Source organism: Methylobacter sp. Wu1 (assembly GCF_036553575.1).
Taxonomy (GTDB): domain Bacteria; phylum Pseudomonadota; class Gammaproteobacteria; order Methylococcales; family Methylomonadaceae; genus Methylobacter.
The window spans coordinates 1-57,671 of sequence record NZ_JAZHOC010000075.1 but is presented as its reverse complement, the minus strand read 5'-3'; the positions used below and the strand labels follow the sequence as shown (position 1 = coordinate 57,671).

General features: G+C 53.5%; 44 protein-coding genes, 1 pseudogene and 1 riboswitch (1 of these 46 running past the window's edge). Of the genes and pseudogenes, 20 read left to right on the top strand and 25 right to left on the bottom strand.

The features are described from left to right. The 4 genes from V2P20_RS17490 to V2P20_RS17475 form a co-directional block, all read right to left on the bottom strand. Positions 1–732: the 5' portion of an energy transducer TonB gene (locus tag V2P20_RS17490; RefSeq protein ID WP_331820564.1), read on the bottom strand. The gene continues 87 nt to the left of window position 1, outside the view; the window shows 732 of its 819 coding nt (coding positions 1–732); the start codon lies at positions 730–732; its stop codon lies off the left edge, out of view. 238 nt (positions 733–970) lie between these two features. Further along, positions 971–1,243 carry a hypothetical protein gene (locus tag V2P20_RS17485; RefSeq protein ID WP_331820562.1) on the bottom strand — a complete coding sequence of 91 codons (273 nt, stop codon included), beginning with the start codon at positions 1,241–1,243 and terminating at the stop codon, positions 971–973. A 416-nt stretch (positions 1,244–1,659) separates the two neighbouring features. Beyond that, a complete protein-coding gene (locus tag V2P20_RS17480) occupies positions 1,660–2,637 on the bottom strand; it encodes a FecR family protein (protein WP_331820560.1) in 978 nt (325 codons plus the stop codon). Positions 2,638–2,857: 220 nt separating this feature from the next. Beyond that, positions 2,858–5,251 (bottom strand): penicillin acylase family protein, encoded by a 2,394-nt coding sequence (locus V2P20_RS17475; RefSeq protein WP_331820558.1) that lies wholly within the window; start codon positions 5,249–5,251, stop codon positions 2,858–2,860. Between the two features lie 552 nt (positions 5,252–5,803). On the opposite strand from V2P20_RS17475, the gene V2P20_RS17470 reads away from it, so the two are divergent. Beyond that, positions 5,804–6,304: an RNA polymerase sigma factor gene (locus V2P20_RS17470; RefSeq protein WP_331820556.1), complete on the top strand. Its 501-nt coding sequence runs from the start codon at positions 5,804–5,806 to the stop codon at positions 6,302–6,304. Between the two features lie 153 nt (positions 6,305–6,457). Here V2P20_RS17470 and V2P20_RS17465 read toward each other — a convergent pair whose 3' ends face one another. The 4 genes from V2P20_RS17465 to V2P20_RS17450 all read right to left on the bottom strand — a co-directional run bounded on the left by V2P20_RS17465 (position 6,458) and on the right by V2P20_RS17450 (position 11,542). After that, positions 6,458–7,291, bottom strand: coding sequence for a DJ-1/PfpI family protein (locus V2P20_RS17465; protein WP_331820554.1), 834 nt, complete (start codon positions 7,289–7,291; stop codon positions 6,458–6,460). A gap of 76 nt (positions 7,292–7,367) precedes the next feature. Then, on the bottom strand, positions 7,368–9,785 hold the full coding sequence (locus V2P20_RS17460; RefSeq protein WP_331820552.1) for a TonB-dependent receptor: 2,418 nt from the start codon (positions 9,783–9,785) through the stop codon (positions 7,368–7,370). Between the two features lie 168 nt (positions 9,786–9,953). Beyond that, the gene (locus tag V2P20_RS17455; RefSeq protein ID WP_331820550.1) at positions 9,954–10,988 is read right to left on the bottom strand and encodes a FecR family protein; all 1,035 of its coding nucleotides are present in this window, start codon (positions 10,986–10,988) and stop codon (positions 9,954–9,956) included. A gap of 53 nt (positions 10,989–11,041) precedes the next feature. Then, positions 11,042–11,542 carry an RNA polymerase sigma factor gene (locus tag V2P20_RS17450; protein WP_194970987.1) on the bottom strand — a complete coding sequence of 167 codons (501 nt, stop codon included), beginning with the start codon at positions 11,540–11,542 and terminating at the stop codon, positions 11,042–11,044. A gap of 565 nt (positions 11,543–12,107) precedes the next feature. Here V2P20_RS17450 and V2P20_RS17445 point away from each other — a divergent pair. Further along, the gene (locus tag V2P20_RS17445) at positions 12,108–12,332 is read left to right on the top strand and encodes an MbtH family protein (protein WP_331820548.1); all 225 of its coding nucleotides are present in this window, start codon (positions 12,108–12,110) and stop codon (positions 12,330–12,332) included. Between the two features lie 290 nt (positions 12,333–12,622). Here the strand turns inward: V2P20_RS17445 and V2P20_RS17440 are convergent. Further along, positions 12,623–12,892: pseudogene (locus tag V2P20_RS17440) on the bottom strand (transposase); the annotation flags it as partial. Between the two features lie 165 nt (positions 12,893–13,057). Continuing rightward, positions 13,058–13,134: riboswitch (cyclic di-GMP riboswitch) on the top strand. A gap of 285 nt (positions 13,135–13,419) precedes the next feature. On the opposite strand from V2P20_RS17440, the gene V2P20_RS17435 reads away from it, so the two are divergent. Both V2P20_RS17435 and V2P20_RS17430 read left to right on the top strand, forming a co-directional pair. After that, positions 13,420–14,685 (top strand): hypothetical protein, encoded by a 1,266-nt coding sequence (locus V2P20_RS17435; protein WP_331820546.1) that lies wholly within the window; start codon positions 13,420–13,422, stop codon positions 14,683–14,685. A gap of 236 nt (positions 14,686–14,921) precedes the next feature. Further along, a complete protein-coding gene (locus V2P20_RS17430) occupies positions 14,922–16,232 on the top strand; it encodes a hypothetical protein (RefSeq protein ID WP_331820544.1) in 1,311 nt (436 codons plus the stop codon). Positions 16,233–16,623: 391 nt separating this feature from the next. Here V2P20_RS17430 and V2P20_RS17425 read toward each other — a convergent pair whose 3' ends face one another. From V2P20_RS17425 to V2P20_RS17415, 3 genes are all read right to left on the bottom strand, one after another. Continuing rightward, positions 16,624–17,346, bottom strand: coding sequence for a 4'-phosphopantetheinyl transferase superfamily protein (locus tag V2P20_RS17425; RefSeq protein ID WP_331820542.1), 723 nt, complete (start codon positions 17,344–17,346; stop codon positions 16,624–16,626). A gap of 263 nt (positions 17,347–17,609) precedes the next feature. Further along, entirely contained in the window at positions 17,610–18,809 is a 1,200-nt protein-coding gene (locus V2P20_RS17420) for a PepSY-associated TM helix domain-containing protein (protein WP_331820540.1), read from the bottom strand. Positions 18,810–18,958: 149 nt separating this feature from the next. Further along, complete coding sequence (locus V2P20_RS17415) at positions 18,959–21,469, bottom strand: TonB-dependent receptor (protein ID WP_331820538.1); 2,511 nt, start codon at positions 21,467–21,469, stop codon at positions 18,959–18,961. A 10-nt stretch (positions 21,470–21,479) separates the two neighbouring features. On the opposite strand from V2P20_RS17415, the gene V2P20_RS17410 reads away from it, so the two are divergent. Further along, entirely contained in the window at positions 21,480–21,761 is a 282-nt protein-coding gene (locus tag V2P20_RS17410; RefSeq protein ID WP_331820536.1) for a hypothetical protein, read from the top strand. A 337-nt stretch (positions 21,762–22,098) separates the two neighbouring features. Here V2P20_RS17410 and V2P20_RS17405 read toward each other — a convergent pair whose 3' ends face one another. Continuing rightward, complete coding sequence (locus V2P20_RS17405; RefSeq protein ID WP_331820535.1) at positions 22,099–22,632, bottom strand: hypothetical protein; 534 nt, start codon at positions 22,630–22,632, stop codon at positions 22,099–22,101. Between the two features lie 348 nt (positions 22,633–22,980). Next, positions 22,981–26,580 carry an amino acid adenylation domain-containing protein gene (locus tag V2P20_RS17400; RefSeq protein ID WP_331820533.1) on the bottom strand — a complete coding sequence of 1,200 codons (3,600 nt, stop codon included), beginning with the start codon at positions 26,578–26,580 and terminating at the stop codon, positions 22,981–22,983. Positions 26,581–27,167: 587 nt separating this feature from the next. Here V2P20_RS17400 and V2P20_RS17395 point away from each other — a divergent pair. Together V2P20_RS17395 and fucP are read left to right on the top strand one after the other, a co-directional pair. Beyond that, on the top strand, positions 27,168–29,357 hold the full coding sequence (locus V2P20_RS17395) for a glycoside hydrolase family 3 N-terminal domain-containing protein (RefSeq protein ID WP_331820531.1): 2,190 nt from the start codon (positions 27,168–27,170) through the stop codon (positions 29,355–29,357). A 299-nt stretch (positions 29,358–29,656) separates the two neighbouring features. After that, positions 29,657–30,958, top strand: a complete 1,302-nt coding sequence (fucP, locus tag V2P20_RS17390; protein ID WP_331820529.1) for an L-fucose:H+ symporter permease — start codon at positions 29,657–29,659, stop codon at positions 30,956–30,958. Positions 30,959–31,068: 110 nt separating this feature from the next. Here fucP and V2P20_RS17385 read toward each other — a convergent pair whose 3' ends face one another. Next, a complete protein-coding gene (locus tag V2P20_RS17385; protein ID WP_331820527.1) occupies positions 31,069–31,986 on the bottom strand; it encodes a hypothetical protein in 918 nt (305 codons plus the stop codon). A gap of 449 nt (positions 31,987–32,435) precedes the next feature. Then, a complete protein-coding gene (locus V2P20_RS17380) occupies positions 32,436–33,647 on the bottom strand; it encodes a S8 family serine peptidase (protein WP_331820525.1) in 1,212 nt (403 codons plus the stop codon). Between the two features lie 544 nt (positions 33,648–34,191). On the opposite strand from V2P20_RS17380, the gene V2P20_RS17375 reads away from it, so the two are divergent. The 3 genes from V2P20_RS17375 to V2P20_RS17365 all read left to right on the top strand — a co-directional run bounded on the left by V2P20_RS17375 (position 34,192) and on the right by V2P20_RS17365 (position 36,477). Then, on the top strand, positions 34,192–34,695 hold the full coding sequence (locus tag V2P20_RS17375; protein WP_331820524.1) for a hypothetical protein: 504 nt from the start codon (positions 34,192–34,194) through the stop codon (positions 34,693–34,695). 372 nt (positions 34,696–35,067) lie between these two features. Continuing rightward, positions 35,068–35,751, top strand: coding sequence for a class I SAM-dependent methyltransferase (locus V2P20_RS17370; protein WP_331820522.1), 684 nt, complete (start codon positions 35,068–35,070; stop codon positions 35,749–35,751). Positions 35,752–35,793: 42 nt separating this feature from the next. Next, positions 35,794–36,477, top strand: coding sequence for a type 1 glutamine amidotransferase domain-containing protein (locus tag V2P20_RS17365; RefSeq protein ID WP_331820520.1), 684 nt, complete (start codon positions 35,794–35,796; stop codon positions 36,475–36,477). 7 nt (positions 36,478–36,484) lie between these two features. Here V2P20_RS17365 and V2P20_RS17360 read toward each other — a convergent pair whose 3' ends face one another. The 3 genes from V2P20_RS17360 to V2P20_RS17350 form a co-directional block, all read right to left on the bottom strand. After that, a complete protein-coding gene (locus V2P20_RS17360) occupies positions 36,485–38,218 on the bottom strand; it encodes a hypothetical protein (RefSeq protein ID WP_331820518.1) in 1,734 nt (577 codons plus the stop codon). 27 nt (positions 38,219–38,245) lie between these two features. Beyond that, positions 38,246–39,820 (bottom strand): alkaline phosphatase, encoded by a 1,575-nt coding sequence (locus V2P20_RS17355; protein ID WP_331820516.1) that lies wholly within the window; start codon positions 39,818–39,820, stop codon positions 38,246–38,248. Positions 39,821–40,028: 208 nt separating this feature from the next. Beyond that, entirely contained in the window at positions 40,029–40,151 is a 123-nt protein-coding gene (locus tag V2P20_RS17350; protein ID WP_331820515.1) for a hypothetical protein, read from the bottom strand. Positions 40,152–40,551: 400 nt separating this feature from the next. Between V2P20_RS17350 and V2P20_RS17345 the strand changes: the two genes are divergently transcribed. Together V2P20_RS17345 and V2P20_RS17340 are read left to right on the top strand one after the other, a co-directional pair. Then, positions 40,552–41,184, top strand: coding sequence for a VPLPA-CTERM sorting domain-containing protein (locus tag V2P20_RS17345; RefSeq protein ID WP_331820513.1), 633 nt, complete (start codon positions 40,552–40,554; stop codon positions 41,182–41,184). A 399-nt stretch (positions 41,185–41,583) separates the two neighbouring features. Then, positions 41,584–42,165, top strand: a complete 582-nt coding sequence (locus tag V2P20_RS17340; protein ID WP_331820512.1) for a DUF3365 domain-containing protein — start codon at positions 41,584–41,586, stop codon at positions 42,163–42,165. Positions 42,166–42,321: 156 nt separating this feature from the next. On the opposite strand, the gene V2P20_RS17335 is transcribed toward V2P20_RS17340, so the two are convergent. After that, the gene (locus tag V2P20_RS17335; RefSeq protein WP_331820510.1) at positions 42,322–43,356 is read right to left on the bottom strand and encodes a cytochrome-c peroxidase; all 1,035 of its coding nucleotides are present in this window, start codon (positions 43,354–43,356) and stop codon (positions 42,322–42,324) included. 111 nt (positions 43,357–43,467) lie between these two features. Beyond that, positions 43,468–44,109: a hypothetical protein gene (locus V2P20_RS17330; protein WP_331820508.1), complete on the bottom strand. Its 642-nt coding sequence runs from the start codon at positions 44,107–44,109 to the stop codon at positions 43,468–43,470. Positions 44,110–44,462: 353 nt separating this feature from the next. On the opposite strand from V2P20_RS17330, the gene V2P20_RS17325 reads away from it, so the two are divergent. Next, on the top strand, positions 44,463–44,690 hold the full coding sequence (locus V2P20_RS17325) for a (2Fe-2S)-binding protein (RefSeq protein WP_331820506.1): 228 nt from the start codon (positions 44,463–44,465) through the stop codon (positions 44,688–44,690). 290 nt (positions 44,691–44,980) lie between these two features. Here V2P20_RS17325 and V2P20_RS17320 read toward each other — a convergent pair whose 3' ends face one another. Both V2P20_RS17320 and V2P20_RS17315 read right to left on the bottom strand, forming a co-directional pair. Beyond that, positions 44,981–45,271: a hypothetical protein gene (locus V2P20_RS17320; RefSeq protein ID WP_331820505.1), complete on the bottom strand. Its 291-nt coding sequence runs from the start codon at positions 45,269–45,271 to the stop codon at positions 44,981–44,983. A 1-nt stretch (position 45,272) separates the two neighbouring features. Next, positions 45,273–46,868 carry a DUF6861 domain-containing protein gene (locus V2P20_RS17315; RefSeq protein WP_331820504.1) on the bottom strand — a complete coding sequence of 532 codons (1,596 nt, stop codon included), beginning with the start codon at positions 46,866–46,868 and terminating at the stop codon, positions 45,273–45,275. A gap of 301 nt (positions 46,869–47,169) precedes the next feature. Here V2P20_RS17315 and V2P20_RS17310 point away from each other — a divergent pair, with 301 nt between their 5' ends. The 6 genes from V2P20_RS17310 to V2P20_RS17285 all read left to right on the top strand — a co-directional run bounded on the left by V2P20_RS17310 (position 47,170) and on the right by V2P20_RS17285 (position 52,004). Further along, a complete protein-coding gene (locus V2P20_RS17310; protein ID WP_331820503.1) occupies positions 47,170–47,967 on the top strand; it encodes a UDP-2,3-diacylglucosamine diphosphatase in 798 nt (265 codons plus the stop codon). Between the two features lie 3 nt (positions 47,968–47,970). Further along, positions 47,971–48,225, top strand: coding sequence for a hypothetical protein (locus V2P20_RS17305; protein ID WP_331820502.1), 255 nt, complete (start codon positions 47,971–47,973; stop codon positions 48,223–48,225). Positions 48,226–48,667: 442 nt separating this feature from the next. After that, a complete protein-coding gene (locus tag V2P20_RS17300; RefSeq protein ID WP_331820500.1) occupies positions 48,668–49,459 on the top strand; it encodes a GNAT family N-acetyltransferase in 792 nt (263 codons plus the stop codon). Beyond that, the gene (locus tag V2P20_RS17295; protein ID WP_331820499.1) at positions 49,431–50,231 is read left to right on the top strand and encodes a lysophospholipid acyltransferase family protein; all 801 of its coding nucleotides are present in this window, start codon (positions 49,431–49,433) and stop codon (positions 50,229–50,231) included. Before V2P20_RS17300 ends, V2P20_RS17295 begins: the two co-directional genes overlap by 29 nt. Continuing rightward, positions 50,231–51,247, top strand: coding sequence for a M14 family zinc carboxypeptidase (locus V2P20_RS17290; protein WP_331820497.1), 1,017 nt, complete (start codon positions 50,231–50,233; stop codon positions 51,245–51,247). The genes V2P20_RS17295 and V2P20_RS17290 overlap by 1 nt, the downstream gene beginning before the upstream one ends. Further along, complete coding sequence (locus V2P20_RS17285) at positions 51,240–52,004, top strand: alpha/beta hydrolase (RefSeq protein WP_331820495.1); 765 nt, start codon at positions 51,240–51,242, stop codon at positions 52,002–52,004. The genes V2P20_RS17290 and V2P20_RS17285 overlap by 8 nt, the downstream gene beginning before the upstream one ends. Before the next feature lie 98 nt (positions 52,005–52,102). On the opposite strand, the gene V2P20_RS17280 is transcribed toward V2P20_RS17285, so the two are convergent. Both V2P20_RS17280 and V2P20_RS17275 read right to left on the bottom strand, forming a co-directional pair. Further along, positions 52,103–52,657 carry a hypothetical protein gene (locus V2P20_RS17280; protein WP_331820493.1) on the bottom strand — a complete coding sequence of 185 codons (555 nt, stop codon included), beginning with the start codon at positions 52,655–52,657 and terminating at the stop codon, positions 52,103–52,105. A gap of 290 nt (positions 52,658–52,947) precedes the next feature. Further along, positions 52,948–55,182, bottom strand: coding sequence for a hypothetical protein (locus V2P20_RS17275; RefSeq protein ID WP_331820491.1), 2,235 nt, complete (start codon positions 55,180–55,182; stop codon positions 52,948–52,950). Positions 55,183–56,533: 1,351 nt separating this feature from the next. Here V2P20_RS17275 and V2P20_RS17270 point away from each other — a divergent pair. After that, a complete protein-coding gene (locus tag V2P20_RS17270; protein WP_331820489.1) occupies positions 56,534–57,010 on the top strand; it encodes a hypothetical protein in 477 nt (158 codons plus the stop codon). Positions 57,011–57,671 lie beyond the last annotated feature (661 nt).

The window sequence follows — 57,671 nt, the reverse complement described above, 5'->3', positions numbered from 1 at the left end:
CCTGACCGCCTCGACAGCCGATTCATCCAGCGCCTCGAAACCGCTGCTGCTGTGTATGGCGACGGCCTCGCTATAACCTTCGGCAGACACGCTTACCCGTAGCCGTACCGTACCCTGCCAGCCGCGCCTTTTGGCAATGGCCGGATATTTCGGGGGAGGATTGAAGCCGTAGTTGGCGTTGACGCTGGCTTCGGTATAAGGCGCTGCATTACTCGGTGCCTTGCTTGCTGACGCTGTAGCCTTGGAGGCTGCGCTTGAGTTTTGCGAATTCGACGGCTGCGCTGTCGATTCCACAAGTGAAGGCGCAGGCAGCTTCTCTTCGGCGATCGCCTCTGTTTTTGGCGGTTTCGCTTGTTTGGGCTTTTCCGGCGCTTTTTTCTTCAAGGTTTTTTTGACCGGCGTTTTTTTCGGTTTGGGCGGTTCAACCGGCTTGGGCGGTGCCGGCGGAGCGGTTACGGCTTTTGGGCCCGGCGCTGAAACCAATGACACTTCCATCATCAATGGCTGCGCCATCGTGACCGGCTCCTTCGGCTGCAACAACCATTGGGCGGCCCAGATATGCAGCAGCATCACCAGAACAAGCAGCAAACTCCCGATCGAGCGAGGCTTTTCTTCTCCGGTTAAAGCTTCAAACAAGGTTCGCTTTTTGCGCACGACCGATGGCGCCGCACCGCCCAGAAGCGGTAAATTCTGCCCGATCAAGCCCTGTTCGTGGTTGTTGAATAAATACATGGGAAATATGCCTTCCTTAATTTGCACCAATGCCAGGTGTTGTTCACCACTATGCCGGATAACGGCGGCCCAGCCTGCTGGCGCTTTATTATTATTTGGTTAGTCAAGGTAACGCAGGTGCGAACGGCATCGTTAAAAATTGTCGAAGCCTGCTCCACCAAAGCATGTCATGAATTTTTATAACCTCATGGTATTGGTACAAATCGCCGCTGCAGCCTGCTGAAGCTGAGCGGCTTTCTCACTCGTCCTGCCGCTTGCAGGAAAGCGTGTTTAAAAGCGCCGTGAGCCGCTCCAGCTTCACATCCACTTGCGTTACATATTCCCTGAGCTGAATCATTTGCGCCTGAATATCCTTGGCATTCTCATGGACATGCTGGAAATGAACCTGAAAATACCGAGGCAACGGAAACAGGTCCAGCAAGTCATCACCCTCGTGAACCCGGCGCTCCTCGGACATCTTTGGGGGCTTGGAGCTTCTCTTGCGTTCTTGCGCCAGCTTTGATGTTGTCATGCGTCCTTCCTCGCTTCGGTAGTTATCGGTCTTATCGTTTTTTTATTAAGACAGAGCAATCCTCTAAATGCCTATCAGCAATAACATTAAGTCGCCCCATAAGTCACGGACAGCCAATGCTTGTGATTCAGTTAATCCATCCCTGGATTCTGGACGTCATCCTGACGTTTTTTCTTGGGGTGCTAGAAGCTCCGAACAGCCGCATTTTGGGAGGGAATAACAGCTATTTCAGAACTTCATCTTTTAAGACGTTTCAGATACAAAAATCCCTCACCTTAAAAATAAAAAATTATTTTTTAAGCGGATTGTAAAGGGTTGTAGGGTACGCATCGCGTACCTTCTCAAGGTCTAAATCAAGCCTCAAAAAGGTACGCAATGCGTACCCTACGGGGGGTGGCGGTCTGATGCTTTTGGCGTTAACCGATGATGACGAGCCAGTCGCTCAGGTGTGTAATCCTGACTGACAGGCTCTTTTCCAGCGTTTCGAGGATGTGCGCCGGATCGCGCAGATTGATGCGGCCGTTGATTTTCAATTGGCGCAGGCTGTTGTCCTTGAAAATAACCACGCCGTTTCTGTAGCGCTGCACTTGTTCAATGACATCGCCCAGGGCAATGTCTTCGAAGACCAGATAGCCGTTCAGCCAGGATGTCGTCAGTTTCGTATCGAGCCTGCCGGTTGCGCTGTGTCCGTCCCGGTCAACCGATACAGCATCGCCGTCATGCAGGACAACCGACTGCCGCCAGCGCTGGCCGTCCGTCACTTCGACGCGGCCGGACAATACTTTGACCTCATCGCTGTGGCCTTTTTCGTGCACGAAGAACCGGGTGCCCAATACGCGCGTGATAGAATGGTCGCCATGAACGACAAAAGGCCGACGGGCATCGGGCTGCACATCGAAAAAAGCTTCGCCCTTCAGCAACTCGATGGTCCGCTGGCCGCCCTGCATCGTAACCGCCAGCGCGCTGTCCGTGTTAAGCGTGACGACGGAACCGTCCTCCAGGCGCACGGTTTTCTGTTCGCCGACCTTCGTCGCATAGTCGGCCTGGAGCAACACGGTCAGTTCAACGCGAAAGACAAACGCCAGCGCCAGGCAGGCGGCCATAGCCAGCAGCAGCCGTTGTCTAGGGCGCGCTTCTTTTTTCAGGCAGGAAATTTCGGGCGGCTTTGTTTCAGCCTCGCTTAATGCCCGCTTCAAAGCGGCATCGCCCCACAGCATGCATATATCGGCATACGCCTGCCGATGCGCGGGATCATGAGCCAGCCAACGCGCAAACACGGCTTTTTCTTCATCGGCGACATTTTCAGCACGCAACCGCACAAACCAGGCGGCCGCCTGCTCGTCGACCAGATCCTCGCTCCCCGATTCCTCATTAAAATCATTGTCGTGCTTCATATTCGGCATACCTAAACTACTATCAGGACTTACGCAAGCCTGTTGGTAGGCGAAGTCGCCCCACAGGTTTTAAACCACTTGTTTCAGCGGTTGAACAGATAAACTGTGCAAGTCCCTGTCTATATTAATAGACGATTATAATGCTATTTTTCCTCACTTATTTACTGCTTAATGTTCTGGCTCCCCGTCCCCGGAAGCTCAACCCCTGCCAGTTAACGGATCAATCGACTTCGGGTTTCAGCGTCAGCCTGTGCTCGGCCTTGCCGGCCAGCAGCGCGATAGGCAGGCCATTTACCCAGTGGCGGTGCTGATCGCGGTAATAAGACGACAGCGGATGCCCCGACTGGCCGCCGGGCATGTGCATGATGCCTTCGTCGAGATGCGCGGGCGAAACGACCAGCCGCTGGCTGGCGCCGAAAGCCGGGCCGACCGCCCGCACGCAATTGGCGCAGCCGGCCAGGGCGTCGGCCGGCATGTCCAGCAGAACCCCGAGCAGCGGCATGGCCGTGGAGAAAGGATGGCCGATTCGGGCCTTGTTGACCTGGCCCCAGGTCAGTTCGGACAGCGCCGTATCGGGATAGTCGGTCTTCAGTTGCTGGGCACTGCGCGTTAACTGGCCCAAGATGAAGTCATCCCAATTATGGTAATGGACCGAATCCGGCAGCAGCTGCGGCACTTTCTCGGTGAGCATGGCCTGCAGAGGCGTGTCGATATAAGACCAGGCATAGTTGAAATTTTTATCCATGCTTCGGCTGGCTTCCAGGAACGGACTGAACACGCTTATCGCCAGCTGCCGCCGAAACCGCTCCAGCAGGGCAAATCCAAGACTGTCCGTATCGGCCCTGCCGTTCCAGGCCCGCAGCGTGTCGCGCAGTTCCTGCAGTTCCGGTTGCCGCTCAATCGTCTTGGGCGACAGCACGTCCAGCGCCAGTTGCCGATAAAACCCGTAGAATTCGTTTCCGGTATCGAGCTGCAGCCCGAACATGGCCCCTTCATTGATGGCCGGCATCTCTTTGAGCCGCTGGGTGATGCGGTAGGCGCGGTATCCGCTTGCGAACTGGCGGCCGATCACATGCGGATACGCTTTGCCCAGGCGGCGGTCATTGGCCGATACCAGTATGCCGGCGGCGGGATCGATATCGCGCGGCAGCTGGCGCTCATCGACGTAGCCGTCCCAGCCGATCTTGCCGTCAGCCCAGGATTGACTGACCGAGCCATCGAAACCGACGCGCTTGGGAATCTGGCCCATGACTGTCCAGCCGATACGGCCCTGGTTATCGGCCAGCAGAAAGTTCAGCTGCGGGCCGCCGGTATGGTTGACGACCGCCATGGCCTGCTCCAGCGTTTCAGCCTGATCCAGATCCAGCAGTCCCAGATTGACGATGGTGTCGTCGAGCGCGCTCCAGTGCACGGCGACCGGCTTGCCCAGCAGCGGCTCCTGGGCCACAGGCCCCCAAATGCTGCGCCTGACGGTCACCTGCAATGGCGCGGCATCCTTGACGCGAATGGTTTCGCTGATCTGCTCAAACGGTTGCCATTTATCGCCGACGCGGTATTGATTCGGATTTTGCGGATTAATCTCCAGGCTCACCAGATCCAGGAAATCGCCCGTCAGATTGGTTCCGCCCCAGGCCAGCCGTTCATTGCCGCCGGCGATGAACACGGGCATGCCGGGCAAGGTCACGCCTGCCGTGCGGCCGGAGCCGTAATCCATTTCGGCGCGGTACCAGGTATTGGGCACTGAAATACCCAAATGCATGTCGTTGGCCAGGATAGCGCGCCCGTCATGCGTTTTCGCGCCGCTGACCACCCAGGCATTGGAGCCGTCCACCATATCCCGCAGCTGCACGGCTTCGGTGAGTTTCAGCGCCGCCGGCGCATGCCGGGCAAGCGCAATCTCCAGCGAAGCCACAGGAATGGGTCGGGCAGGCCGGTAAGGTTCGGCGTCGCCATACAGGCTATCGGTGAAACGATCGGTATCCGGCGTCAGGAAAGACACGACATCGGCCGGCAGGCTTTTCTCCATGACCGTCAGCATGCGTTCTTCTTTCTCTGACCCGGCCGTCAGATTGTCGAACATGCCCAAAGCCACCAGCAGGCTGTCCTCCGGCGTCCAGCGTTCAGGACGGTAATCCAGGGCCGTGAATTCGAAAGGCAAGGCCCGTGCGTTATCGATATAACTGTTGACGCCATCGGCGTAAGCTTCGAGATAGCGCCTATGAGCCTGCGGCAGTTTGGCCACGACGGCTTTTGCGACGCGGGAAAAACCGTAGGTTCGCACTCTGATGTCATTATTGACGGCGATCTGACCGAACAGCTCGGCGAGTCGGCCGGCATTCTTGCGGCGCATCAGATCCATCTGAAACAGGCGGTCGCGCGCCGTGACATAGCCAAGCGCCCGCAGGGCGTCGCCCCGATCGCCGGCCTTGATCACGGGAATGCCGTGGCTGTCGGACGTTACCGTGACGGGCGCGGACAGCCCCTGCACCCTGAACTCGCCGTCCTGCGGCGGCAGCGACCGTTCCAGGAACAGGAAGCCCGCGCCGAGCCCAAGCATACTCACAACTAAAAGAGTGAACAGGGAATAAAAGAGTAGTTTTCGAATTCGTTGCATGAATGTTCCGGTTTTTGTGCCTTCTTAAAGTTATGCAAAAATTACCACGAAGGTCACAAAGATGCAGGCCTGTAAAACTTCGGGCCCTGTATTATCGACAGTTTGGGCCATATCGATTTATAGACCGGTATAAGGCGGGTGTAATTCCAGGCAGCCGTCAGAAAATAGGGGTATTTTCGTCCTGCGCCCGAATTGCCTCCCCTGAGCAGGCTTGAGATACATAGATTAGAGGGCTTCTTGCAGAGCCTGCCGTCTTTTTAACTGAACTGTGTTATTTAGCGCATTATGATGCGTGAAATCACTTATTGATGAGCATGTGTGTAAGCTTTGCCAACATCATTTTCGCCTGGAAAAAAAACAGAATCAAATCTCATACCTGCCTGAAACTCATGGCCCGGCGCCGCAATAACCTTTCTATTGCTAATGTTTCTATTGTTTTAGGCATAAAAAATGCTTTTCAGCATTCAAGCGCAGACGTGAAATCGCGCATCGTTAAACGCTCATTTTTTCCGGGCGATCTTTATCAGGCCATTAACGACCAAGGAAGAGAAATTGAACATAGAAGCTCTTTACCGGCAACATCAAGACGAATTGATTTACCATGTTTTCGGCATACTGCATTGCCGTGATATCGCTGCGGATATTGTTCAGGAAAGCTACATCAAATTGTCACGCGAAGCCGAAAGGCAAAAGATCGAACATCCCCGCAGCCTGCTGTTCCGGATCGCCCATAATCTGGCGCTCGATTACCTGAAGCACGTAAAGGTGACGGAAAGCTACGCGCAGTCCGAGGATCCGGCCCTGATTCCGGCGACCGAATCGCCATCGGCCGAACAATTGGCATCGGAAGCCCAGAGGCTGCATCTTCTAAGGCAGGCCATAGACGAATTGCCGCCCCGCTGCCGCCAGGCTTTCATTCTGCATAACATCCACGGCATGCCTTATCGCGACATAGCCCAGGCGCTAAACATATCCGAAAGCGGCGTCGAAAAACACATCATGAAAGGCTTGCTGCACTGCCGCAAGCAGATGAAAAAACGGCTGCCGGAATAAAAATACGGCTGAAGCGCCTATCGCAAAAGAACCGCTTGCCGGCCAATAACCAACATGAGGTCTACCCGCTGTTAAGGCAGGCGCCAATGCGGGAAATGATCAGAGACAGGGGCATGACTGTGCCCCGCCCGAAACCTGAAAAACAGGCTCTATCTAAATTTCCAGTTCCATATCCAGCACCAGCGGCGCAAACATCCCTCTGACGCTATCCCGGACAAAAGCGGGCGCTTTTCCAGGTGAGCCGGCGTTATAGGGCGGCGCCGGATCATATTCCGCTTGCAGCTGAATGGCTTCAGCATATTCCTTGCCGCGCAAAGCGCCGACAATTTGCAGGCCCAAATCAATCCCGGCCGTAACGCCGCCGCCGGTCACCAGATTGCCGTCCCAGACCACGCGCTCGCTCACGGGCGTCGCTCCGAACTTTTTCAATAATTCCAGCGTTGTCCAATGGGAAGTGGCCTTTTTGCCTTTCAGCAGGCCGGCCTTGCCGAGCAGCAAACTGCCGGTGCAGACGCTGGCGATGTATCTGGAATTGGCCGCTTTGGTTCTGATGAAGTCGATAAACGGTTTGTTTTTCATGGCCGCCAACGTCCCGGCTGCACCGCCCGGAACAAACAAAATATCCAGGTTAGCCGGACATTCGCTCTGCCTGTGCGTAGGAACAATTGAAAAATTACCGCAAGACACCGGCGTCAGGTCATCGGTGGGAGAAATCAGACACACTTCGGCGCCCATCATGGCGGTAAACAAAAACTGCGGATTAATCAGATCCGGGGCATAAAATCCGGGGTATAAAAGCATCGCAATTTTTTCATTCCCCATCATTTTTACGTCCGGATCGCTCATGAAAGCTTTATGGGCCTGCATGGAATCCGATTGAGCCTGGATTTTTCGCTGTTCATCGTTTTCGGCCGCTTTGACGCTGTTGCCCAAAGGGGCGAGAAAAGCGGCAAATAATGCCAGCTTGGTAAATTGTCGACGATCCATAAAATAGTCCTGATTCGTGGTATTAATGTAAATCCCGATGGACAGATTAAACAGCCATCGGGAATTGCCGAAAACGTCAGAAGATCACTGAGCCGCTGAAATAGACGGTCGTGCCCTGGGAAGGCGTCACGCGGGTATCGAAGTAATTCAGCCGCTGAAAATAATCGTTGTCGGTCAGATTCTTGATCGAGACGCCCAGCTTGTAGGCTTTTGTCCTGTAAGCGATATCCGCATCTATGGTGTAAAAGCTCTCAGTGCTGAATAAATTGGCTTTGTCCACATAGGCGCTTGATTGGGCATAAATTCCGGAACCTATGCTCCATCCTCTCAACATCGCGTCCTGAAAAGCGTAATTGGCCCAGAAACGGCCGGAATGCTTGGGCACGCCCGGCAGACGGTTGCCGTCAGGCACGCCTGCCAGACTGTCGGTGAATTCCGCCTCGGTAAAGGCATAATTTCCCAACAAACTTAAGCCTCCTGTTACTTGCCATGTCGCATCGGTCTCGATGCCCGTCGAACGCTGCTGCCCTTTAGTGACCGACCGGAATTGAGCATCTGTAAAATCGGTGACCCTGACGTTTTCCCGCTCAATCTGGTAGACCGCCAGTTGTCCTGTCAGCTGCTCGGCGATATCAAACTTTATGCCCGCTTCGATCTGATTGGAAAGCTCAGGCTTGGGCGTCGAAGCATAATTGGCGCCGCCCTGGCCGCGCATGCCTTCGCTGTAGTCGACAAACAGCGAAAATTCATCCGTTATGTCAATAAGCCCGCCGACGTTAGGCAGGAAACGTCCCTCATCGGAATTGAATTTTGACCCGCTAGCCGTGTTGACGAAATCGGTCGTGACATTGGCTCTGCGCACGCTTGCCAGCAAGTGCAGGCGGTCATAGATCGTGCTTTGCAGCTGCACATAGCCGCCATAAGTCGTGTTTCGGGTAAATTGAGTTTGTTGACGCGTGCCCGGATAGCTGTACGGAGTCGAAAAGGTCGGAGCGGCCAGGTCTACAAAGGCGACGGGCATCATGTCGAAATCCATGAAGCCGTCGTCATCCAATTCGGTGAAGTCGGCGCCCAGCAGTACGGTATTCTTGGTCGGGCCCAGATCGAATTTAGCCGTTCCATAAACCTGCACGCTTTTTTCTTCCTGCTCTTGGCCCAGCTCGCTGTTGACCAGCCCCCATGTCGACGGGGGAACGAGCGGTTGATCGGCTCCGAAGCTAAAGCCCTTGCCGAGCAGATTCTGCGACAGGGTATCGAATTTGGAATGGGAATAGCGTCCTTTGGCGGTGAACGACCAGATATCATTCAGCTTGTGGTCCAGCGTGCCCCAGACGCCATAGAATTCCGAGTTGCTCTTTGCGATATCATCCGGGCCGATGAACAGTTCCGGCCGGATCCTGAAATTGCCCGCAACGGTGCCGGTCGCCGGCAAGCCCTGGTAGTCCTGCTGCTCCCAGCGTGAGAACTTGCCCTGCAGGGTGAAAGTGGTATCGTCGTTGTTAGTGAAGGTCAGGGTAGGATTGACATTGAACCGGTCCGTATCGAGCACGTCGATGTTGCTGCTACTGTTCGTGTATTCACCCGTGAACCGGAACAGGACGTTGTCGTTGATCGGCTGGTTCAAGTCCACAAACGGCTGGGCAAAATCATACAGGCCGGCTTTGACCCCTACTTCATAAAACGCTTCCTTTTTCGGCAGCTTGGAAACCAGGTTGATCATCCCGCCCACCGGAGAACCGTTGCCGCCGGCGTAAAGCACCGCATTGGCGCCTTTCAGCACTTCAATCCGCTCGATATTGACCATGCTGCCCTGGTCTCCGGCATTCAGATACTGGTTAAAGCCGTCGATGAACTGCCGTGCCGCGAAGCCACGGATCAGGGTAGGTTCAAAATTGGGAGAGACTGTTGAAAGGCGCGGCACAACACTGCTCACGTTGCGCAAGCTTTCTTCCACCGTAATGGTTTGCTGGTCATCCGTCACGGCCTTTGGGATGACCTGAATGGACATCGGCGTTTCCATGATCGGCGTATCGGTTTTGGTGGCGGTGGCCGCATGGGTGACGGTATAAGCCGTGGAATCGTCCGCCTCGTTTTTTCCTACTACGGTCATCGCCTGCAATGTGGTCGCATTCACCTTCTGCACCTGGCCCTGATGGCTTGGCGCTTCCAAAGTGATGGTCTTGTCATCGCTGTACCGGTAATTGAGCCCGGTGCCTTTCAGCAGCTGCCCCAGCGCCTGTTCCGGCGTATAACTGCCGTTAAGCGCGGGCGCCTGCAGGTGTTCGGCGACCGCGCTGTCATAAAGTACCTGCAGCTTGGTGTCGGCGGAAAAGCGGATCAATGCGGTCGATAAAGATTGCGCCGGAATATTGAATTGCACCGCTTTGCCGGCATCGGCGGCATAGCCGTCTTGTCCGGCGGCAAGCAGAATGGCCAGAACCCCTGCCGCTTTGATAGTTTTTTGCCCCTGTTTACGGCCTTTTGATAATTTCATGCTGTATTTCTCTTTTTTGTTATCAAGCGTTACCTATGACTAAAGACGACGAGTCTTGGATTTTCCCTTAGCCGAAGTTGAAAAAAATGCAAGGAAGTTTGAAATTTTTTATGGAAGACGACTTGGCAGCTAAACCGCTTAACTTATCCGAACACATCCGAGCAGCGCCTAATAAAGCAGAACCAGGCGCTCGGACAGGCTCAGGGCGTTTATCTTTAACGTTGCCTTGATCCCGTCAACCGCAGCGTTCGGCTCATTGGTATCGAACACGCCGCTGACGATGCGTTCTTTCAGTTCCGGGTTGATGAGCAGAATCTGGCCGCGCCGGTAACGATTGACTTCATCGACCACCGTCGCTAAGGGCTGACGGTTAAAAATCAATTGTCCGCGCTGCCAGGCCAGCGCTTCCAGGATATTGGCCGGCTTGACCGGCCCGATCCGGCCCTGTTGATAGCTGACCTGCTGATTCAGATGCACCAGAACGGCTTGATGGGCATTGTTTGAAGAGACTTCCACCGTTCCTGCGCTGACGATCACGCGCATGGCGTCGGCAAAGTCCCTGACGCTGAAAGCCGTGCCTACGGCGCGGGCGCTGGCTGTGCCGTTAGTGACGATAAACGGGCGGCTTTTATTCGGCGCCACGTCGAAATAGCCCTCGCCGCGCAGCAGTTCGATCCGCCGTTGTGCCGCCGAGAAATCCACGTTCAGCGCCGTATCGGTGTTCAGCGTGATCCGTGAGCCGTCATCAAGCGCAACGGTCAGGCGCTCGCCCGGTCCTGTGTGATAATCGCTTTGCCAGTTCTGGTAGAGTATCGTCAACTGATTGGACAGCAGCACGGCAATCCCCAAAATCAGCGAGGAAGCGGCCATGAAGCGCCGGGAATGCGGACTTTTATTCGCCAAAGGCGGCGACACCTGCTCGGCATCGACTTTTGCCTGCGCCCGTTGCGCGGGCGCTTCCAGCATTTCCCAGAGCACCCGCATCCTGTCATAAGCCCTGGCATGTTCCCGGCTTGCCCGATACCAGCTTTTGAAGCGGGCCTGTTCTTCGGCCGTCACATCATCCGCCTGCAGGCGCACAAACCAGGCGGACGCCTGCTCGGAAACACATGGGGGCTGCTCTGAAGGGTTCTTGATGGGCATGGCCGGGTATTGTAGTACCTCAATAAACAGAAAAGGACATGTCAATAAGACGTCTGACAAGCGTCTTTCCCTTATTACGGAGGAACTATTTTTGTTCTGTCATCCGGAGCGGGTCAGTCAATCTGTTTGCGGATCTGCTCGAGAGCCTTGCGCATGTGACTTTCCACGGTACGGGGCGAGATGCCAAGCGCATCGCCGATCTCCGTATAACTTTTGCCTTCCACGCGGCACATCAAGAAGACCTCGCGGCATTTCGGCGGCAGACCGTAAATGATCTGTTCAAGCATCTCCAATTGCTGACGGTTGGCCAATACGGTCTCCGGCTCGGGCGCCTCGCAGATGAAATCGTCCGTAACCGGCCCCGCGTCGCGCTGAAGCAGCCGTGCCCGGCTGCGAAGATGGTCAAGGGCAAGATTATTGGCAATCCGAAATAAATAGGCGCGCATATTTTCGATAGTGTCCGCTTTTCGATGGCGGGCAACACGCAAATAAGTTTCCTGAGTTAAATCCGTTGCGGTTTCGGCGCACTGTACTTTGTACGTCAAAAATTGCATCAAATCCTTTTGATGCTGAAGAAAACACGATGACAAACTCTGATCGGGAAATAAATTCATCGTCAAATCAATTCCTTTGATATTCAAGAATGATGTTGCTATGGAAATTAAGAAGGGGAAATCCCCTTAATCTTTTTAGCAAATACAGTGCCAACTACGACAAAACCTTTAAGTTATGCGGCCTGGCGCTCATTCCATCAGTTAGAACGGTTTCGTGACAAGTCATAAAAACTATGTCATATGCCGCACTTGATAGGTTATATGACATAGTTTTTTAATTTTAGGCTGACGCAAGCAATGCGGGGACGAATCCACCAGCAGGCGCTCCAGGCGCATTCGATCTGCCGTAGGTGCGAATTCATTCGCACTGCCTGTCTATCTCGGGTTGCCCCGGGTCGAATGAATTCGACCCTACAACTGCGTAACATCAGTTTCTAAAAAGAGCGCAAAGCGTCCTTTACGATAGAGCGTTTCCCACGGTTATTTTTAATGGAGGCCTGGCGCGCCTGCAGGCAGATAAAAAACGGCAGCAGGATAAAAATAATGCTGAGGTTAAATGGCCTGCCGGTCGTCTGATTCATTACTGAAGAGCATCAGTTTCCAGAGTTTTAATACGGAATCAACAATGAGCAACAATAACCAAGAAGACAACACTATCTATCGGGTCGTGGTCAACCATGAGGAACAATACTCGATCTGGCCCGATTACAAAGAAATTCCCGGCGGTTGGAAGACAGTTGATAAAACCGGCGACAAACAGGCATGCCTCGATTACATCAAGGAAGTCTGGACGGATATGCGCCCGTTGGGCTTGCGCAGCCAGATGTGGAAGGCTGCAACTGATCGCTGACTTTTAAGGCAATGGAATAAATAGGCCGGACTATGTGCAAATCTCTGAACTTGATTCTGACATTTCTATATGTTGGTTTAGATTGAGCCTAATAGCGGCCGTCTCAGTACGACCCAGGCCGTGTAAAAACGTCAAACAATGAAATACCTAATGTTTCCCGCTTTACTCTGCCTTACTAGAAACCTTCTGACGAGCACAACTATTTCAGCGGTTTTTTATCGACTGACCGATTTATTGCCTCAAGGATGCCTGATAGCCATCATGAGGGTTAAAAAATAACCATAAATGGCTCAGGCCACCATAGCTTCCCTCAAAGTCGCGATTCCCAAAATTTTCATTACCCGCTTGAGATTGTAGGCCAATACATGCAGGCTCATTTCCGTACTGACGTTTTTCAGGGTCCGGGTCAGAAAGTGGGTTGACCCCATCCAGGCTTTGAGGGTACCAAACGGGTGTTCTACGGTCTGACGTCGGATGCGCATGCTGTCGGGCGCTTGGTCCAGTCGTCTTTGCATGGCATCGAGAGTGTTTTCATGCTCCCAACGGCTGATGCGCCGCTGCTCGCTTAGCCAAGGGTGTCGATGCCCGTTTCTGGGAGTGACAGGGCTGACTCCCTTCGCTGTCATCCTCTGAAAGGCAGCTTAAACAGACCGTTTTTTGGAAAGAAACCGACAAAGCTCAGTAGAAATTTTTTTCTCTAGGTGTGGTCCTATATCTACAAACATCGTTGATAAGGCTAAACCTGTCGTAAGATAGGGGCAGAAAGTTACGGGTCCTGACCCAGGAAAGCCGAACTGCCGAAAGCGGCCCGCGTTAGGGTTGCTGTAGGGAGTTCGGCTTTTTTATTTTGCACGAAAACGAGTTCGTGTCTTAGAAGCCAAGGTTGGGGTTGGTTATTACAACTATCAGGAGATGTGTGATGTGTATTGCTAAACAACAATCAAAAATCATGTCGTCCAAGGCTCTATCCCAACCAGATGTAGAGCATAATAGGAGGATGCAAGCAATAAAGGCTTTTCTTGCACTCAGTTTCTCCACTCTCCTACTTTTGGCAAATCCGCGCGTTTCCGGAGCGCAATCGCCAACCTTGCCCACCCCAACTTGTGCGTGGCAGTTCGAATGGACACCCTTCGGCCTGGGTAATTGGCTCTGGCCGGACACGGCGAACCGCTGGTGGTACATGCCCATCGATAAGCAATGGCAACAGTTGACCATTACGGGTATTTACCCCAAGGCGCGGTTCTTCTCCTTGGCTGTCTATGACAATGCGCCAGTCTCTACCGGCTTGGCCGATCACCTGTTTGACGCGCAAATCGTGCCTGATCCGGGCAGCTGCAATCCGTTTGCGCCGGACAGCTGCAATCCGTCTGCGCAGCTTGATCCGACCTATACCGTCACGGTGGCGCGCAGCAACGACAGCGCCGACAACATGATCCAGTTGCATGCCGATACGGGGTGGTTGATATATCGCCTGTACCTGCCGAACGCGGGCGAAGGCTCCATGGGCGGGGTGCCTTTGCCGGAGATCAAAGTCACCGACGCGAGCGGCCAGACGACCACGCTGACGACCTGTCCGGTCGTCAATCGGCAGTCCGAACTCTCGCAGTTGCAGCCGCAGATTGTCACGGCGGAGTTAGAGAACCCACTAGAGCACTTTTCAATTCCGCCGGTAGCAGACCGTATCTGGTTCGGCGCGATAAAGAAGCCGCCCCCGTTTCTGCTGCCGAATCCCGACCAAAAATACCTGATCTCGTTCTTCATGCCTGAGTACAAACCGGATCGGGTCATTGTGATTCGTGGCAAGATGCCGGCCTTCCCCGATACCTATCATGGCAACCCCGTGTCGCAGCCTGCGCGCGGCTTCAAAACCGTCCAATTGCGCTATTGGGGGCTCTGCCAAGCAGAGCTGGTCTCGCCGTTGCCTGTATCCGGATGCACGACCGATGCGAACACGCCGCTCGATGGACAAGGCTTTTACACTATCATAGTTTCCAATGACGTGCTTCGGCCCGAGTGGCTGCCGAAGAGGGTCGTATGGCTTCCTTGGGGCGACGAAAAAATGGTGCCCAAGCTCATGTTCCTGCGCAACTTGCTGGCATCTGCCGACTTTAGCCAGTCCGTGCAGAGTGCCGTTGACCAAGGCTGCGGGTTCAATTTAACCTTCCCGACCCCGCCCGCGCAGGACGTAATTGAGACATCCGGCCGGTGCGCGCAGGAAGTGATGGGCGAGTACTATCCGGAAGCCGTCTGGTGCGACCGGCAGACGTTTATTTCGGGCGGTTGGCAAGCCTGTTTCCGTGCGGCTGATGTGCCTGTGAGGCCGGAACCGCAGTCAAAACGATCCGATAATTGAGCCAGATAGCGTGGGCAACTTCTCTTCGTTGCCCACTGTAACTGCTAACTGTTTCTTTCATAGGGTTCAATAGAGGCGCTTGGGTTGGCGGCATAGATCACATTAACCGACAGCCAGAATTTGCGGTACGACCTTGCCTATGAGGAGATAAGTAATAATCGGCTAAATGTAGCATGGCTCACATAATCAGCCTCTGAAAAACTTTGGGGCGATTCAGATTTAAGTGGAGGTTAACCATGAAAGTGTTCCACATTGGCGTCTTCGCCGGCCTTATTGCTCTGGCGCTGTTAAGTAATCCCACTGTCGCTCGCGCCCAGAATGTCCGAAACTGTGCGTGGCCGATCGAGATCTCGCCCGAGGGCTATGGAAACGCGACGGGGCCAGAATCTTTGGCTCGGTATTTCATCATCCCCTTTGACCCGCAACACGAAACCATGACGATCAAGGGCGCCTATCCCAATGCCCGGTATTTTTCCTTCGCCGTTTACCAAGATGAGACGCCAACCGCTATCGTAGGCGATCTTTATGATGCCCAAATCGCCCCCGATCCCGGCAGCGTGAACCCGTTTGTCCGCCCCGAGACTTCCCAAACCCGGACCGCTCACCAGCCGGTCAACGGGACCTATACTGTCGTCATCTCGCGCACCGGCCAGACTTCCGGGAATACCATTGGGGTTCCTCCAGACCGCTTCGTTTGGGTCCTGCTGCGGATATACATACCGAGCGCCGATCCATCCTTAAGCGGCCAAAGCCTGACAGGCGGAGTGCCCCTGCCCACCATAACGCTGACGAAGAACGGAATGAGCCAGGAGTTGTCCCAGTGCTCGCCAGTCAATGACTTGCGAGACGTAACCGCTTTACTCCAAGATCTCTTCAAGGGGATTCCGGCTTTGCAGGGGGGAGAAGGTACCCCGTCCTCCGATCGGCTGTGGTTTGGACCGATAATAATCCCACCGATGAGACTATTCCCCAACCCGCACAATAAATATATCGCCATGTTGCCGGGGGATAAGTACCAGCCGGGTCGCATTATCGTGATCCATGGCAAGGCTCCGGGTACCCCTTACACCTATGACGGCTCACCGATTTGGGAGCCGGCTCGGGGTTTTCGGACCGTCGACATGCGGTATTGGGCGCTGTGTAACCTCAATTTAGCGTTGCCGGTAACAAATGTTGATTGCACGGCTGATCTGACAACGAACCTTCAAGGCGGCGACTATACGATTGTCATGTCGGATGACCTGTTGCGCCCAGACTGGCTAGGGCCCAATATCAATTGGGTGCGATGGGGAGATGAGCACTATCCCAAGCTCATGTTCTTCCGTAATATGCTGCCGGATCCGAACTTCCCCTTCTCGGTCCAAAGAGCGATTGAGGCAGGCTGCACCTTTGACTTTAACTTGCCGGATATCCCGGCCAGCGATGACACCATAACAGCGGGCCAATGTGCCTCACAAGTGATGGGGGATTACTACCCGGTAGCCGCCTGGTGCGATAAATCGACCTTTGTGCGCGGCGGCTGGCAAGCCTGCATTAAGGAACCATAATCGAGAACAAGCCATTCGTCAGCCGCGTCGGTACTAAACCGATGAGCTGGAACCGCTTGCTGCGGTCCTGGATGGATCGGGAGGAATCGAATTGACAGGTGCACACGCGCTGCTGTAGGGGAGCGGAACCCATCAGGAGGCAGACTGCTTCGGTATCTGCTGGAAGTAGCAAAAACATCAATCCGCCTAACCCAATGCTCCAGTGGGCTCCGCTAACGCCCTGCAGCTGAACTTTGCGTTGAACGACAGCTTTCTGTATTGCAGCCGCTATTTAGCTGAAATTCTTGAATGTCTCTGATTGGCACATAGCGGCTAATTCTCTTTAAAATAACATCAAAATAAACCTGAATTTGATTTCGCTTATGTCAGGTCAGACCCTGATCAATACAGCTTATGACTGCATGGACGCAGGAAATGGGGCGTTCAGTCCCCTGAAACAAAGCCGCTCCATGCCGCCGGCCCTGACCGCCAAGGCGCCGCTGATGCCCGGCCCCAAATCCAGGTCCACGAGCTGCCATTGCCCGGCCGCGCCATAGCGGTCCGGCAACGATATAAATCGGGAAGTCCCGTCCAGCGAGGTCACGACTTGCGAGACATCCAGCGAAAGACCGGCGCCGACCGTCTTTACAAAACTCTCCTTGCGGGTCCAGAGACGGAAAAATGTGTCGATTTTTTCCTGCACCGGCAACGCCTGCCAGAACGCCTGCTCGGATTCGGCAAAGCATTCCTTGGCGATGGCGGCAAAATCGAGCCTGTGGTTCCATTCCTCGATGTCCACGCCGACAGGCCCATGACGGCTAACCGCCAGAATCATGGTATCGCCTGAATGCGACAGGTTGAATCTGACCTCGTGCGGATTGCCGTCGACAACCAGATAGGGCTTGCCCGCCGCCTCCTGCGCAAAGCGGATGGCTTCAGGCGGCCTGTCTATGTAGCGCGCCAGTATCGTCCTGACTTTACCGTGACTGACAACGTACCGGACGCGGTGCTGCTCATGGACAAAGCGCAGGGCTTTGGCCCGCTCTTCTTCATCGAGCAGCGTCCAGTATCGTTGATAGGCATCCTCGGCTGCAGCTAATGGTTCAAGCCATAAATCAATGTTTTTACCGTCCATTTGATGGGCTCCGTCTTAATAACTGATATTGTGCAATTGTAAGGTCGAATTTATTTGTGCCCTTGTGGGTATTCGACCCGGGACAACCCGAGATAGACAGGCAGTGCGAATACCCCCAAGGGGCACAAGTACCCGCAAGGAGCATAAATGAATCCGCACCTATACTGCCGCAGTAACACTAAAACAGAACAGAGATCGATTCGTGCCGCGCCTGGATTTCCAGGCGCTCTTTGTTCTTTATTATTTTTACCGGCTCGGTTCTTTCAGATTCCGCGCCCCGCCAGCGCCGGCGGGTTGGCCCGATTTTCCTTCAATTTCTTCGCCTTGCGCTTCTGCAGCCAGCGGATCAGGCCCGTAACGTACAGAACCAGCGGCATCACGCCTACTATACTCCATAAAACCCTACCGGCAAATCCGAAGGCTTCGCCGCTGTGCAGCGGCCACATCACGTTTAAAAAGGTTTCGCCGGCCGTGAACCGGTTGGGATCTTCGAACGCCAGCACCTTGCCGCTGTACTGATCGATCCAGACTTTGCTGCGCGGCCGTCTGCGGCTGGCCTCGCCATCCTGCCGCTTCTCGATGACGTAGACGCCTTCCTTGCCGTCGGGCGTCGCCAGCCAGCGCACCGGTGCGCCGGGGAAGATCCGGTCGGCTATCGCGACGGCACGGTCAATGGAAATCGTTTCAGTCTGCTCCTGATAGTCGGACTTGACCACTGCCGGCGCTTTAAAGCGCTCCGCCTTGACGTCTGAAAAGCAACTGACTACTGATTTGATCTGCTCGCGGTAGCCGAACGCAAAACCGCTGAATGCCAGAATGAGCAATACAATGGAACTGTAAAAACCGGCCGTTTTGTGCAGGTCGAACACAAGCCGCTCTGGACTCGCGCCGCGCTTGATGGTGACGGCCTGCCTGAATTTGCCGGCCCTGGGCCACCATAGGTAAAGTCCGGACAAGGCCGATATGAACATAAAAACACCGAGAAAACAGATGATTTTAAAAATCACCTTCCCAATTTCTGCATCTACCTTGCCCATCAGCAAAGTGGCGTGCACTTCGTAAACCAGGCTCCATACGGTGCGCCCCCAGAAGGTTTCATTGACGATTCTGCCGGTGTACGGATCGATCATTATTTGCAGCGGCGCAAAGAGTTCATCCGATGTTTCCTCAGGTTTTGGATACTCGGCCCATAAGTAATCACGGTTATAGCCGGGCATGTGCAGGTTCCATGTGCCCTGCCTTTGCGGATGGGCGACCCTAACGATCCGCATGATGTCATTCAGCGAAAGCGGCTGCGCGCGGGCTTCTTTATGGACTTCAGGAAGCCCTATCTCTTCCAGTTCGAAATAGAACACATTGAAAGAGCCCGTCAGTCCGAGCAAGACAAAAATAAAGCCTAGCGACAGGGCGATATAGACATGCACGTTCAGCCACAATTTGCGGCCGGTTTTGAGCCAGCCCAATCGCCGGGTATGTGGCAGCGGAGCTGTAATTCCATCATCGCCAGCAGAGTGATCAATTATTCGTTTTGTAGATCTGGTAATAGAATCCATATTGGTCAACATATCATTTAATGTCGGGCTGCGGGAAGTCTGCAACCCGACTTGCGTAGTTAATATTCCAGCCTTAACGACCCCATAACGCTGAGCGGATTGCCCGTGACCACCTGGGTAAAGCCATCAGTGCCAGCGTAATAGCCTTTATCCAGCACATTGTTGATATTCAGTTGCGTGGTCAGCCGTGTTTTGCCTATGGGCTGAACATAAGCCGCCATCATGTCCATGCGCACGTAGCCGGGTAATTGATAAGTGTTTTGGGCATTGCCTTCGCGTTCGCCTACAACGACACCGCCTACGCCGGCCCGAAATTGCGGCGTGAATTGATAGGTTCCCCATAAACTGGCTTGATGTTCCGGAACGTTCGCCAGGCGCTTGCCTAGAACGCCATTGGCATTGCCGCCATTTTCAATCATGCGCGCATCGGTAAAGGCATAGGTCGCGACCAGATCGAATTGCTCGGTGACCTGCCCCTTGACATCCACTTCGATGCCCTGACTGCGCGCTGTACCTGCCTCAATCTGAAACCCTCTATGCTCCGGATCGGGCACTTTCAGATTGTCTTTGGTCAGATAGTAATAGGCCACCGTGCTGGACAGGCGTTGATCGAAAAATTCGGTTTTAAAGCCGCCCTCGAACTGCTCGCCGATCTCAGGCTTGAATTGCTGATTGCCAAAGGCCGTCCCCGTGTTGGCGCTGCCCAGGGATTCTGTCCAGTTGCCATACAGAGACAGCCAGTCCACGGGCTGATACACGATGCCGACCCGCGGGCTGAATTTCTGATTCTCCTGATCAGTATAGTTAGCCGTAGCCTGGGCGAAACTACCATTTACAGGATCGCTCCCTTGTCCAAAAGTCGCCCAGTCATAACGGCCGCCTCCGAGAATGTGCAGTTTCTCCCACAGGGTAATGTGATCCTGGAAATAGATGCCAAACCATTCTTCTTTTTGCTTTATGGCGTAATCGAAAGGCGACGCATTAAGTACGGCGTGATCGATCAAGCCGTATCTCGGGTTAAAAATATCGATAGGCGGCACCGTTGTGCTGCCGTTGCAGCAGGAAAAGCGATTGTCGCCGGCCTCCCGGGAACGACGGGAATAATCGCCGCCGACCAGCACATTATGCTCGGTTCCGTACAGATCGAATTTGCCGAGCAGATCCAGATTGGTAGCGTACGTTTCATGGAAGGCCTGTCCCGTAACGGCAAACCTCGCCAGTTCCCTATCGTTAATCATGAAATTGGGCTGGGCGTCGAAGTAATCGATATCCCAGTCTTCGTGCAGGAAGCGGTTTTTGATCTGCCAATCATCGTTGAGCTTGAATGCCCAGTCGAAAGCGACCACTACCGAATTCATTTTTGGCCCTTTCGCGCCATCACCCAGAAAGGTATTCAACGGTACCGGAGCCGGGCGATTACCGATGGCGGGGATGCCGAAATCGTTGACGCGATCTTCGAATTTATATTCCAGTTCGAAATTGGCCTCAAAGCGGTCATTGGGCGTCCATCTTAGCGTGGGAGCGATAAAAACCCGCTCGTCATTGACAAAGCGCTTGAATGAACCCAGATCCTGATAGGCCAGGTCGAGACGGTATTTCAAAGTGCCGCTCTCATCAATTGGTCCAGTCGCTTCGGCCGTCGTACGGTACTGGTCATAGTTGCCGAATTGCTGTTGCAGTGCGTAATAAGGCTTGTCCAGCGCCTTTTTGGTGACAATATTGACCATGCCGCCCGGTTGAATCTGACCATACAGCACCGCCGCAGGGCCTTTCACCACTTCGAGTTGCTCAATATTGGCCGGGTCAAAGAAATTGGTATAACGCCGCAAGCCGTTGCGGTAAATGGAGTGTTTGGTACTGAATCCGCGAATAGTAAACTCTTCGTAGAGGTCGCCGAAGGCATACGCTCGCTGCACACCGCTGACGTTTTTGGTCAGCGCATCCTCAATCTTGATATCCTGCTGATCGTCCATGATCGCTTTGGGCACGACCTGGATGTTGACTGGCGTGTCCATGATCGGTATGTCCATTTTTGTGGCGGTAGTGGCATTAGGGACGTTGTAAGCCATTGGATCTTCGTCTGCCTCGGTTTTCCCTACCACCGTCACCGCCGTTAAAGTGGTTGCCGCTGTTGGTAAACTTTGCTGAAGAGAATCGCTTTCTTTCGCTGCCAGCGCAATCACATCGTTGCCGGTATGACGGTAAGTAAGATCGGAACCCGCTAACAGTTTTTGCAGCGCCTGATCCGCCGTATAATGACCGGACACCGCTTCAGATTTGACATCCCTGACCAGAACGGATGGATAGCTCAATTGCATGTCCGTTGCTTCCGAAAAGGCCGTCAAAGCCGAAGCCATGTTCCCGGCCGGAATGTCGAAGCGGAACACCTTATTTTTATCATGCTCTGCGGATTGGCCCGGCACGGCATGACATAATGTCAGCATCAAGGCCAGACCCGCTGCCTGCTTTCCGGTCAGGAAGGGTGAATTAATTGCCGGTTCGCCGGCCGGTAATTGGCCGCGGTTTCGCATGGCCGATGCGTCATCGGCACTTATCACAGTGTCTATCATGGACTCCCCTTTGTTATTAGTATTAACCGATGCGTTTATCCTGCATCATTGGGAAGTAGACGAGCGGGCTAGGCAATCTCCTCACCTGCCTAGTCGGGAATTATTTGCTGATGGTCTTGCTTGCCGTATCGAACGTTTCGCGGCGCAGAAAATAGGCATGGCACGTTTTAACCGCGCGGCAAGCAGCGGGGACAAGGCAAAACTCTCTATGGTTTCGGCGCCTGTCCATCTCAATGCAAAATCCAAGAACTATCTATTCCACTGGTTATCCGGTACTTCGCTTTTATCTTAGGATAAGGTGAGAAATAACTTCCCTGAATTTTGATGAGCAACAGTGTGTGGGGGCGACTTCGCCTGGAGCGCCTACTGTTGGTAGTCGCCCAGGGCGAATGAATTCGCCCCTACATGATTTCATCGACAAATCGAAAAGTTATTTTTAACCGAATCCTTAGTACGCTATCAGAAAAGGATAAGCGTCGTTATGCAGGCATAGAAGCAACCTTGGAATGGCTGGGATACTTGCTTCAGAAAAATACGCACTGGTGGCGCTCACTTGAATATCAAAAGGAAAAATGTAATTACTTATTCGAATCCGATCGTGGTTACATTTAATGCAAACAAAGCAATGTTTATTCTAATCTAAGCTTAACCGTTAAAACGGGTGATACATTATTTTCCGGTGGGGCATAAAGCTTCGCAGTGGTTGCGACTTTTCTATCATTTTTGCTTCTCCTGGAATCAAATTCAACCCATGTATTTATGCTTCGCACGAACACTCGCGAATCTCCGAATATGCTTTCAAGATCTTTGAGTTCCAGCTGCTCAGTATTGTTGGGGTAGAGTTGCAGTTCATTAACTGCCGAGCCATCTGTTTGAGCTTCTGCAGTAACTCTTACTTTGTATTTGTCACTGTTTATATACCATGATTCTTTATTCCCTGACTGTTCAGCCGTGCCGACTAACGCATTTTGAAGGTCATTTACCGTTAATTTTCCATCGAAAAACAGATTGCTCAAATGCTGTATCAACGGTACCAGCTCAGCATTATCCGTATTCTCCTGTTCAGCTGTGCCTCCAGCCGGCACAACAAAGGGAAATATGAGTAAGAAAAGAACAACCGCCCTCTTAAGTTTATTAGAGATCAAGCTTTGCAGTCTGATCATGAAAGTACGCGTATTACTATAATACATTAATCAGATCCTTAATTTTGGCTATCAAACTTGCTTGAAAGGACTCTCTCACTGCATTCAGCAACACAATTAATATCTGTTTACCGCATCATTAAGAGATAGCCTCGCCCATCTGCCAGCATGTCATCGATGCGCCCGGAAATTCGATGTTGCCACCAGTCCGATATCGCGCCTAGTCACCGATTTTATACAATCGCCCGCCGTCATTCCGGAATGGATCGGAAATGAATTTTCCATTGTCGTCTTGGATTTGAGAGGCGAAACCGTCCCTATCAGTTTGTCCGTCTCTAGCCATTATTTTTGTGGGCGACCAGGTATATCTTAAAATTTAAGCATAAAGCCCACTTGCTCATGGGTCAGCCGCTCTATTTCCGCCAATAGCGTCGACGCATCAGCCTCGGTCAATTGTTCGCTCTGCCCTATAGGATCAACGCCGTCGAATCCTTCATTGTCGCTTTCCGAAACAAGCTGCTGTATATCCCCCAACAGCGCCGATATGTCAGTGACAGTCAATTGCTCGACCTGCATTTGCACGATCAGCGCCGCCAGTTCCTTTATGGTCGGTTTATGGAAAATGTCGTCTATGGCAAGCTTGATGCCGAACTGTTCCCGAATGCGCGCGATGACCTGCATAGCCAGCATTGAATGGCCGCCCAGCTCAAAGAAACTCTGATTGCCCCCTACAGTCTTGGTATCGAGGATTTCCATCCAGATAGCGGCCAAGGCCTGTTCTATGGAATCGCTGAGGCTATCGCCGCGCTTATCCATAGCCGTGATATAGTTTTCAGGCGTAAGCAGCGCTTTTCGATCGATTTTGCCGTTTGCGTTCAAAGGCAAGCTCTCCATAAATACATAGACCGAAGGCTGCATATAGTAAGGCAAGCGCTCTCCGATAGCCTTGCGCAGGACATCCTCGATCACCTCCCCGCTGTCGCGGGCGGCCACATAGGCAACCAGCCGCCTGTTGCCGGACTGGTCTTCACGCACGAGAACAACGGCCTCATCCACGCCGGGCTGTTCCATAAGCTTTGCCTCGATTTCCCCCGGCTCAATCCTGAAGCCGTGGATTTGCACCTGATTATCGATGCGGCCTAAAAATTCGATGCTGCCATCAGGCCTATAACGCGCCAGATCGCCGGTTTTATACAACCGGCCGCCGTCATTCCGGAACGGATCGGGAACGAACGCTTCCGCGGTCAGTTCGGGATGGTTCAGGTAGCCCCTGACCACGCCCTCTCCGCCGATATGGAGTTCGCCGGCCGCGCCCAGCGGCACAGGCTGGCCGATTTTATCGAGAATATAAAGCCGCACATTGTTGACCGGCCTGCCGATCGGCAAAGGCCGATCCGGATCATCCAGGTGGACACTGCTCCACGCCGAGCCTTCGGCCGGCCCGTATTCATTGTATAGCGCCACATGCGGCAGCACGACGCAGTGTCGCCTGACCACTTCGGTTGGACATAATTCGCCCGCGACGATGACCGTTTTCAGGGAATGCAACGGCACCCGGGCCTGATCGAGCAGCAAGGCGTAAAAATGCGGCAAGGCCAGCACATGCGAGACCTGGTGCCTTTCGATCAGCGCCGCTAACGCTGACGGATCTGTATTGCTGTATTCGCCCGGCAGGCACAGGCATCCGCCCTGCCCCAAGGTCCAGAATATGCCGGCGGCGCTGTCGAACGCGCACGAGGACAGCAGCAGGCAAGCACTGACCGGCGCCTGATAGGCCGCAAACCGCGCAGTCGTGGCATGCACGGCGTTGCGGTGCGCGACCATGACGCCTTTGGGCTGACCCGTCGAGCCGGAGGAATAGACGATATAGGCCAGATCGAGCGGATGATTGCATGGCGACGGATTGTCGGCCGGCCATTGCGCAATGGCCGGCCAGTCGCTATCCAGATAAACGATAGCCTGCGTGTAGCAGGACAATGCCGCCGCCAGCCGCGCCTGGGTGAGCAGCAAAGCGATGCGCGCGTCGTCCAGCATGTGGGCAATGCACGCTTCGGGATACTGAGGATCGATCGGCACATAGGCCCCTCCGGCCTTCAGGATGCCCAGCAGGCCCACCATCATCTCCAGGCCGCGCTCAACGCAGAGTCCGACCGGCATCTCCGGGCCGCAGCCCTTCGATCGCAGGTAATGGGCCAACTGGTTGGCGCAGGCGTTAAGTTCGGCGTAGGTCAAGGCCTGTTCTTCAAACGCGACGGCAACGGCATCAGGCGTTTTTTCAACTTGCTCCTCGAATAACTGATGCAGGCACTTGTGCCGCGGATAAACTGCCGCCGTCGCGTTGAAATCGACCAGGAGCTGACGCCGCTCCGCTGCGGGCAGGATGTCGAAATCCATGACCAGGCGCCAGGGGGCCTGAGCCAATACTTCGGCCAACCCTGCGATGGCGGTGTGAAGATAATCGTTGATGCGGGCTGGGTCGATGCCGTACGCGCATTGCGCGGTCAGCGTGAAGCCCTGCCCCAAATCGTCTACCGAAACGGTAAAGGGATAATGGGTGCGTTCCACGCAGCTGACAACGCGCATGCCGCCGGATTTATCCGGAGCGGCTGCGATAATGGCATGACGATAATTCAGCAATGCGGTAAACAGCGGCACCGACGGCGGCAAGGCGCTGCAGCGCAGCGCAAGCGAGAGCGGAGCGTATTGATGAAGCAGCAGTTCATTCAGGCACTGGTGCGTATATTTGACCAGCTGCCGGACACTGGCGCCGGCGAGCGGGATGCGTACCGGCAAGGTATTGATGAACATGCCGATGCCCCGGTCAGCGCCGGCCGAACCCCGAAGCCGGCCGGACAGCACCGTGCCGAAAACGACGTCATCGCGCCCGCTGCACCGGGCCAGAACCTGCGCCCAGGCCACATGAAACAGGGCCGCGGCGCTGACCCCGTGCTGTCGGGCACTGTCGCGGATGCGCTGGGCCAGATCGTCGCTCAGGGCCAGAACCGCCTCGCCGGCCTGTCCGGCGTCCGCTTTTGTGTCCAGCCGGCCGAAAGGCGCGGTCGGCTCATCGATATCGCCGAGTTGCTGCCTGAAGTAGATTTCGTGTCCAACCCGTGAAGTCGCCTGTATCTGTTCGATAAAATTGCGATAGGGCACAGGTTCCGGCAGACGATCCCCTTGTCCCTGAAGCACCCGCTGAACTTCTGCCATGATCAGCTGCAGCGTGTAGCTGTCGCACGTCATGCGATGGTTCAGCAGCACCAGCCACCAGGCAGCCGAATGCGGATCGGCGGCGATGTAGGCGGCAAGCAGCGGCGCGCGCTGCAAATCCAGCCGCAGGTGGCGCGGATCGGTATGGCTGAGCAATTGCTGCTGTATGTCGGCATTTGCGGCCAGCATCAGTTCCGCAACCGGCAGCGGCGCCCGGCTATGCACGACCTGAACGGGTTTGGACAGCCCGGCCCAGCGCACGGATGTGCGCAGGATATCGTGCCGGTCGATAACGGTCTGCAAGGCGCCCAGAAAATCATCCAGCTTAGGGCGGTCGTCAAACAGGATGACCGAACGCGTCAGATACGTATCGCCCTGGGGTTCGAGCAAATGATGGAACAGGATGCCTTCCTGCAACGGGGCCAGCGGGTAGATGTCCTTGATATTGGCCGCGCCCTGCGGCACACTGCCGACAATCAGATCGATCTCGTCCTGTGTAAGGCTGACCAGCGTCAGCTGGTCGGGCGTGATTATGACCGGTTGCGCCGTCTGTGCGTCAGTTTCGCTTGCCGCCTGATCGTCCTGGTCGTCCTGGTCGTCCTGAAGGAGGAGCAGCAGCTCCCATTTATACTGCTGCAGGAGCGCCATTATGCCTTCATTGAGAGCGCCTTGCGGTGCGCGTACGATTAATTCGGCATCATTGGCGCTGACGGCAATATCTTTTTCCTGCAAGTAGGCAAGCACTTCTAGCACGTCCATAGACGAAACTCCTTGTAAAAGGTGAAGGTTAATGATTGTTCAAAAAAGTCCAGTATGAGTTTGAGCAGTATATCAAAAACTCTGGCCCTGCTTTCGCTTATGGCGGCCGACAGTTCGCCCCCTGTCGGCTTATTAAATACCACCCGCGTCTCCGAGCTCAAGCCTTGCTTTTGCAGTCGTTCGGTCAAAGCGATCGCCTGTGCATCCGCAGGATAAGCTGCGCCTCAATGCAGCCCTCTCTGTTCAAAAATAGACGCCTCAAAATTCCCTTACCCTTACTCCGGTTATGGCTAGCTGTACGAGCCATTTATTGGCTGGTTAACAGCCATGGTCCTGCGGACGCCGAAAAAACTGTGGGTTCACTGCAAACGGGATAAACCGCGCATGCATAACATCGGTTACAATAAAATTTATGGGTACACCACCCGACTTTTTACTGCCCTCGAACTGCCGTCCATGACAGGCGTTCATTCCCAAAGCAAGCCGCAGCCTTATAGCGGCTTAATCAACTGAATTAGCAAGGAAAAAAGTTGAAAGCAAAACGTAGCATTTTAATCCTGTCCCTGTTTGCCCTATTGGAGTGCTCCATGAATACGCATGCCGCAAGCGAAGCCATTGAAGATAAAGTGAAAGAACTGCTGTCCCAAATGACGCTGGAAGAAAAAGCCGGGCAGATGACGCAGATCGACTTCAGCGTCGTGGGCACGCCTGCCGCATCAGGCGAAGAGCCCCCGATCGACCGGACCAGACTGGAAGATACCGTGATCAATCACCATGTCGGCTCCATCCTGAACGTACCTTTCACTCCCGCCAACAGAGCGGCTCCGATCGGGACTTGGCGGAAAATAACGGCCGCGATACAGGAAGCCTCACAGAGAACGCGCCTGAAAATCCCGGTCATCTACGGCATTGACGCGATCCATGGCGCGACTTATACGCAAGGCGCCGTGCTGTTTCCGCAGGCCATCAGCATGGCCGCGACTTTCAATCCCGAACTGAGCTTCAAGGAAGGCGAGATAACGGCCCGCGAAGTGCGCGCATCGGGCCTGCAATGGAATTTCTCGCCGGTCATGGATATCGGCCGGCAGCCGCTCTGGCCGCGCTTGTGGGAAACTTACGGCGAGGACGTGCATCTGGCCTCTGTCATGGGCACATCCTATATCAAAGGCCATCAGGGCGATGATTTCTCGGCGCCCGACAAACTGCCGACCTGCTTGAAGCATTATGTCGGCTACAGCTTTCCGATCAACGGCAAGGACCGGACGCCGGCCTGGATCGGCGAGCGCATGCTGCGCGAATACTTCCTGCCGACGTTCGAAGCCGGCGTGCAGGCGGGGTCCCCGACGGTCATGGTCAATTCGTCTGAAGTCGACGGCATTCCGGGCCATGCCAACTATCAGTACCTGACCACGATCCTGCGCGGCGAAATGGGCTTCAAGGGCTTCACCGTCTCCGATTGGGAAGACATCAAGCGCCTTTATACGCGCGACAAGCTGGCCGCCACCCCGAAAGAAGCGGTCAAGATCGCCGTGATGGCCGGCGTGGACATGAGCATGGTGCCGTTTGATTTTACTTTTTATGACTTATTGGTTGAGCTGGCTCGATCCGGTGAAGTGCCGATGTCGCGCATAGACGAAGCCGTGTCGAGGATTCTGACCGTCAAGTTCCAGACCGGGCTGTTCGATCCGGAAAGGCCGGTTTTGCCCGTCGAAGGCAATTTCGCCACGCCCGAGGCCGTGGAGACGAACCGTCAGGCCGCGCGCGAAGCTATCATTCTGGCCAAAAACGACAACCATATACTACCCTTGAAAAAAGACGCCAGGATTCTGGTCGCGGGACCCACCGCCAATCTGCTCAGCGTCATGAACGGCGGCTGGACCATTACCTGGCAGGGCGACAGCGAGAGCCTGTATCCGCAGGACAAGCTGACTGTCTTCGAAGCCCTGCAAAAAAAGTCGGCCAGCAAAGTGACCTATGTCGGCGGCCAGGCGTTTGACGATCCGATCGATACCGATAAAGTCGTCGCCGAAGCTCAAAACCACGATTATGTCCTGTTGGCCCTGGGCGAGAAACCTTATACGGAAACGCCGGGCAATATCGACTCATTGATGCTCGACCAGAAGCAAACCGATCTGGCCAACGCCGTGATCGAGACCGGCAAGCCGGTCATTTTGCTGATGCTGGGCGGCCGCCCGCGCGTCATCACGGCCATTGCCGACAAAGTGCCCGGCGTGATCCTGGGCTTTTTGCCGGGCATGGAAGGCGGCGAAGCCATCGCCGACATTATCTACGGCGACTATAACCCCAACGGCAAGCTGCCCATCAGCTATCCGAGGAACACCAACGACATCGTGCCGTACGATCACAAGCCGACCGAATCATTCGAGTTCAACACCTACAAACCGCTCTACCCGTTCGGCCATGGCCTGAGCTATACGACGTTCGAGACCCGCGGCCTGAGCGTGGAAAAGAGCCAGATTAAAATGGGCGAAAACGTCACTGTCCATGTCAGCGTCAAAAATACCGGCACGCTGAAAGGCAAGGAAACCGTGCTGCTTTATCTCAATGATGTCGCGGCCTCCGTGACGCGGCCTGCCAGACAGCTCAAAGCCTTCAAAAAGGTCGAACTGGAACCGGGGCAGGAGCAAAGCCTGAGCTTTACCCTGACGCCGCGCGATCTTTCATTTATCGGCATCGACATGAAGCGCATCGTCGAGCCCGGCGAATTTAAGGTGATGGTCGGCAATGAAACGGCCGGTTTTTCCGTAACGGAATAGCAGGCCGTAGGGTATGCATTGCGTACCTTCTTCGGCGTTTATCGGCTCCGCAACGCTAAAAATGTACTCAAGCGGGACGGGGTTTGTTACCCCATCCCTAGCGTTTCTGCAATGTCAGGGTTAAGGAAATGCGCTTAACCAGCATCAAACGTTTCGGACGGGGCAACATGCCCCGTCCGGCTGCAGTGCACGGGCGTTTGTCCCGGGTCGAATGAATTCGACCTTACAACGGCGTGTTCTTCGTGGTGAAATCCTTTAAGCTTATATAACAGGTACCTATTAACAAGCAGGATACAAGCATGGCGAATATACCCCATACCCCAATGGCCTCCGACAAACTGACAGACAATACCCAAAACCCTTATTTCGGCTCCCTGGCCGTACTGACATCGCTGTTTTTCATCTGGGGCTTCATCACCAGCCTGAACGATATCCTGATTCCGCATCTGAAAGCGGTATTCACGCTGAACTACACACAGGCCATGCTGATCCAGTTCTGCTTCTTTACGGCTTATTTCGTGGTTTCGATGCCCAGCGGCCATCTGGTTGAAAAAATCGGCTTCAAGGGCGGCATCATTACCGGCCTGACCATAGCCGGCCTGGGCTGCCTGCTCTTTTATCCGGCGGCCGGCCAGCATTCCTACCCGTTGTTTCTGGCAGCCTTCTTCGTGCTGGCCTCCGGCATCACTCTGCTGCAGGTCGCGGCCAACCCTTATGTGACCATCCTCGGCCAACCGGAAACCGCCTCCAGCCGGTTGACGATGACACAGGCTTTCAATTCCCTGGGCACGACGATCGCGCCTTATTTCGGCGCCTTGTTCATCCTGTCCGCCGCCGTCAAAACGGCCGATGAAATCAAGTTGCTGAACGCCGGGGATCTGTCGGCCTATCAGGCGGCGCAGGCGGCCGTCGTGCAGCATCCCTATCTGCTGCTGGCCGCAGTTTTGTTTTTGATTGCCGGCGTCTTTGCCGCGATCAAATTGCCCAGAGTGGAGCCCGCCGAAGCCCATGCTCTGGACATCACCGATGACGCCTTTCGCGAAAGCGCCTGGGGCTATCGTCATTTGATCCTGGGCGCGGTCGGCATCTTTATTTATGTAGGCGCGGAAGTCTCTATCGGCAGCTTTCTGGTCAATTATCTGGCTCAGCCTAATATTTCGGGACTGGCCGAGCACGAGGCGGCGAAGTACGTGTCGCTGTACTGGGGCGGCGCCATGGTCGGTCGGTTCGCCGGCGCGATCGTCATGCGCAATATCCAGCCCGGCAAAGTCCTGGCGTTCAATGCCCTGGCCGCCTCCGTCCTGGTTGTAGCCAGCATGGTCGGCGCCGGCCCTTTGGCCATGTGGTCCATTCTGGCCGTAGGACTGTGCAACTCCATCATGTTCCCGACGCTGTTTTCTCTGGCAGTCAACGGCTTGGGAAAGCACACCGGCCAGGGCTCCGGGATTTTATGCGCGGCCATCGTCGGCGGCGCTGTCATTCCCGTTGTGCAGGGCCTGTTCGCCGACCGGATCGGCATCCAGCAGGCTTTCTTCATTCCTGTCCTCTGCTATTTATATATCGCTTATTACGGCTGGAAAGGCCATAGGCTTGTAGCTTAAGCTGATGTCGGCTTTTAAATTCGACAAGATGAAAAGTTGGCAGGGCTATCGCAGTTACGGCAGCCCTGCCAATGTTTAGGATTATTATCCCGGTTTAACGTAACAGGTTATTATTGAGCGAGCTCAACCGGCAACAGGTTGGGACTGGTTAACGGATACCGGTTATCCTTGGCCAGTGTGAATGTGCCGGTGTAGTCACCGCCGTTAATGCTGTATTCGTAGTTGCCCGCATTCAAGTCATAAACGGCCAGGGGAATGTTTTTCTCAAAATACCTGATGCTTGCCGTGCAAGCATAAGAGCCGAGCGGCAAGTCAGGATATTCGGCATGGACCGTCACTTCGAAACGGTTGCCCACCAGGCGTTGATTGATTTGCCCTAAGTCATGACAGCCGCTGGTAAGCATGCCTTGAATGTTCAAAAACACCTGGACAGGAAAGGAATCAGTGACCACAAGCTTAACCTGTCCGATCGGCGCTTTTGCCAACGGGTATTCATTGGCTGTTTTATAGCCCTGCAGTTCCCATAGGTTCTGGTCGACTTGTTTGAACGTCGCATCCAGGTAATTGCCGGGCCGCTCAGGCGTATCGACGCGCGGAATCGTCAGGATGCCGTCCTGATACGTCGGGTAATCGCCCCCAGACAAATTTTCTGCCGAAGTAGATCCTATGCCGATCATTTGGTCCGACTCAATTCTGAGCACCCGTTTATCGTCGCTCAATAAACTGGCTTCAAGGGAATTCATTTTGATGTGCACGGCATAAATGGACGGATAGATATGTTCCACAACGCCATCAACACCCAGCTTATCCGCAAAATCTTCCTTAATCTTGGCTGATTGCTCCATGTTTTGTGATTCTTCCTGAGCCGCAATGAATAAACTTGTCGCTTCCGGATCGTCCGGATTCAGCGTGACAATATAAGATCCTTCTATAATCCCGCTGCTTGCTTGTTCACCGACAGGCTGACCGTCTTCGGCAACGGCTGCCTGACACACTGCAAGCATGCCTAAAAATAGATATTTTTTCATTTGTCTCGTTGTGCCTTTTTTATATTTATAGTACCGATAGGGCTGGGTCCAAGCTACAGCGACCTTAAACAGGCTACGATCGCATCTTGGAGTTGCCCCGTCTCAGCTCCAGTATTCCTTTTACCCAGCTGCGGGTTGAACCAGCATGCCGTCGAATTGTTAATGGAAAAGCATAAAATCGCTTGGTTTGACAATTCAAAACATCCAGCTTTTATCAAGAACGAAAAGGAAAAAAGATTATATCACTCGTTAGAAGATCATGGCCCGTGTTAGGATGGTTGCGGTTGCTTCTTCAGGATAGTTGAAAGAAGCCGATCACTGCCTCGTATATTTTCCGCAAAATCAGGCCCCGGACAATAAACCGGCCGATATTGCCAGACAAAAAATGTGGCTTAACTGTACTGGTTACGCTTACAAAAAACTCCCGAACAATTAGTTCAACAAAAAGCTCACCATGCTTGTTTAATCATTAAAGACGTTGCGCCCGTCAAAGGCGTGCCGTCCGGGTTGGTGACCGTGTTGGGCGTCATGGCGCTCTTCAGTCCGTCAAAAGCCCGTTTCGGTTGAGCGCAATAGCTGGGGTATAGCTGGCAGCCGATAGCAAACAGTCCGCTCACAAAGGGCGCGGAGACAGATGTGCCGCTCCAGGCATAGAGCGCGCCGTCATGTCCATACAAAGGAACATCTTGTCCCGGCGCAAATAAATCGATCTGCCGGCCTGTGCGCGATTTGGGCCATTTGGCATCCTTGCCGGACGACAATAAAGCACTGCCGGTAGCGCCGACCACAAACACCTCATCTATCCGGGTCGGCGAGTAGTTAGCCGTATCACAGCCATCATTCCCCGCCGACACCACAATGATTACGCCATGCCTGTAAGCCGCCCGCATAGCGTCTTCCAGTGCGGTTGAGATGACCGGAACGTTGCAGTCCACGGCTTTCGCCCCGTTACTCCAGTTCACAATGGTGCCGGCAGGCGCATTTTTGGCCAGCCAATCGAAAGCGAACAGATGGGTAGATAAACTGGATGTATCTGAACAGCCATGGGTTATTTTGGCCGAGATAATCGATACGCCTTTTGCGACTCCGAAGAGATTTCCTCCGGCCGCATCGGCCACCGCTGTCCCATGACCATTACAATCCTGGCCCCACGTTGGTGTTTTGTGGTCGGGGTCATTGACATCCCAAACGGTAACGGCCCGGCCCCCGAACTCGGGCAGGCTGGTATTGACGCCGGTATCGAGAATATAGATGGTCCGGCCGGCGCCGTTGGCGTTCCAATGATAGAAATTATCAAGCGCTGCAGTGTCGCCATCGATTCTGTCCAACGCCCACCCGGGCTCGACTTGTTCATTCTGGACGCGCAGCATCAGATCCGGCTCAATTCTGAGTATGCGCTTATCCTTATTCAACAGCTGAGCCTCAAAAGAATTCATCTTGATGTGGACGGCATGAGTAGACGAAAAGATATTTTCTACAATCCCGTCAATACCCAGATTAACCGCAAAGTCTTCCTTAATTTTGGCAAGCTGTGCCGCATTTTCTAATTTTTTCTGAACCTCGGCGAATAGATCCGTTATTTCCGGTTCGTCCGGATTCAGGGTCACAATGTAAGAGCCTTCTATAATTTCGCTGCGCACCTTGTTTACTTGTTCGGTCACAGCCTCAATGCACGCCTTGCCTGATTGTTCATCTTTAATCCCAGTGCACGCCTTGCTTACTTGTTCCCCGATAGACATAAGCTCTTCGGCAGAGGCCATTTGACACGCAGCGAGCAACCCTAAACACAAATACTTTTTCATTGGCTTCTTTGTTTTAATTAAGGTTTAAGTACTGACGGGGCTACTCCAAGCCCAAGTACCATTGAATAGACCACGGCCTGCGTCTTCGTGGTTGCGTCATCTCAGCCGTTATAGACAAGAAAAAAAGAATGATTGTTTCGAAAAATTCGATCCATACCGTCCTTGACCTTTTTCTCTGACAGTTCATCTCCCCGCTGCCTGATATAACCCGACATGATGAGCAGGCATAAGGCAAAGAACGAACATCAGAGCGGCCGAGATGCTGTCCGCAAATAATCGAATCTTTTTTGACATCGCTTCCCTGTTTGCTAACATTCGCCATGAGTTGGCCTTGTCGTTGCCGGCTTTTCAAACCAGGACCTATTCAACTTGTTGTTTTTCAATCTCTAAAGGAAAAATAAAAATGAAGAACTATGCTTGCCTGCTTTTGCTCGGATCGGCGCTGTCGATCAGCGCATCAGCCTTTGCTGAAAATCGTGCGGTTAATGTCTCCATCGGCAGCATCGGCGGTGCTCTCGATGAAGCCGCTGTGCAGACAGTCCGTCAGGTCATCGGCCATGCGGTCGCCAATAAGACTGTCGATAAATTCATTGTGAATAGTCCGGGAGCCGGCCTGCCTATTCCCGTCGAAGGCAATTTGTCCCTGTGCGCCGAAGCGGGCTTCAATACAGATGATGCAGAGTTTGACGCTTTTATCGATCAATTGCATTCGATCAGCCCCAAAGCAGGAACCTTCTATAATGTAGAACTCGCCCCAAGCTGCGGGACAGCTGACAACGGCAATGTCGGCGGCGGCAGCGATTCCACTTTCTGCACGATGGACGTAAAAATCTGCCCCGATGGTTCTTATGTAAGCCGTCAGCCGCCTTCTTGCGAATTCGCCCCTTGCCCGGTAGTGGCTAGGTAGCAGTAACGCCCAAGTCCTTTCTCGCGCGGCAAAAAGCGCTAAACCCTCGTTATCAGGCTTTTTGCCGCAACTGCAAGGCAGTCAAAAATTCCTCATTATTTAACTGATGTTACGACGGGCACCTTTTCCCGTTTGCCGCGCCGAACACCGGCGCTTTTAGCGGCGGTAGGCGGGGTTGATAAACCCAGCATTTTGGCCGCCCATGCCGGGTTTCCGCTAAAGCTCCAACCCAGCCTACACAGGCTGTTAAAAGCAAGCAATTCGCCTTCGGGTGCGATAAACCCGATCAAATAAAACCGTCGCGCTAGCGATACTTTATTAAACCTCAACTAACTGCGTAGCATCAGTTATTTAATTAAATAAATGACGACAATGGGCTTAATACTGGAAAAAATCGTACCTTGGGGACGTTCCTATGAGGAATATATCGCCATGTTCGATCTTACGGAGACCGAATTAAAACTTGGCATTCTCGGTTGCGGCGACGGTCCGGCCGGCTTCAATGCGGAACTGAGCCGGCGCGGCGGCCGCATCATTTCAGTCGATCCGATCTATGCATTTGACGCGGCGCAGATCAAAAGCCGCATCCTGGCGACTTATGAAACGATAATGGCGCAAATGCGCAAGAACCAGGCCGACTACATCTGGAAGGCCATCGCTTCGGTTGAAGAGCTCGGACGCGTCCGCATGTCCGCCATGGACGCGTTCCTGTCGGATTACGAAAGCGGCAAAAGTGACGGCCGCTATATTGCCGCGGAATTACCGTCTCTGCCGTTTGCAAACGGCAGCTTCGATATCGCGCTGTCATCGCATTTCCTGTTCCTGTACAGCGACCATTTATCGCCCGAATTTCACCTTCAGGCTTTAAAGGAAATGCTGCGCGTAGCCCGCCAAGTGCGAGTATTTCCATTGCTGACGCTGGCCGGAACCCGCTCGCCCCATCTGGAATTCATAATGCAATGCCTTGAAAGCCAGGGCTTTGGCGCAGGGATCAGGCGCGTCCCTTATGAATTTCAACGGGGCGGCAATGAAATGTTGCTTATCGAGCCGGTCTAATGGTTTTAACAATCTGGTCAACCAGACAGCAGGAGATTTGCTATGAAGATTCTGATTGTACTCACGTCCCATGACCGGCTCGGCGATACGGGCGAAAAGACGGGGTTCTGGCTGGAAGAGTTCGCCGCACCCTATTACGTGCTGAAGGATGCCGGCGCGACGATCACATTGGCATCGCCCCAGGGCGGCCAGCCGCCGATCGATCCGAAAAGCGATCTGCCCGAGAACCAGACCGAGGCCACCAGACGGTTTCATAAAGATGCCGCCGCGCAGGCCGAGCTTGCCCGCACGCAAAAGCTGGCCGACGTGTCGGCGGGCGGTTTCGACGCCGTCTTCTTCCCCGGCGGCCACGGCCCGATGTGGGATCTATGCGACAACGCCGACGCCATCGCTCTGATCGAGCATTTCTTGAAGGCCGGCAAGCCCGTCGCGGCAGTCTGCCATGCGCCGATTGCGCTTATTAATGTACGTGGTAAAGATGGCAAGTACCTCGTCAAAGGCAGGCGCGTAACCGGGTTTACGAACACTGAAGAAGATGCGGTAGGTTTGACATCCGTCGTGCCTTGCCTGCTGGAAGACCGGCTGAAGGAGCGGGGCGCCATTTACGGCAGGGCCGCTGACTGGGCGCCTTATATCGAGGTGGACGGCAAGCTCGTGACCGGCCAGAACCCGGCCTCGTCGGAGCCCGCCGCACAAGCGCTGCTGAAGCTGCTCCGTGCAGCTTGAATGCCGCCTAGTCGACCGGCTCGATCCGATAGGCTTCCATCATGAATTTGTTCGTGCCCGGCTCATCGGAAGCGATATAAAGCTTATTATCGTGGATAATGGGCATGGACAAGGGACGGCCTGTGCCTTGCATGATGCCTTTGGCCGCCAGCGCGCCGTCTTTCAGGCGCACGCCGTAGATGACGCCATGCCGTTCAATATCGACCACCCAGACATAGGGCTCGCCCTTTTTACCTGATGAAGCGATGACCGGTAAACTGGGATGACTCCTGAAAGCCTGCACGGCTTCCGGTGTTTTCGGATCAGGAAACTGCCAAAGCCGCCTGAATTGCGGCCGGCCTTTTTCGAGCACGATTTTTAGGGCGACCAAGCCTGCCGGATGCGTTTTGTCGGAGACAAACGTGGCGATAACGACAACGGGCGTCCGGTCGATATAAGCCATGACCGGCTGCGTGACTATCATGCCCCGCCAGGGCGCTGTACAGCCATCGTCCGCCGTGCCGCACAGATCGACGATCTGCAAACGGTCGTATTGCCTGCCCAGATGGTCCGCATCAATCAGGTAGACGCCGCCATCCTTGGCCGGCTGCACCAGCACCGAGGCGCCGTTTTGCAGCGCTGCCTTTACCGGCGCGCTTGAGCCCAGATCATAATCCATGCGAGCCAGGCATTCCCAAAAGGTTTTATCGTCGCACTCGCCGCCGTGCGGCCGCAATGGAGCGCTATGATCGGGCAGGCGCGGTATGAACAGATTCTTGCAGGATGCAATGCAGTCCGTGGACGGATTGCCAGGATTGAAATTGGCGCACAACCGGGCATCGCAGCCGGGGTCGAACTGCAGTCCCGGCTTCAAGCGCATCACGGCATTGGCGTAGTCGCGCCGACCCAGATCCACCTGCCCGTTGCCTGTCGTCGCAAGCAGTTCAAAGCCATCGCCGGTCTGATAAATCTGCGGGCCGGCCGGCGTCCAGATGCCGCCGCCACAGATCATCTCGGTTGTTCCTCCATAAACCGTCGTGATCGGGCATTCGGCCTCCGGCGTTGTCACCAGCACACTGCTGACTGCCGGCTTCGCGCCTTGTTGCTGCCAGGCATCCATATCGATTTCGAAAATCCAGCCGTGAAAGGGCTGAGTATCGCCTGCATTGCCAAAGGATGCATAAACAAAGCCTAGCTCGGCCCCCGGTTTAACCGCATGCTTGACCGCCGCGTGCGAATAAGCCGTAGGCGGATTGAATTTTACGGAGGCGGCGCCGTCAGCTGTCGGCAGTTCTGCCGATAAAGTCAGCACCGGAAAATTTTTGTGCACCTGTCGTCGGGCCAGATCAATAACGGCGATACGGTGGCTCGTGCGCCGGCCTTGTTCAAGACATTGATAAAGCACGACCAGCTTGTCGCCGATCAACGCCGGCGTTGAAGCGATCTCCACCTGCTGGCCATCGGGAACAGGCACTGCAATCTGCCACGCCAGCGCGCCTGTGTCGGCATCCTGAACCGCAACAATGCCGTTCGATGCCGCGACAATCAGCAAAGGCCGGCCTTGAGATATATCCAGCAAGGGCGATGCGAGGATTCTCTCGTCAAAAACCACCGCAGTACGGGGCTCGGACGGGAAGATACCGACCAGCTTAAAGGCTTCGGGTTTGCCTGAATCACCCCAATAAAAAGCGCTATAACTTATCGCCGCCAGGCTCAGGACAGTCACGGCAACTGCAAAAAAGCGATAAGAATATGCTGTCAATGGTATCTCCTGTAGCGTCGGTTCGGCTCAATACAACGCATCGCTGATCAGTCGGCCTACCTGCGTATGATGTAGAATTCCGGCAAAAGGTTTCATGCCGGCTTCCGGCCCCTGCGCAAACACATAGACCGGGGTACTGGTATGCGTGCCGCTCGCCCAGACCACTTGCTGACTGGCCGCAACAGCGCGCGCCAGCAGGTTTTCGCGATTGTCCTGCTGATAGACGAAAAACGCCCCGTTGCTATCCATCCTGGGCACGCGCCTGGAGCCGAGGGCGCTATGGCCGGCATGAAAGAACGGATTGTCCTCGGTCGCCAGAATGTCCACGGCTTGTGCCTCGGTAATCTTGAATTCGGTGTAGCGATTGACCAGTTCGGCGAGTTTTGACGGCGTCTGCTGCGGCAAAGGCAAGGCGTCGAACTGTCTAAAAATATCGTGATAGCTGAGCTGTTGCGCGTACAGTTTATCGAGCACCTCGGGGCTGCCGAAATTAAAGCCGGGCTGGAACTGGCTGTTTGCGAAGACGGCGCCGGGCAATTTGCGCGGTTGCGGGATGTTCTCGGCCGAATAGCTGAAACCGAAACCGCCTGTTTCATGATCGGCCGTAACGATGATCAGCGTGTCCTGCCGGTTTGCCGCCCAGTCCAGCACGTAATTCAGCATGTCATTGAAGCGCAGCATTTCGTGCAGCAGCAGGCCCGTATCGTTGCGATGAGAGGCCCAGTCGATCTGTCCTGCTTCAATCATGAGAAAGAAGCCGCGTTCATTGTCGTCCAGGATATCCAACGCCTTGGCCGACATTTCGCGCAGCGTGGGCTGCGCATGACTCACATCCTCTCTAAGCCGCGTTTCAGTAATGCCGTCCGGCATGGCGGAGTTGGCAAATAAACCCAACGTTTTGCCTTTGGCCTGTTGCAGCTGAGCTTTATTGAAGGCCAGAGCATAACCCTGCTGCTCGGCCTGTTTCAACAGGTCTTTGTTGTCATTGCGTTTTGATTTGACGGCAAGGCCGTTGCCGATCAGTTGCAGCAGCGGCGTCGCTCCCTGGCTCGGAAGCCAGTAATCCAGGCCGCCGGACAGCATGACATCGGCCTGCGCGGCCAGCAAATCCTCGGCGATATCATTTTCCTGGCTGCGGTGCGCCTGATGCGCGGCAAATGCGGCAGGCGTCGCATGTGTCATGCGCGTGTCCGAAACCAGCCCGGTAGACTTGCCCATGCGCCGGGCTTTTTCGATGATGTTTTCCTGGCGGTTGCCGTCCTGGTCCAGCCCCAGCATTTCCGGACCGGCCGGCCGCCCTGTCGCCAGCTGCGTGCCCGATGCAGCCGAATCGGCCACCAGGGCATTGGCCGTATAGGTCATGGAGATGCCCAGCCGGCCATGCTCCATCATGCGGTCTAACGCCGTAATCCGGTCGTCGATCACGCTGTGAGGCGCCTGCCGCGCATACGACAACAGCAAGCCGACCTGCTGCGGGCCCATGCCGTCGCCGATAATCAGGATCACGTTTTTGACCGCCGCCCTCTCCGGCCTGATGTTTTCCGCCGGAGTGCAGCCTGACAGGACAAGGGTTAATAAGCAATAAATCCAGACTTTCAGCATGTGATACTTTGTGGTGCTTGTGCGTTAATTGAGCGAGACAGTGGATAAGGCATTTTTGCTGCAAATAGCATGAAGAAACTCCCGTGTCATTGCCAATTGCGGTCATACCCATTACGTCCATATAGATATTAGCAGTCTTAATAAGATTTTGATGAGTATTGCGTAATATCAATGGTTAAATCCTGATGGGTTTCAAAAAAGCATCAGCCTAATTGTTAGCCATAAACTGCTGAGCGATACTCATAAAGGCTATCAATTGACCGTAAATCAAACCGAAAGCGGCGGCAATGACAAATAGACCGGTAAAAATATCTTTTTGTAACTTATTCATCTGGCTATCCTCGCTCACTGTAAATCCAGACAGAATAATCAATTTACGAGTAAATTCCGTGACAAACAGGTGACAGTTTTATGACAGATTGACAGGATTGCTGAAAAGATGCTCACTGTGATGCATGGCTGCGCTTACCCTAATATCTCTTATCGTCCACTCCACTCAATAATAATTACCCTATTTTCAATATTTACTGATTCCTTGCGTTAGATATTGCTTACTGAGGCGGTTGTACAAACTAATTGAATTATGAAATCAATTAGGCAAATAAATTAATGTGAAGCTCGTCACAAAAATAATAGACGAGTATTGACTAAGCTGATATTCTTCTATTCAGCCTACTAAGACCAAAAACAAATAGTGGGGGTTAAAGTTGTTGTTTATTTAGGGCATTATAATGAAGAAGATATTTTGTTCTGCTGTACTCTTTTCGACTCTATTCGGGATGAATGCCACGCAGGCTGCCGTTATTGATTTCGATGTCGACCCAAGTTCCCATTTTGGAAATGGCAATCCTTACCAAGAGGATGGCTTCCAGATATCCAACAGTAAAAATAACCATGATGGCCTCGTGTTCTGGGGTAACAATATAGGTAACTGGTGGTCTCAACATAATGCCGACCCGGGAGGCAATACCCTTAGCCACAATTATGGCGGCTCAACGATGACCTTCACAAAAATCGGCGGAGGTCTGTTTGATTTTAATTCCATTGATTTAGCGGATGTCTACAACAACGGGGCAACAGAAGATGTTCAATTTAATTTCCTGTTTGGTGATTCTTCAACTCTTCAAACCACTGTTACCCTGGATAATCTGGTAGGCTTGCAAACTTTCACATTTAATCAATTCGGCCTTTCACAGGTTTCCTGGACGCCTCTGACTACACCCGGGCCATTCCTGCAACTGGATAACATCGTTGTTGATGCCTCAGTGTCTCAAGTTCCGATTCCTGCGGCTGTCTGGCTGTTTGGTTCGGGCCTGGCCGGATTGCTGGGTTTTAATCGCAAACGCGCTCAAGCTGCAGCATAACGTTATTGCCGCACCATATACCTGCCTGCCGGGTAAGCCGCAGGCGGTTTTTTATGGTCTTCCCTGTCCGCTGAAGCTGGCGCCTATCCACAATCCTTCAATTTGGCGCCACCCATGGCCCGTCATCCAGCGGCAGGTCATGGCCGGCCCAAGAGTGGCTGCAATACTGCCAATGCCATTTCCGGTAGATATCGACCGAACACTCGGGCGCGCTTTCTGTATGTTCTCCCAGGCCGTAACGATAACGTATTAAACATCGAATCGAGTACAGATAAAAAAAGTGATGAAATACCGGCTGAGCTGTCTAAACGGCTTGTTGAATGAGCCGATTGATTCAGCGCGTTCTGGCTGCCGGATTACCTAGGGTTATAACGAATATTCAATACCAGGAGAAGAAAAATGCCTAAATTCATTGCAAAAAGTGTGTTGATTTTCATCGTTTCGGCGACTTCGTTTGCCGGGCCGGCAGATAGCGAAACGAATCAAATGCTGGAGGAAAGCCGCAACATCGCAAAGGAATTCATGCAGACATTGGGCGGCACTTTGAAAAAACAGTTGGAAGCCGGCAACGCGGAAAGCGCGATCGGCATCTGCAAGCGTATCGCGCCGAAGATCGCGGCCGGCTATTCGAAAGACGGCCGGGTGGTCAAGCGCGTCTCCCTGAAGAACCGCAATCCGTTAGTAGGATTGCCGGATGAATGGGAGCGACAAGTCCTGGAAGATTTCGACAGAGAATTTCACGATGGCAAGCCTGCCGCCGAGATAGAAAAGATCGCCATCGTTCAGGCGCCTGAGGGGCGCTGGTTCCGGTATATGAAAGCGATACCGACCCAGCCGATGTGCCTACAATGCCACGGAGCGCCGAACGACATCCCGGCAGGCGTGAAGGCGGTACTGGCGAAGGAATATCCGGAAGACAAGGCGACCGGTTACAAGGCCGGCGAGATACGCGGCGCCATATCGATCAAGCGGCGCATGTAGTTATAGGCCGCTTCGTGCAGATAATCTTGCCGCCAACAGGATAAGCGCATCAATTGCCGTCGATGCGCTTTCTGACACTGGACCAGGCCATTCAATCAAGACAGCCTGGTCATCAAGCCAAGTGATACGGGCGTAATGAATGCCGTTCCCCCGGCATCAGTCAGCCTGGGGTTTCGGGGTTTTGGCGGTAGAAGCGGGAAGCACCGGGTAATGCACGTCAGGCTTCTTGCCGGTGAGACTGTCCAGAAAGGCGACGATGCTGTTTGCCTCCTGGTCAGTCAAGTTGATGCCCAGCTGGGTTTCTCCCATGATTTTGACCGCCTCGTTCAGATCCCATACCGCGCCGTTATGAAAATAAGGGCCGGTTTCGGCGACGTTCCTGAGCAACGGTACCTTGACCATCCCGCTGGCATCCCCTACGAAATCGCCCAGGCTGGCGTATTTATAGGGTTTGACGGCAGGGAATTTTTGCAGGGAGCCGCCGCCTATACCCACGCCGTTGTGGCACGATGTGCAGCCTTTGTCGATGAAGACTTTAAGGCCTTCTTTCTCTTTGGCGTTCAAGGCGTCGTCGTCGCCGTGCATAAAGGCGTCAAACCGGGAGGGGGTGACCAGCGTGCGTTCAAACGCGCCGATCGTTTTACCGATATTTTCCAGCGTCACTGGATTTTGCTGCCCGGGAAAGACTCTCCGGAAGCTATTCACATAATCAGGGATAGAGGAAATGCGCTCCACAGCCAGTCCCGCCGGCATGGCCATTTCCGGACCCGCTTCAATAGGGCCTGTAGCCTGTTCTTCCAGACTCGGGCTTCGCCCGTCCCAGAACTGCTTGACATTGAAGACCGAGTTATAGACGGTCGGCGAGTTGAGGTGATGGGGATTATGCTGCCATTTATGGCCGATGGCCGCAGGAATGCCGTCAACACCGCCCATGGCCAGGTTGTGACAGGTGTTGCAGCTGATCAGGCTGCTCTTGGAGAGTCTGGGATCAAAATAGAGCTTTTTGCCCAGTTCAAGCTTATCCTTGTTGATCGGATTGTCGGGATTGTCTATCAGCTTGAAGAGTTCGGCATGGTTTTGCGGGATAGGCTTAAGGCCCGCATCGCTTGCTTTCTTAACCAGATCCTCTGCTGCAACGGCATTGACGCTGAGTCCAAAAAGAATTAAGGCTGCGCTCTTGAGTAATTTCATGGTGCTCTCCCTTGTGTTGAGGTTAAAGTGTTTGATCAATTCTTGCGGCGCTGGTTCAGATGGCAAAATTCGATGAAGCGATCCAGGTCGTCACTCTGACGGCAACTAGGCTTAATGCTTGCGGCCGCCCTCCGGCACGCTGGCGACGATATTCATATGGGTGGCAATATCGACGCCCGGATCGACCAGAATCCGTTCGCCGCCATGCTGAAAGGCAAATCTTTTTAAGGCCTTGAGCTCCAGAAAATAGCCGGGGCAGCTGGCTCCCGGCTCAAGTTCCTCGGGCATCATCGCATTGCAGCGAGGATCAGAGACAGGGCGCGGATCAGTGCTCTGGTCCGTGATCCAGTGAAAATGCGCATAGCTGCCGGGTTGCGGGATATCGTTGCGGCTGTCTACCAGCCAGACGGGATGGTCCGCATTATGGTAGAGAAACGTGGCCTGTCCGGGTTTGCCATGCAGGAACCAGCCGATCACGCAGTCGCGGGAGGGCGTATCCTCACCGCAATGATGCGCCACAGGATAGCCTTCGGGCGTGACCTCGCCGGTGAAGACAATATACAGAAAGCCAAGAATTTCGCCGTTATCCAGCAATTGGCTCTGCTGGTGGCTGTCAATATGGTTACCGAACAGAAAAGAGAATGCCGAAGCATGATCGTCCTTCCAGCCCGGCTCAGTGGCCCATGCAAAACCTGAAAACGGATTAAGCATCATAATGATTGCAAAGTACAAGCTTACTCTTTTCGTATACATGGCAGACCTCTTCTCTAGGGTGGAGCACGACCTGTGAGCCCTCCGGTTTATTGGTGCCGGGGCTGCTCTTCAGTTGTGCAGGAAATCTGATCGTATGGAGTTTTTTATCTGCTCTATTTTATTGAAAAGGATAAGCCTGAGAACGCAATTTAAGTATCTGTTGATATCGATGGCCCGTTCTTTCCGGCCGAGAGCGGGGGCGTACCAACTATGAATGCCCCGATTACAACGCCTTGATCGGCTGGAGCCTGTGGCTCGTGGAACACTTGAGCCATGCCGCATGATAGAATATAGCTTGGGTTTACAGCATCACTACTAATGGGCCTGCCCCATCCTATGCAATTAATAACGATATGAATGATATTGACTTAAACGATAAAGACTTTATTTGTTACTGCAGCGGCACAACCAAAGAGAAAATCAAGGAGCTTATTAATAATGGCATCGACGATCTGGACAGCATATCGAAGCTGACCGGCGCATGCGCAGGCTGCGGTTCCTGTGAAACGGCTGTGTCGGAATTGATCGCCGAATATAGTCAGAGTGGTGTTTTACAGACCGATGAGGTTCTTCAGAGTTAGCAATTATGCTGTGCTGAGCATGATGAAGCGCATCGCTCGCGATTGATGCGCCTCCTTACGTCGGCAATATCCTATGAAATGGTATCAGTTTATCGGACGTGGCCGCAGGTGAATAACTCGAACGATGCGGTTCATGCCTCACCGCCTCCTACCGCGCTTAAAACTTGCTCCGCAGGAATATCTACTTGAAAACGTCCGTTAGTGAAGCAGGGCGGTTTCGCGCAGCAAACCGCCATTTCAAGCTGTTTGGAACAACTTATGGAAAGCCGCATCCATTGACTTTCTACAACTTAAATGTAGCTGTTACGAGAAAGCCAATTTCTCACAAATAAATTCTGTTTTCTTATAAGCTCGGGGTCTCCCCTACCAAACGAAACTAACTCATCTATTTCAGAAAAATCAGCAAGAAGGGAGCATATATTTTTTTTCAACCAATCGGGAAGCGTCTCCCAAAGTTCATCTATATTCGATTCATCAAATAAACCTATGACTATCGATACCACTTCTCCAGAGGTGTAAAGTCCATTAGCGTGATTTTCAAGTAGCTCTTCTATTTCACTTTTAGTCTGTGAAAAACTCATCTTACTGACCTCCCCTCATCTTGAAGACAAGTTGATCTGCTATGTCCCAAGCTTGCTCATGAAGATTTCCAGCAAGACCGCCTTGACGCCTTGTAGCAATTAGTTTGTTTAGTTCTCGAGCTTGCATAGCTCCTCTCTCTGCAAAAATATTTCTCAGTGCATTTAGCTCATGCATTTCATGCGCAATGTGAGCTACTATTGACTCATCACTATTTAAGATATTGGCGTTGAACCTAACAGGAATCTTGCCAGTCGTTTCGTGAAGAAAATCATCCCATTCAACCCAATCATCTGGTTTGTAGTCTCTCAAGCGATAAAAATATTCCGCATCTGCGTCTGTTCGAGTCCAGTTTTTCATAAACCCGATAGTTATATCGTCGCCGATTTCAACACCATATGATCGAGCAAGATTAACCGCTTCCTGTTGAGTTCTAATGACACCGTCTGCATTCGAATTATATGGTGCCAGTCTTGGGGCTTCTGCTGCTCCACCAAGCACTGCCCTTTTCTTGTTTGGATCTATATTATCACCAGCGGCTTGTTCATCTAAAGCCACTTTCTTGTCTGTGTTTTTTTCGGGAATTGCGCTACTTTCGTTAGTAGATTTTCCCAAGACACCATCACGCCCCTGTCTTTCCCTCATAGCTTTCATTTCCGAAGGCGCCACTGCCGACGATGATTGAGATAAACTATTCGGAGCGGTTTTGTCGCTTACCAGTTTGGGATTCCGTTTCAGATCGTCCCAGTTCCTTTCAAGCCAGACAATAAACCCATCCGGCAGTTTACTGTTACGCAGCAGCGCGGAGACTTCGGCCAGCGTTGCGTCGGCGGCAGCGCCGGTGCCGCCGCTGAGGATGGTCCGGCCTGTCGATGCCGCGGCCCGGCTGGCGCTAACCGCGCCGTTCTTGAGCACATACGCCAGAAGACCCTGGAGTATCAGACGGAATAAAATGCCCGCCGCCCGGGCCATATCTTCAGCCGCCCTGTCGATTTCGAAGGGCGGGTAACGATGTTCCGGCGCATGCCAGGCACAGCGGATGGCGCGCCTGAGAACGCCTGTCAACTCACCCATGCCCTGGCCGATGGCGGCCGCAAGAAAGCCCAGACCCATCCAGGCAAGCAGCGCAGTGCCGGCTTCCAGGCCTAATTCGCCGCCGACTATCGCGCCGGGCGCGGCGCCTACGCCGCCGAGAAAGAAGCCGACAGCCGCGCCGGTGCTGGCGCCCGCCATGGCGCTGATGCCGAGCGCCGCCAGCATCTGCAGGAGGCCGGGCAGTAAACCGTCAATAATCTGATCCAATTGGCAGCCGGTTTCCCGGTAAACCGCCGCAGGCGCCAGGCGCAGAGCCCGAGTATAGGCTTGGACGACAGCCCGCACCCGTTCGGTAAGATCCGGAGCGCGGATCTCCTGCGGCGTCAGGTAGCGTGCCGCCGGCGAGTCGGGATGGGGCAGATCTTGCCAGCCAGAACTGCTGGATTGAAGAAAAGGATCAGCGCTGGTGAAGCAGCCGGGGCCGCCTCCGCCGGCAGGCGCATTGGGATGACAGCGTTGCTGCTGCCAGGCATCGTAAGGGGTTTTGGGGAAATCATTGGCCATGGAAGTCCTTCTCACTGACGGGTGTTGCGACTAACTGCTGAACAGAGCTGGCGCTATAAAATACCGCTGCCAGACGCACAGCTTGCGTGCGAACTCTAACACAGGAGTTATATCCAGACAAACATTCTGCACATCTTGACTGTTAGAATGAATGTATACCAGCAATATCGCTCAGGGGCCTACACAACCTCATTCCAGCCCATAATCTCCACCCCGTAACCAACCCGTCATCAAACCGTTAACTTCCTGTAACAATGAAAGCGTATGTTAGCGCCATCACAACTTTATTATGGTCGTTATCATGTCAATACACTATCGATCAGTCTGGATTTCAGATACGCACCTGGGGACTAAAGGCTGTAAAGCCGAGCAGTTGCGGGATTTTCTCGCTCATGTCGACTGCGAAACGTTATATCTGGTCGGCGATATCATCGATTTGTGGAAATTCAGGAGCGGTTTTTACTGGCCGACCCTGCACAGTGAAATCGTGCAACTGGTGCTGAGCAAGGCGCAGCAGGGCACGCGCGTGATTTATATCCCCGGCAATCACGACGAACAATTCCGCAAACATGCCGGCATGCATTTCAACGGCGTCGACATTCGGCTCAATGCCGTGCATGAAACGCGGGACGGGCATCAGTTTCTGGTGTTGCACGGCGACGAATTCGACAGCATCGTCTGCCATAACAAGAGCCTGGCTTATATAGGCGGCGAAGCGTATGAGGTATTGCTGGTCGTCAACCGCTGGTTCAACAATATCCGCTCGATGCTGGGCTACGGCCACTGGTCACTGTCGGCGTTTTTGAAAAATAAGGTCAAAAACATCGTCAGCTTTCTGGATAACTATCAGCACGTCCTGAGCCTGGAAGCGCAGAAACGGCACGTTGACGGCATCATTTGCGGCCACATCCACCATGCCGATATCAGGCAAATGGAGTTCGGCAAAACCTACTGCAATTGCGGCGACTGGGTGGAAAGCTGCACAGCCCTGGTCGAGCATGACAGCGGCCGGCTGGCGCTGGTCAGCTGGCAGGAAGAAGGCCAGACGCTGCTTGAGCGGGAAGGAACACTCGCACCGGCTTATGCGCGGGCGGCTTGATCCGTGCTCAGAAAATCTCTCTTGATGACGACCGGCAGTGTCGTCTTTGTGGTGGGAATGATCCTGTTCCCGCTGCCGGTTCCGTTCGGCTTGCCGACCATGATAGTCGGTCTCTCTATCATGCTCAAAGCCTCCAATGATGTGAAACGATTGATCATTCGGCTGTTTAAACTTCACCCTCGGACAGAAAAACTGTGGCGCAATGCCCGCTCGTTGCGCCGCTTGTCGCCTCTCAAATCGATCGGCAATAAATTCTGAATACAGCCGCGCACAGAGGCTAGAATTCATTGCCGGCGCTTATCTTCTCCAGGAGCACTGCTGCCTTTCCGTGCAAACCGGCAGTAGCTCCTTCCGGAGGACATGGCTGCGCAAAATGGCCGGCCTCCACTACGGTTAAATCCAAGGCCCATGCTCGCGCTGGTGCGAACTCACTTGAGCTCCGTAGGCATCCACAACCAACTGCGGAAATACGATGCTGATGCTAAGTGAGCGTTTCGGGCCAAATACCCTGAAGGGCACAAGTGAATTCGACCCTACTCAGCCGCATCTGTCATAAAGCCAACGCATCTTGAATCAAATGCCGTCGGCACTTTCACAAAAATGTCATTTTCCTGTCATGCAATGTTCACGGACCGGACACATAACTGACATGTTGACCGCTTATTGTAACGCTGTCTTTTATTTCACCCGTTGATGACACATGAAAAATATAGATGCAGCAGTACAAATTAAGCCGGCCAGGCGATTGGAATGTTTCGTTACCCGTTCAGAGGAGTTGATAAGGCAAGCCCAGGTTTTGCGCTATCGGGTGTTTGCCGGGGAAATGGGCGCCAGACTCAAGTCCGCATCGGAAGGGATCGATCATGATGAAGTGGATGACTACTGCGAGCATTTGGTGGTATTCGATAACGTCAATAACAAAATCGTCGGCTACACGCGCCTGCTGAATCAATATCAGGCCCAGCGGCTGGGCCGGTTTTATTCGGAAAGCGAATTCGATCTGGATCAGGTCCTGACATTGCCCGGCCGTTTCCTGGAAATCGGACGAACCTGCGTCGATCCGGATTATCGCGGCAGCGCGGTATTGACCACGCTGTGGACTGGACTGGTGCAATATGCGCTGGAAGGCGGCTTTAACTATCTGCTAGGCTGCGCCAGCATCACACCCGGCCCCAGCGGTTTTGCCGTCGATGCGGTTTACCGCAGTATCGATGCCAGAAACAAGGCGTCGGTTTTAATGCAGGTTCGCCCTAATGTGCCAGTCCCGGCGCACTTGCGGTGCGAGCGCGATGAATCGGGTATTCCGCCGTTGCTGAAAGCCTACTTGCGCTTCGGCGCGCTGGTCTGCGGCGAGCCGTGCTGGGACGAGGACTTCAATTGCATGGATTTATTCATGCTGCTGCCGCTGGATCAGTTGCAGGCGCGTTACAGCAAACATTATATGAGAGATTATCAAGAGACTCATGGCGATTGTTGTGCGGCTGTGCTATAGGCTTTTCCTGATCATTCTGCTATTCGGTTATGGGCTGATCATTGCCGCGGGCATTTTTCCAGTCGTCAACTGGCTGTGCCCGGTAGAGGACGCCGGAAACAGGCGCGATAAGCTGAAGATGCACTGGCTCAGACTGTTCAGCGATATTTTATGCCTGGACATAATCGTTGAAGGCGACTTGCCCAGGCGCGGCGCTTTGCTGGTCTGCAATCATATCTCCTGGCTCGATATCATCGTGATCGGCCGCTATCTGCCGGCTTATTTCGTCGCCAAAAGCGACATTTCCGGCTGGCCCGTAATCGGTTATCTGGCCAGACAAGCCGGTACGGTCTTTATCCGGCGCGGCGACAAGCGGCATATCCAGGCAACAGCCAAAACTATGGCCGGATTGCTGAGGGACGGCCGCAACATCATAGCCTTCCCTGAAGGCACTACCACCTGCGGCGATGAAGTTCTGCATTTCCATTCGTCGCTATTTGAGCCGGCCCTGTCGACGCAGTCGGCAATTCAGCCGGCGGCGCTGCAATATCATGGCGAAGCCAGGCTGCAGGCGCCTTTTATTGGCGATGATGCGTTCGTGCCGCATTTGATCAGGATGCTGGCGCTGGATAAAATCGAAGTCCGGCTCAGTTTTCTGCCTGTTATTGAAGGTGTCGACAACACGCGTCATGCGGTCGGCATCGAGGCTAGAGACCGCATAGCACGGACGCTTGGCGTTCAGCATCCGATTGAGCCGTCGGCCATTGATGAAAAACCGCAAATTGCCGCCTGATGGGTACTATTAATTTTCCAGAGCTCGAACAGATCAACCGCATCATCGAGCAATTAGGAGACCGGGCGAATGTCGAGGTGGTGGAGCGGATTCAATACCGGGACTGCGAGTTCCCGATACATTGCATCACGCTCGGCTCAACCCGCCCCGACGCGCCCGCGCTGGCTTTGTTCGGCGGCGTGCATGGCCTGGAAAAAATCGGCTCCGAAATCATCCTGTCCTACCTGCAGAGTATCAGCCAGCTCATGGATTGGGATGAAGGGTTTCAGGCGCGCCTTGAAAGATCGCGGCTGGTATTCGTGCCTGTCGTGAATCCGGTCGGCGTCTGCTTCGGCACGCGCTGTAACGGCAACGGCGTCGATCTGATGCGCAATTCGCCTGTGGAAGGCGAAGGCGCCACGCGCATTTACAGCGGCCACCGGTTGACGCCGCGGCTGCCCTGGTACCGCGGCGATGTATTGAACATGGAGAAGGAAACCCGGGCGGTCTGCCGAGTTGTGGATCAGCAGTTGTTCAGCGCGCCGTTGTCCATCGCGCTGGATTTGCACTCGGGCTTCGGCATTCAGGATCGGTTGTGGTTTCCCTATGCCGGCTGTAAAACACCGTTTGCCTTCATCGCCGAAGCCCTGGCTTTAAAGGAACTGTTCGATCGCTGCTATCGGCATCATGTATACAAAATCGAGCCCATGTGCCGGGAATACGTGATCAACGGGGATTTATGGGATTATCTGTTCGACGGTTTCCGGCGAAAGTATGACGATCAGCGCCTCTTCATGCCGTTGACGCTGGAGATGGGCTCGTGGCTCTGGCTGCGTAAGAGCCCTCTTAATTTATTCTCGCGGCTGGGCTGGTTTCATCCGGTATTGCCGCATCGACAGCAACGCATTTTCCGCCGGCATTTCATGCTGTTCGACTTCCTGCACCGCAGCCTGCTTTATCCGAAGCACTGGACGCATTTGGATGAACAGGAAAAAGCTCTCTTTCGAAAAAAAGCGGTAAATCTCTGGTATGAATGAGCATCTGGGGCGAAACTGGATACTGTTGCGCGGGCTGAGCCGCGAATCGGCGCATTGGGGCGACTTTGTGCCCCTGCTGCAGGCGACTTTCCCTGATGCCAGAATAACGGCGCTGGATCTGCCCGGCACCGGACGTTACTACCGGGAAGTCAGCCCGGACACGATCAGCCAGATCACGCACAAGGTGCGCGCACAGGCGCAGCAGGCAGGGCTGCTGCAACAGCCGGCAACAGTGCTGGGATTGTCATTGGGCGCGATGGTCGCCTTCGAGTGGATGCTGACGTACCCGGGCGATATCTGCGGCGCGACGCTGATCAATACCAGTTTCGCCGGTTTGAGTCCTTTCTATCAGCGGTTGCGCTGGCAGAGCCTGGGCAGGCTGGCTTCGCTGCTTCTGAAGAGCAATCTGCGCGAGCGCGAGTCGGCGATCCTGGCTTTGGTCAGCAACCGCGCCAGAAATGAATGGACGGTTACGGCCTGGGAAAAAATACAGCAAGAGCGACCGGTCAGCCTGAAAAACAGCTGGCGCCAGATCCGGGCTGCCGCCAGCTATCGGCCCTGCGGCCTGCGGCCCGAGCAATCGGTTTTATTGCTGAATGCCTGGGGCGACCGCTTGGTAGCACCGGAGTGTTCGGTCGATATCTACCGAAAATGGCGCTGGCAGTATTGCAGCCACCCTTGGGCCGGCCATGACCTGCCGCTGGATGACGGAGCCTGGGTGGTGTCGCAATTGCGGGAGTGGGTGGCGCCAAATTGAAAAATTGTGGATGGGCGCCAGCTTCAGCGGACAGGAAAGACCATAAAAAAACCGCCTGCGGCTTACCCGGCAGGCGATTATCTTGTACGGCAATAGCGTTATGCTGCAGCTTGAGCGCGCTTGCGATTAAAGCCCATCAGCCCGACCAGGCCGGAACCAAACAGCCAGACAGCCGCAGGAACGGGCACAGCAGAAACATTGCTATCTCGCACGTACCATGTCTCCCAGACTGAATGCAATTGCCCTATATCCAGGCCATTGGTTATAAAACCCAAGGCGGCGTCATTTAAGTCCACATGTGAGAAATTGCCCCAGTATTCAGACGCGAACCGATAAGATGAGTGATCAGTCCAGGTAGAGGCCGAAACGGCAGCGCCGCCAATAATAAAGTCAGTCCAATCGGGTCTAGCTGCCCATTCATTAACTGTTGCGTATCGCCAGCCTTCGCTAGCCCTGAATTCTGGAGCCGCTATATTACCAGCGCCCCATTCATTAGTGGCAATTGGGCCAGCATAAACCCAATCTAAACCATTAAAGTTTAAAAGTATATTTTCATCTGGAATAGGAGTTGATGCGTCTATAATCGCTGCATTTGCAGCGTTAACCCCGAACAGAGCAGAGCAAAGCGCAGCAGCACAAAAAAGTTTTTTCATTATAATTCTCTGAATAAAAAATTTCTAACTCCCACTATTTGTTCTCATTCTTAGTGGATAAACAGTAGACTATCAGTTTCAGTCAAGTCCGTCACTACCTTTTTGCGACGAGCCTCACAAAAATAATTTAACCTCAATTCAGTTTAAGCCTCATGAAGAAAGGCTAGTCGATCGGCCCAGTATGTCTGTAGCTGCGAATTTATTTGCACTGCCTGTATATCTCGGATGCCCCGTGTCGAATACCCTAAAAGGTCATCAGTGAATTCGGCCCTACAAAGGCGCAATATCAGCTATCTAAGAATAATGGCGCATGAAGAAGGCGGCCGGCCAAACAACACGTAATGAACATCGGTAGTCAGGCCGGTGCTGGGCGCTGTGGCCTTGTTGACCGCCCAGCCGAAAGCGGCGAACAAGTTACCTGGATCCGACCTGGACGGCGTTGCCTGCCGAATCGTCACATAATCTCCGTAACGGGTTGTGCCGGCATTGCTGCCTGTCGTGCTATAGGCGATGAAATCACCCCAAAATCCGACCACATGGTTTTCGTAGTATTTGCTATTCCCCCCATATTCGAACGAAAGACCCACTTCGCCTGTGCAGGCATTGGTCGCCAGTGCCGGATAAGCGAACGCATAATCATTATTCCAGATCTGCACTTGCCTGACCTTTTTGAAGTCATTGTTTCGGTCGAATGTGACCATCTCCACGTGTGCCTGCTTGAACCTGCTGTCCGTCCCCGCGCTCCAGGCGAACCAGAGTTGATTGCCTACTCGTGTAGAGCCGATTACGCCATTTTTTGGAAATGAATTACCTCCAGGCCCGTTAAAGTTCTTAGCCAACCAATCACGCCCATCCGGCGTCAATGAGGTCGGTGCATTATTGGCCCAGCTGGAAATGCCGCGGTCGCGCCAGAAGTAAGTATTTGAGTTTTCCTTTAGCGAAAAAATCCGCATATTGCTGTTCTTGTTGTGTCCGGTCCAGAAAATCTCATCGCCTGTATTTTGCGTCAAATGACTGCCCCACGCCATCGAAGCTTTGGCGGGGTCCGTGTAGCCGATGGTGATCGTGCCAGCGCCTTGCAGGGAATTCGTTCCGATGAGCGGCACCCGCGCGATCTGCAACCCGCCTTTACCATTCCAGCTCAGATAAAGAAAATTGTTGCCGACGGATAAGTCCGGATAATCCAATCCGACGCCTGCCTCGCCAAAAACAGCTGGCGTGAGATTCCAGTAAGTCCAGGCAGTGCCGTTGCTATTGATGATGGCGCTTGGGCTGGCTATCGCCAAGCGATAGCCGGTCCCTTGAAGCAGCCAGACAAAGCGATCGATGCTCGGCACATATTGGACGATTTGGTCGCAACAGAACCCTATTGCGTCATCAGGGAAAATTTTCGTTGGGTCCAGCACTTTAAAGTTGATTCCATCCGTCGAATAGGCCGCGTTCCAGTTCGCCGTAGCAAAGACTACGCCTCCGCCGGTCACAGCACCACTCGGTTCCGCACAGGCGGCCAGGGAGTCTCCGCTGCAGCCAACACCGGCCGAAGTAAGGCCTAAGCCGCTGTTGAAGACAAAATCAATGGCCGGCGGCCCGCCGACGAGCGCTTTTTGATCATTTGCAACGCTGGGCATTGACCCAGGCGCTTTTTGAACATTGGTACCGCTGGGCACTGGCCCATCGAGCGGTATGGATGGACCTGTCGGCACTGTCCAGCCTTCTCGATTGACCTCAGCGCCAAATTTGGGAGGGCGGCTTGGGAACCTGCCGCCGGTTACAGAGGCGCTCTTCACAGTAACCGTTTTTAAATCGGCGCTGCCGGGCGCGGCTGGCGGGATAGTCAAGTCTTCATTCGCGGTAAAACAGTAGGTCGAAGACCCTCTGGTAGAAGCGGCAGAAGGCCCTGCGGTATAGGTTCCTTCCACAGTGAGCGTGTAGCTTCGGCCTGGGGCAAATGGCATACCGGCACCTGAGAAATTAGCGTTAAGAACCGCAGAGCGATTTGCCGGTATCGTGCCCAAGTTGCGGGGTAAAGCAGGTGAAGTTAAGTTGCCGCCATTCAGAGAGATCGAGGTGACTTTCACGTCCTTTGCATCGACCTTCCCTTCATTAACGATATTGACAGCCGACAAAAGCGAACCCGGGGATTCCAAGCTTACGCCTGGCGCTCTTGCTGACAGTTCCAAAGACGATGCCGCGCATTGCAAAGTAATGTTCAAAAAGCTGCCTGGACTTGATGCAAGCCGTACCGCAAGAATATTCCGGCTGCGGAGTGTCACGGGGCGAACGATGCTATTGCTCTGCCGGTTAAAATCGGACGGGCCAATGATCGGCGAGCCATTGAGGAATACCGAAGCACTGCTCACGCGATTACTGCCGTTAGCCGCTCCGTTAGCCACAACGATTTGGCATGGTGAATTGCCGCAGCGCGCGAAATTTTTTGTAATTGTCTCCGGTGCGCCTGTGGATCGCGTGAACTTTTGGGGGCCAAAAACAACAGTGTAGGGCGCAGCGTTGGCAGTAGCCAACATCAGAACCAGCGGCACCGTTAGAACGCAACGCTTTAAAAAACATATTGTTGCCATGACGAACTCCACAGATAAAGCGTTGTTCGCTAATCTGCGCCAAACAACGCAATAAACGGTTTAGCCTTCTATTTCGGCTTTCTTTTCCTGCGTATTGGCCTTTCCATCACTTTGCCCTTGAGGAAAAATGTTTTTTTAAAGTAGGGAGAAAACCGCCGCCGTCCCGGGGATTAAGCTTGTAAATTAGCGCCCTCTTTATCCACTTTCGGCTGCCATTTTTTATCAAGCTGAAAATAAGCCGTTGATAAAGCATTAACAAAATAATGGAAATTACTGCTAGCCAGTTCGGCACCCTGATTCCCACATCGTTATGCCTAGTGGCAACTGCTGATGCTGAGCCTAATCAGTTTCCGGTTACTCTACTAGTTATTATTCATATTTTTGATTGAATTTTCTATTCGTGCCATTACTGTCTGACTTAGCAGGTATTGGCTCGATTATTCGAATTATGTATTGAAAGATTGTCTAATCGCTTCCAGATCAGGCCCTGTCAAAGCGCATAAACATCTTATGGAATAACAGATCTTTTGTGAGTCATGATTATGAATCGAGCCCTAACTCACTCATGGAAAGGATCAATAGTTAAAGTTTCAGTGTAGAAACGCCCCTATAGGGGTGTTAAGTTTTATTACCTTGCTGTTCAGATACCTTCATACCAGTATTATCCAAAGATAAAAAAGTGAATAGCTGCTATGTGCCAATCAGAGACATTCAAGAATTTTAGCCCAATGGCGGCTGCAATACAGAAAGCTGTCGTTCAACCTTAATAAGGGGCACGCGTCTCTTTAACCGCTGTGCCAATTGTCAAAACAGCGTATAGGTCATTCGGCGCATTAGCGTCAGCGTAATGCGCCGAATGACCGAAGGCCAACATGCGGCGCAATACGGCTAGCGCCTATTGCGCCCTATAAATTGCGCCTTATCGCGTTTTTTATTCAAAAAGTAAACGCTTGATAAATCGCATAACATGTAAAAATCTGAACTTGAGTGCGCTGACAATTGTCACCGGTTGATCAAAACATGATCAACCAAGCGACCGTCGCACGACCCTTTGTGATCTATCGATCCATCTGACTCAAAGGCAACAATTTGATCATTAATGGCGATTATTTCTTATCACCGATGATAAACGGATAGGAAAATCATGTGTTAATCAATAAATTATCGTGCAAAAGACCATTTGCTGGTAGATATACGGTTAACAACTTAATAATCTGTTCGGCCGCCTAATTGCTCACCGTGAACTGTTTTATGCCCAACACCATGCCGGATGAATCGCCGACCGAGGAGGCCACCAATGGCAATTATTTTCGAACCGCCAGCAAATGAATTCGAACCAGAACATCGTGGTCTGTATCAACCGGAAACAGAAGCGCACGTCGGAGTGATCGTCCAAGGCAGCGTGAACACCTTCAACAACCTCAAAGGGGATGAGAGAGACTTTGTCGTTGAAACCTATGACGTGCGCCTATTAGTCGGCCCATTCTGGAAACACGTCAATAGCGTGGTCCCCAAGGTCACCATCGACGGGTTCAACAGCACCAGCCCGGATGAGGATAACTTCATGCAATGGGAGGTTAGGAACCTCACCTGGGACACCGTTGGCGAGTTTGGGCCAAACCAGGATGAGCTGCGGATACGACTCAAATTCAAGGTGGGTATCCAGGGAGAACACGCGCAGATCATCCGCTTGGGCTACTACCTTCTCGCCAGCGGCCGTGGGCTTGGGGAGGGCGGACTCGACGAACCGGGGCCCGTAAAGAAACAGGGATAGGTTTACTGTGAGGTTTCTCGACGCTGGAATGACACCGAACAAGGCGCTGCAGCAGACCGGGGCCGCAGTACGGCTTTTCGGGGTTCAAAGGTCACTCAGCGCCCCTGGCTGCTGAGCTGGATCGTTATCCGACATCCGACTACTTTCGGATTTACTACTGTCATACGCTAAAATCTTTGAATGTCGCGTAATGGCCGTTGGATGAGGTCGCCATTGGCTGCTTTGTAGCCTTCCAGATTCGCAGAATCTGGATTTGGCTAACTAGCCAGTTTGGAGAAACGCGACCGGCAGGAATGGGTCGATTTTTGCCTGTCTGATTGATTGGCCAAATCCGGCCCGTTGTTGTGTCATGCAGGATGTTGCCGGTGCAAAATATGCCTCTCACGATCAGAGCGTGCTTCACTATGTTCAACCCATTCCCTGACAGGAAATGATTGATTCAATGGAGTTTCAGCAAACGGAATAAGCGTTCGTACGAATAGCCATACGTCCTGTAAAACAGGTATATAGCCCTGACTCTTCAATGGTAACTGATTTTAATGTCACTAAACAACCACCCGCTCAAGCGGGTGGGTTCGAATAACGGACTGAAAGTCCGGATACGCGTCGACTAAACGACGCGTCTTAATCCGGCTCCATTTTAAAATTATCGTTTGGGTTA

Excerpts from the sequence above, each read along its gene's own strand:
- V2P20_RS17485 (WP_331820562.1), bottom strand. The coding sequence starts at position 1,243 with ATGACAACATCAAAGCTGGCGCAAGAACGCAAGAGAAGCTCCAAGCCC.
- V2P20_RS17480 (WP_331820560.1), bottom strand. The coding sequence starts at position 2,637 with ATGAAGCACGACAATGATTTTAATGAGGAATCGGGGAGCGAGGATCTG.
- V2P20_RS17475 (WP_331820558.1), bottom strand. The coding sequence starts at position 5,251 with ATGCAACGAATTCGAAAACTACTCTTTTATTCCCTGTTCACTCTTTTA.
- V2P20_RS17465 (WP_331820554.1), bottom strand. The coding sequence starts at position 7,291 with ATGGATCGTCGACAATTTACCAAGCTGGCATTATTTGCCGCTTTTCTC.
- V2P20_RS17460 (WP_331820552.1), bottom strand. The coding sequence starts at position 9,785 with ATGAAATTATCAAAAGGCCGTAAACAGGGGCAAAAAACTATCAAAGCG.
- V2P20_RS17450 (WP_194970987.1), bottom strand. The coding sequence starts at position 11,542 with ATGAATTTATTTCCCGATCAGAGTTTGTCATCGTGTTTTCTTCAGCAT.
- V2P20_RS17445 (WP_331820548.1), top strand. The coding sequence starts at position 12,108 with ATGAGCAACAATAACCAAGAAGACAACACTATCTATCGGGTCGTGGTC.
- V2P20_RS17430 (WP_331820544.1), top strand. The coding sequence starts at position 14,922 with ATGAAAGTGTTCCACATTGGCGTCTTCGCCGGCCTTATTGCTCTGGCG.
- V2P20_RS17425 (WP_331820542.1), bottom strand. The coding sequence starts at position 17,346 with ATGGACGGTAAAAACATTGATTTATGGCTTGAACCATTAGCTGCAGCC.
- V2P20_RS17415 (WP_331820538.1), bottom strand. The coding sequence starts at position 21,469 with ATGATAGACACTGTGATAAGTGCCGATGACGCATCGGCCATGCGAAAC.
- V2P20_RS17405 (WP_331820535.1), bottom strand. The coding sequence starts at position 22,632 with ATGATCAGACTGCAAAGCTTGATCTCTAATAAACTTAAGAGGGCGGTT.
- V2P20_RS17400 (WP_331820533.1), bottom strand. The coding sequence starts at position 26,580 with ATGGACGTGCTAGAAGTGCTTGCCTACTTGCAGGAAAAAGATATTGCC.
- V2P20_RS17395 (WP_331820531.1), top strand. The coding sequence starts at position 27,168 with ATGAATACGCATGCCGCAAGCGAAGCCATTGAAGATAAAGTGAAAGAA.
- fucP (WP_331820529.1), top strand. The coding sequence starts at position 29,657 with ATGGCGAATATACCCCATACCCCAATGGCCTCCGACAAACTGACAGAC.
- V2P20_RS17385 (WP_331820527.1), bottom strand. The coding sequence starts at position 31,986 with ATGAAAAAATATCTATTTTTAGGCATGCTTGCAGTGTGTCAGGCAGCC.
- V2P20_RS17375 (WP_331820524.1), top strand. The coding sequence starts at position 34,192 with ATGAAGAACTATGCTTGCCTGCTTTTGCTCGGATCGGCGCTGTCGATC.
- V2P20_RS17370 (WP_331820522.1), top strand. The coding sequence starts at position 35,068 with ATGGGCTTAATACTGGAAAAAATCGTACCTTGGGGACGTTCCTATGAG.
- V2P20_RS17365 (WP_331820520.1), top strand. The coding sequence starts at position 35,794 with ATGAAGATTCTGATTGTACTCACGTCCCATGACCGGCTCGGCGATACG.
- V2P20_RS17355 (WP_331820516.1), bottom strand. The coding sequence starts at position 39,820 with ATGCTGAAAGTCTGGATTTATTGCTTATTAACCCTTGTCCTGTCAGGC.
- V2P20_RS17350 (WP_331820515.1), bottom strand. The coding sequence starts at position 40,151 with ATGAATAAGTTACAAAAAGATATTTTTACCGGTCTATTTGTCATTGCC.
- V2P20_RS17345 (WP_331820513.1), top strand. The coding sequence starts at position 40,552 with ATGAAGAAGATATTTTGTTCTGCTGTACTCTTTTCGACTCTATTCGGG.
- V2P20_RS17340 (WP_331820512.1), top strand. The coding sequence starts at position 41,584 with ATGCCTAAATTCATTGCAAAAAGTGTGTTGATTTTCATCGTTTCGGCG.
- V2P20_RS17335 (WP_331820510.1), bottom strand. The coding sequence starts at position 43,356 with ATGAAATTACTCAAGAGCGCAGCCTTAATTCTTTTTGGACTCAGCGTC.
- V2P20_RS17330 (WP_331820508.1), bottom strand. The coding sequence starts at position 44,109 with ATGTATACGAAAAGAGTAAGCTTGTACTTTGCAATCATTATGATGCTT.
- V2P20_RS17325 (WP_331820506.1), top strand. The coding sequence starts at position 44,463 with ATGAATGATATTGACTTAAACGATAAAGACTTTATTTGTTACTGCAGC.
- V2P20_RS17320 (WP_331820505.1), bottom strand. The coding sequence starts at position 45,271 with ATGAGTTTTTCACAGACTAAAAGTGAAATAGAAGAGCTACTTGAAAAT.
- V2P20_RS17315 (WP_331820504.1), bottom strand. The coding sequence starts at position 46,868 with ATGGCCAATGATTTCCCCAAAACCCCTTACGATGCCTGGCAGCAGCAA.
- V2P20_RS17310 (WP_331820503.1), top strand. The coding sequence starts at position 47,170 with ATGTCAATACACTATCGATCAGTCTGGATTTCAGATACGCACCTGGGG.
- V2P20_RS17300 (WP_331820500.1), top strand. The coding sequence starts at position 48,668 with ATGAAAAATATAGATGCAGCAGTACAAATTAAGCCGGCCAGGCGATTG.
- V2P20_RS17295 (WP_331820499.1), top strand. The coding sequence starts at position 49,431 with ATGGCGATTGTTGTGCGGCTGTGCTATAGGCTTTTCCTGATCATTCTG.
- V2P20_RS17290 (WP_331820497.1), top strand. The coding sequence starts at position 50,231 with ATGGGTACTATTAATTTTCCAGAGCTCGAACAGATCAACCGCATCATC.
- V2P20_RS17285 (WP_331820495.1), top strand. The coding sequence starts at position 51,240 with ATGAATGAGCATCTGGGGCGAAACTGGATACTGTTGCGCGGGCTGAGC.
- V2P20_RS17280 (WP_331820493.1), bottom strand. The coding sequence starts at position 52,657 with ATGAAAAAACTTTTTTGTGCTGCTGCGCTTTGCTCTGCTCTGTTCGGG.
- V2P20_RS17275 (WP_331820491.1), bottom strand. The coding sequence starts at position 55,182 with ATGTTGGCTACTGCCAACGCTGCGCCCTACACTGTTGTTTTTGGCCCC.
- V2P20_RS17270 (WP_331820489.1), top strand. The coding sequence starts at position 56,534 with ATGGCAATTATTTTCGAACCGCCAGCAAATGAATTCGAACCAGAACAT.